At 67.3% G+C, this 54,119-nt stretch carries 56 protein-coding genes and 1 pseudogene (2 of these 57 cut by a window edge); 25 read left to right on the top strand and 32 right to left on the bottom strand.

The features are described 5' to 3' along the window. The 3 genes from MRBLWO14_RS08095 to MRBLWO14_RS08085 all read right to left on the bottom strand — a co-directional run. Positions 1-129, bottom strand: the 5' portion of a protein-coding gene (locus MRBLWO14_RS08095) for a hypothetical protein (protein ID WP_341935941.1). 18 nt of this gene lie to the left of the window's left edge; 129 of the gene's 147 nt are visible here — the first part of the coding sequence; the start codon lies at positions 127-129; the stop codon falls past the left edge of the window. Continuing rightward, complete coding sequence (gene purL, locus MRBLWO14_RS08090) at positions 126-2,456, bottom strand: phosphoribosylformylglycinamidine synthase subunit PurL (protein ID WP_341935940.1); 2,331 nt, start codon at positions 2,454-2,456, stop codon at positions 126-128. The genes MRBLWO14_RS08095 and purL overlap by 4 nt, the downstream gene beginning before the upstream one ends. A gap of 87 nt (positions 2,457-2,543) precedes the next feature. Then, positions 2,544-3,491 (bottom strand): WYL domain-containing protein, encoded by a 948-nt coding sequence (locus tag MRBLWO14_RS08085; protein ID WP_341935939.1) that lies wholly within the window; start codon positions 3,489-3,491, stop codon positions 2,544-2,546. Positions 3,492-3,587: 96 nt separating this feature from the next. Between MRBLWO14_RS08085 and MRBLWO14_RS08080 the strand changes: the two genes are divergently transcribed. Further along, on the top strand, positions 3,588-4,040 hold the full coding sequence (locus MRBLWO14_RS08080) for a VOC family protein (protein ID WP_341935938.1): 453 nt from the start codon (positions 3,588-3,590) through the stop codon (positions 4,038-4,040). A 4-nt stretch (positions 4,041-4,044) separates the two neighbouring features. Here the strand turns inward: MRBLWO14_RS08080 and MRBLWO14_RS08075 are convergent, their stop codons facing one another. Beyond that, a complete protein-coding gene (locus MRBLWO14_RS08075; RefSeq protein WP_341935937.1) occupies positions 4,045-5,526 on the bottom strand; it encodes a serine/threonine-protein kinase in 1,482 nt (493 codons plus the stop codon). A 204-nt stretch (positions 5,527-5,730) separates the two neighbouring features. Here MRBLWO14_RS08075 and MRBLWO14_RS08070 point away from each other — a divergent pair, with 204 nt between their 5' ends. From MRBLWO14_RS08070 to MRBLWO14_RS08060, 3 genes are all read left to right on the top strand, one after another. Beyond that, entirely contained in the window at positions 5,731-5,958 is a 228-nt protein-coding gene (locus MRBLWO14_RS08070) for a DUF2188 domain-containing protein (RefSeq protein ID WP_096713984.1), read from the top strand. Beyond that, positions 5,958-6,722: a 3-keto-5-aminohexanoate cleavage protein gene (locus MRBLWO14_RS08065; protein WP_341935936.1), complete on the top strand. Its 765-nt coding sequence runs from the start codon at positions 5,958-5,960 to the stop codon at positions 6,720-6,722. The genes MRBLWO14_RS08070 and MRBLWO14_RS08065 overlap by 1 nt, the downstream gene beginning before the upstream one ends. A gap of 153 nt (positions 6,723-6,875) precedes the next feature. Further along, positions 6,876-8,060 carry an aminotransferase class I/II-fold pyridoxal phosphate-dependent enzyme gene (locus tag MRBLWO14_RS08060; RefSeq protein ID WP_341935935.1) on the top strand — a complete coding sequence of 395 codons (1,185 nt, stop codon included), beginning with the start codon at positions 6,876-6,878 and terminating at the stop codon, positions 8,058-8,060. A 253-nt stretch (positions 8,061-8,313) separates the two neighbouring features. Here the strand turns inward: MRBLWO14_RS08060 and MRBLWO14_RS08055 are convergent, their stop codons facing one another. Both MRBLWO14_RS08055 and MRBLWO14_RS08050 read right to left on the bottom strand, forming a co-directional pair. Continuing rightward, positions 8,314-9,309, bottom strand: coding sequence for an NAD(P)-dependent oxidoreductase (locus tag MRBLWO14_RS08055; protein ID WP_341935934.1), 996 nt, complete (start codon positions 9,307-9,309; stop codon positions 8,314-8,316). A 4-nt stretch (positions 9,310-9,313) separates the two neighbouring features. Continuing rightward, positions 9,314-10,645, bottom strand: a complete 1,332-nt coding sequence (locus MRBLWO14_RS08050) for an MFS transporter (protein WP_341935933.1) — start codon at positions 10,643-10,645, stop codon at positions 9,314-9,316. A gap of 131 nt (positions 10,646-10,776) precedes the next feature. Here MRBLWO14_RS08050 and MRBLWO14_RS08045 point away from each other — a divergent pair, with 131 nt between their 5' ends. From MRBLWO14_RS08045 to MRBLWO14_RS08030, 4 genes are all read left to right on the top strand, one after another. Further along, complete coding sequence (locus MRBLWO14_RS08045; RefSeq protein ID WP_341935932.1) at positions 10,777-13,080, top strand: FAD-dependent oxidoreductase; 2,304 nt, start codon at positions 10,777-10,779, stop codon at positions 13,078-13,080. Between the two features lie 27 nt (positions 13,081-13,107). Beyond that, positions 13,108-13,887: an IclR family transcriptional regulator gene (locus MRBLWO14_RS08040; protein WP_341935931.1), complete on the top strand. Its 780-nt coding sequence runs from the start codon at positions 13,108-13,110 to the stop codon at positions 13,885-13,887. A 240-nt stretch (positions 13,888-14,127) separates the two neighbouring features. Then, entirely contained in the window at positions 14,128-15,183 is a 1,056-nt protein-coding gene (gene gnd, locus MRBLWO14_RS08035) for a phosphogluconate dehydrogenase (NAD(+)-dependent, decarboxylating) (RefSeq protein WP_341935930.1), read from the top strand. A gap of 137 nt (positions 15,184-15,320) precedes the next feature. Then, positions 15,321-15,791, top strand: coding sequence for a GNAT family N-acetyltransferase (locus MRBLWO14_RS08030; protein WP_341935929.1), 471 nt, complete (start codon positions 15,321-15,323; stop codon positions 15,789-15,791). Positions 15,792-15,795: 4 nt separating this feature from the next. On the opposite strand, the gene MRBLWO14_RS08025 is transcribed toward MRBLWO14_RS08030, so the two are convergent. From MRBLWO14_RS08025 to MRBLWO14_RS08010, 4 genes are all read right to left on the bottom strand, one after another. After that, positions 15,796-16,179: a VOC family protein gene (locus tag MRBLWO14_RS08025; protein WP_341935928.1), complete on the bottom strand. Its 384-nt coding sequence runs from the start codon at positions 16,177-16,179 to the stop codon at positions 15,796-15,798. A 57-nt stretch (positions 16,180-16,236) separates the two neighbouring features. Continuing rightward, positions 16,237-17,001 carry a MerR family transcriptional regulator gene (locus MRBLWO14_RS08020; protein ID WP_341935927.1) on the bottom strand — a complete coding sequence of 255 codons (765 nt, stop codon included), beginning with the start codon at positions 16,999-17,001 and terminating at the stop codon, positions 16,237-16,239. Between the two features lie 11 nt (positions 17,002-17,012). After that, complete coding sequence (locus MRBLWO14_RS08015) at positions 17,013-17,921, bottom strand: DUF2268 domain-containing putative Zn-dependent protease (protein ID WP_341935926.1); 909 nt, start codon at positions 17,919-17,921, stop codon at positions 17,013-17,015. Between the two features lie 151 nt (positions 17,922-18,072). Beyond that, entirely contained in the window at positions 18,073-19,053 is a 981-nt protein-coding gene (locus tag MRBLWO14_RS08010) for a hypothetical protein (RefSeq protein ID WP_341935925.1), read from the bottom strand. A gap of 255 nt (positions 19,054-19,308) precedes the next feature. On the opposite strand from MRBLWO14_RS08010, the gene MRBLWO14_RS08005 reads away from it, so the two are divergent. Both MRBLWO14_RS08005 and MRBLWO14_RS08000 read left to right on the top strand, forming a co-directional pair. Next, positions 19,309-19,878 (top strand): dihydrofolate reductase family protein, encoded by a 570-nt coding sequence (locus tag MRBLWO14_RS08005; protein ID WP_341935924.1) that lies wholly within the window; start codon positions 19,309-19,311, stop codon positions 19,876-19,878. Positions 19,879-19,916: 38 nt separating this feature from the next. Continuing rightward, on the top strand, positions 19,917-20,165 hold the full coding sequence (locus MRBLWO14_RS08000; protein WP_341935923.1) for a hypothetical protein: 249 nt from the start codon (positions 19,917-19,919) through the stop codon (positions 20,163-20,165). A 13-nt stretch (positions 20,166-20,178) separates the two neighbouring features. On the opposite strand, the gene MRBLWO14_RS07995 is transcribed toward MRBLWO14_RS08000, so the two are convergent. Further along, the gene (locus MRBLWO14_RS07995; protein WP_341935922.1) at positions 20,179-20,466 is read right to left on the bottom strand and encodes a hypothetical protein; all 288 of its coding nucleotides are present in this window, start codon (positions 20,464-20,466) and stop codon (positions 20,179-20,181) included. Positions 20,467-20,550: 84 nt separating this feature from the next. Here MRBLWO14_RS07995 and MRBLWO14_RS07990 point away from each other — a divergent pair, with 84 nt between their 5' ends. Next, positions 20,551-21,120: a TetR/AcrR family transcriptional regulator gene (locus tag MRBLWO14_RS07990; protein WP_341935921.1), complete on the top strand. Its 570-nt coding sequence runs from the start codon at positions 20,551-20,553 to the stop codon at positions 21,118-21,120. A 68-nt stretch (positions 21,121-21,188) separates the two neighbouring features. On the opposite strand, the gene MRBLWO14_RS07985 is transcribed toward MRBLWO14_RS07990, so the two are convergent. Beyond that, positions 21,189-21,572, bottom strand: a complete 384-nt coding sequence (locus tag MRBLWO14_RS07985) for a hypothetical protein (RefSeq protein ID WP_341935920.1) — start codon at positions 21,570-21,572, stop codon at positions 21,189-21,191. A gap of 105 nt (positions 21,573-21,677) precedes the next feature. Here MRBLWO14_RS07985 and MRBLWO14_RS07980 point away from each other — a divergent pair, with 105 nt between their 5' ends. Then, positions 21,678-21,965 carry a hypothetical protein gene (locus MRBLWO14_RS07980; RefSeq protein ID WP_341935919.1) on the top strand — a complete coding sequence of 96 codons (288 nt, stop codon included), beginning with the start codon at positions 21,678-21,680 and terminating at the stop codon, positions 21,963-21,965. Between the two features lie 8 nt (positions 21,966-21,973). Here the strand turns inward: MRBLWO14_RS07980 and MRBLWO14_RS07975 are convergent, their stop codons facing one another. From MRBLWO14_RS07975 to dcm, 7 genes are all read right to left on the bottom strand, one after another. Beyond that, positions 21,974-22,294, bottom strand: coding sequence for a hypothetical protein (locus MRBLWO14_RS07975; RefSeq protein ID WP_341935918.1), 321 nt, complete (start codon positions 22,292-22,294; stop codon positions 21,974-21,976). 137 nt (positions 22,295-22,431) lie between these two features. Next, on the bottom strand, positions 22,432-23,427 hold the full coding sequence (locus MRBLWO14_RS07970) for an SDR family NAD(P)-dependent oxidoreductase (RefSeq protein WP_341935917.1): 996 nt from the start codon (positions 23,425-23,427) through the stop codon (positions 22,432-22,434). 205 nt (positions 23,428-23,632) lie between these two features. Continuing rightward, positions 23,633-25,702 carry an AIPR family protein gene (locus MRBLWO14_RS07965; RefSeq protein ID WP_341935916.1) on the bottom strand — a complete coding sequence of 690 codons (2,070 nt, stop codon included), beginning with the start codon at positions 25,700-25,702 and terminating at the stop codon, positions 23,633-23,635. Then, positions 25,699-26,640: a PD-(D/E)XK motif protein gene (locus tag MRBLWO14_RS07960; protein ID WP_341935915.1), complete on the bottom strand. Its 942-nt coding sequence runs from the start codon at positions 26,638-26,640 to the stop codon at positions 25,699-25,701. The genes MRBLWO14_RS07965 and MRBLWO14_RS07960 overlap by 4 nt, the downstream gene beginning before the upstream one ends. A 17-nt stretch (positions 26,641-26,657) precedes the next feature. Continuing rightward, complete coding sequence (locus MRBLWO14_RS07955) at positions 26,658-29,399, bottom strand: Z1 domain-containing protein (RefSeq protein ID WP_341935914.1); 2,742 nt, start codon at positions 29,397-29,399, stop codon at positions 26,658-26,660. Next, a complete protein-coding gene (locus MRBLWO14_RS07950; RefSeq protein ID WP_341935913.1) occupies positions 29,329-30,849 on the bottom strand; it encodes an ATP-binding protein in 1,521 nt (506 codons plus the stop codon). Before MRBLWO14_RS07950 ends, MRBLWO14_RS07955 begins: the two co-directional genes overlap by 71 nt. Positions 30,850-30,896: 47 nt before the next feature. Then, positions 30,897-31,976: a DNA (cytosine-5-)-methyltransferase gene (gene dcm, locus MRBLWO14_RS07945; RefSeq protein WP_341935912.1), complete on the bottom strand. Its 1,080-nt coding sequence runs from the start codon at positions 31,974-31,976 to the stop codon at positions 30,897-30,899. Positions 31,977-32,162: 186 nt separating this feature from the next. On the opposite strand from dcm, the gene MRBLWO14_RS07940 reads away from it, so the two are divergent. Both MRBLWO14_RS07940 and MRBLWO14_RS07935 read left to right on the top strand, forming a co-directional pair. Then, positions 32,163-32,582 carry a very short patch repair endonuclease gene (locus tag MRBLWO14_RS07940; RefSeq protein ID WP_341936180.1) on the top strand — a complete coding sequence of 140 codons (420 nt, stop codon included), beginning with the start codon at positions 32,163-32,165 and terminating at the stop codon, positions 32,580-32,582. Positions 32,583-32,735: 153 nt separating this feature from the next. After that, positions 32,736-33,032: an AAA family ATPase gene (locus MRBLWO14_RS07935; RefSeq protein WP_341935911.1), complete on the top strand. Its 297-nt coding sequence runs from the start codon at positions 32,736-32,738 to the stop codon at positions 33,030-33,032. A 274-nt stretch (positions 33,033-33,306) separates the two neighbouring features. Here the strand turns inward: MRBLWO14_RS07935 and MRBLWO14_RS07930 are convergent, their stop codons facing one another. Beyond that, complete coding sequence (locus tag MRBLWO14_RS07930; RefSeq protein ID WP_341935910.1) at positions 33,307-33,804, bottom strand: MarR family winged helix-turn-helix transcriptional regulator; 498 nt, start codon at positions 33,802-33,804, stop codon at positions 33,307-33,309. An 88-nt stretch (positions 33,805-33,892) separates the two neighbouring features. On the opposite strand from MRBLWO14_RS07930, the gene MRBLWO14_RS07925 reads away from it, so the two are divergent. Further along, positions 33,893-34,822, top strand: coding sequence for an NADP-dependent oxidoreductase (locus tag MRBLWO14_RS07925; RefSeq protein WP_341935909.1), 930 nt, complete (start codon positions 33,893-33,895; stop codon positions 34,820-34,822). A gap of 27 nt (positions 34,823-34,849) precedes the next feature. Here the strand turns inward: MRBLWO14_RS07925 and MRBLWO14_RS07920 are convergent, their stop codons facing one another. The 3 genes from MRBLWO14_RS07920 to MRBLWO14_RS07910 all read right to left on the bottom strand — a co-directional run bounded on the left by MRBLWO14_RS07920 (position 34,850) and on the right by MRBLWO14_RS07910 (position 38,400). Next, complete coding sequence (locus tag MRBLWO14_RS07920; RefSeq protein WP_341935908.1) at positions 34,850-36,634, bottom strand: DUF262 domain-containing protein; 1,785 nt, start codon at positions 36,632-36,634, stop codon at positions 34,850-34,852. 47 nt (positions 36,635-36,681) lie between these two features. Beyond that, complete coding sequence (locus MRBLWO14_RS07915) at positions 36,682-37,605, bottom strand: DUF2510 domain-containing protein (protein ID WP_341935907.1); 924 nt, start codon at positions 37,603-37,605, stop codon at positions 36,682-36,684. Positions 37,606-37,671: 66 nt separating this feature from the next. Further along, on the bottom strand, positions 37,672-38,400 hold the full coding sequence (locus MRBLWO14_RS07910) for an SHOCT domain-containing protein (RefSeq protein WP_341935906.1): 729 nt from the start codon (positions 38,398-38,400) through the stop codon (positions 37,672-37,674). 178 nt (positions 38,401-38,578) lie between these two features. Here MRBLWO14_RS07910 and MRBLWO14_RS07905 point away from each other — a divergent pair. From MRBLWO14_RS07905 to MRBLWO14_RS07875, 7 genes and pseudogenes are all read left to right on the top strand, one after another. After that, positions 38,579-38,677, top strand: a pseudogene (locus MRBLWO14_RS07905) (DUF2510 domain-containing protein); the annotation flags it as partial. 219 nt (positions 38,678-38,896) lie between these two features. Continuing rightward, positions 38,897-39,424: a hypothetical protein gene (locus tag MRBLWO14_RS07900; RefSeq protein WP_341936252.1), complete on the top strand. Its 528-nt coding sequence runs from the start codon at positions 38,897-38,899 to the stop codon at positions 39,422-39,424. Between the two features lie 138 nt (positions 39,425-39,562). Next, positions 39,563-40,504 (top strand): Ltp family lipoprotein, encoded by a 942-nt coding sequence (locus MRBLWO14_RS07895; RefSeq protein WP_341935905.1) that lies wholly within the window; start codon positions 39,563-39,565, stop codon positions 40,502-40,504. A gap of 197 nt (positions 40,505-40,701) precedes the next feature. After that, positions 40,702-41,217 carry a hypothetical protein gene (locus MRBLWO14_RS07890; protein WP_341935904.1) on the top strand — a complete coding sequence of 172 codons (516 nt, stop codon included), beginning with the start codon at positions 40,702-40,704 and terminating at the stop codon, positions 41,215-41,217. A gap of 42 nt (positions 41,218-41,259) precedes the next feature. Further along, positions 41,260-41,811, top strand: coding sequence for a hypothetical protein (locus MRBLWO14_RS07885; RefSeq protein ID WP_341935903.1), 552 nt, complete (start codon positions 41,260-41,262; stop codon positions 41,809-41,811). After that, positions 41,801-42,181 (top strand): hypothetical protein, encoded by a 381-nt coding sequence (locus tag MRBLWO14_RS07880; protein ID WP_341935902.1) that lies wholly within the window; start codon positions 41,801-41,803, stop codon positions 42,179-42,181. The genes MRBLWO14_RS07885 and MRBLWO14_RS07880 overlap by 11 nt, the downstream gene beginning before the upstream one ends. 23 nt (positions 42,182-42,204) lie before the next feature. Continuing rightward, positions 42,205-42,801: an HAD family phosphatase gene (locus MRBLWO14_RS07875; RefSeq protein ID WP_341935901.1), complete on the top strand. Its 597-nt coding sequence runs from the start codon at positions 42,205-42,207 to the stop codon at positions 42,799-42,801. Between the two features lie 123 nt (positions 42,802-42,924). On the opposite strand, the gene MRBLWO14_RS07870 is transcribed toward MRBLWO14_RS07875, so the two are convergent. The 5 genes from MRBLWO14_RS07870 to MRBLWO14_RS07850 form a co-directional block, all read right to left on the bottom strand. After that, entirely contained in the window at positions 42,925-43,818 is an 894-nt protein-coding gene (locus MRBLWO14_RS07870) for a phosphodiesterase (RefSeq protein ID WP_341935900.1), read from the bottom strand. A 76-nt stretch (positions 43,819-43,894) separates the two neighbouring features. Further along, the gene (locus MRBLWO14_RS07865; RefSeq protein ID WP_341935899.1) at positions 43,895-44,908 is read right to left on the bottom strand and encodes a LacI family DNA-binding transcriptional regulator; all 1,014 of its coding nucleotides are present in this window, start codon (positions 44,906-44,908) and stop codon (positions 43,895-43,897) included. Beyond that, positions 44,905-46,716, bottom strand: a complete 1,812-nt coding sequence (locus MRBLWO14_RS07860) for an iron ABC transporter permease (RefSeq protein ID WP_341935898.1) — start codon at positions 46,714-46,716, stop codon at positions 44,905-44,907. The genes MRBLWO14_RS07865 and MRBLWO14_RS07860 overlap by 4 nt, the downstream gene beginning before the upstream one ends. A gap of 79 nt (positions 46,717-46,795) precedes the next feature. Beyond that, entirely contained in the window at positions 46,796-47,812 is a 1,017-nt protein-coding gene (locus MRBLWO14_RS07855; RefSeq protein ID WP_341935897.1) for an ABC transporter ATP-binding protein, read from the bottom strand. Positions 47,813-47,849: 37 nt separating this feature from the next. After that, the gene (locus tag MRBLWO14_RS07850) at positions 47,850-48,926 is read right to left on the bottom strand and encodes an extracellular solute-binding protein (RefSeq protein ID WP_341935896.1); all 1,077 of its coding nucleotides are present in this window, start codon (positions 48,924-48,926) and stop codon (positions 47,850-47,852) included. 204 nt (positions 48,927-49,130) lie between these two features. Between MRBLWO14_RS07850 and MRBLWO14_RS07845 the strand changes: the two genes are divergently transcribed. After that, positions 49,131-49,454, top strand: coding sequence for a hypothetical protein (locus MRBLWO14_RS07845; RefSeq protein ID WP_341935895.1), 324 nt, complete (start codon positions 49,131-49,133; stop codon positions 49,452-49,454). A gap of 320 nt (positions 49,455-49,774) precedes the next feature. On the opposite strand, the gene MRBLWO14_RS07840 is transcribed toward MRBLWO14_RS07845, so the two are convergent. The 3 genes from MRBLWO14_RS07840 to MRBLWO14_RS07830 all read right to left on the bottom strand — a co-directional run bounded on the left by MRBLWO14_RS07840 (position 49,775) and on the right by MRBLWO14_RS07830 (position 51,282). Continuing rightward, positions 49,775-49,945 (bottom strand): hypothetical protein, encoded by a 171-nt coding sequence (locus MRBLWO14_RS07840; RefSeq protein ID WP_341935894.1) that lies wholly within the window; start codon positions 49,943-49,945, stop codon positions 49,775-49,777. A gap of 29 nt (positions 49,946-49,974) precedes the next feature. Further along, on the bottom strand, positions 49,975-50,535 hold the full coding sequence (locus tag MRBLWO14_RS07835) for a hypothetical protein (RefSeq protein ID WP_341935893.1): 561 nt from the start codon (positions 50,533-50,535) through the stop codon (positions 49,975-49,977). Positions 50,536-50,811: 276 nt separating this feature from the next. Next, on the bottom strand, positions 50,812-51,282 hold the full coding sequence (locus MRBLWO14_RS07830; RefSeq protein WP_341935892.1) for a hemerythrin domain-containing protein: 471 nt from the start codon (positions 51,280-51,282) through the stop codon (positions 50,812-50,814). A 309-nt stretch (positions 51,283-51,591) separates the two neighbouring features. On the opposite strand from MRBLWO14_RS07830, the gene MRBLWO14_RS07825 reads away from it, so the two are divergent. Continuing rightward, entirely contained in the window at positions 51,592-52,143 is a 552-nt protein-coding gene (locus tag MRBLWO14_RS07825; protein WP_341935891.1) for a hypothetical protein, read from the top strand. Between the two features lie 163 nt (positions 52,144-52,306). Here the strand turns inward: MRBLWO14_RS07825 and MRBLWO14_RS07820 are convergent, their stop codons facing one another. Then, positions 52,307-53,785: a SulP family inorganic anion transporter gene (locus MRBLWO14_RS07820; RefSeq protein WP_341935890.1), complete on the bottom strand. Its 1,479-nt coding sequence runs from the start codon at positions 53,783-53,785 to the stop codon at positions 52,307-52,309. A gap of 227 nt (positions 53,786-54,012) precedes the next feature. Here MRBLWO14_RS07820 and MRBLWO14_RS07815 point away from each other — a divergent pair, with 227 nt between their 5' ends. Beyond that, positions 54,013-54,119: the 5' end (the start) of a DUF433 domain-containing protein gene (locus tag MRBLWO14_RS07815; protein WP_341935889.1), read on the top strand. The gene runs 574 nt beyond the window's last position; 107 of the gene's 681 nt are visible here — the first part of the coding sequence; the start codon lies at positions 54,013-54,015; its stop codon lies beyond the right edge, outside the window.

Below are 54,119 nucleotides of genomic sequence, written 5' to 3'. Positions count from 1 at the left end.
GATCACGGTCGCGCCGCCGCCGCCGAGCAGCAGCGCCACGATCACCACCCACGCGACCACGCGGATGCGGCGGTTGCGGCGTTCGCCGAGGTCGCCGTAGTCGTCGTCGGGGCGGCTGATCTCGCTCATGCGCCGACCGGCTCCGCGACCGTCGGGCCGAAGGCCGCGGGAAGGGTGGCCTGAGAGCGCTCGCGGATCTCGGCGACGGGGATCGTGAACACGTCCTGCACCTCGAGCTGCGGTTCGCTGTCGGTCACGCCGATGCGGGCGACCGGGTAGCCACGGCCCTCGCACAGCCCGCGGAACTTCACGTCGTCCTCGCGGGGCACGGTCACGATCACACGGCCGGTCGACTCCGAGAACAGCGCGGATGCGGCATCCACTCCGTCGCGCTCGATGATCTCGTTGAGCCAGACGCGCGCGCCGACGCCGAAGCGCGAGACGCCCTCGGCGAGCGCCTGCGCGAGGCCGCCCTCCGACACGTCGTGCGCCGACGAGATCAGCCACTCGTCGCGCGCCGCCGACAGCAGACCTGCCAGGCGCTTCTCGCCCGCGAGGTCGACCTTCGGGGGGAGCCCGCCGAGGTGCTGGTGCACGGTCTCGGCCCACGCGGAACCCGAGAGCTCCGTCGAGGTCGTGCCGAGCAGGTAGATGTTCTGACCCTCGTCCTGCCAGCCGGACGGGATGCGGCGGGACACGTCGTCGATGATGCCGAGCACGCCGACGAGCGGCGTCGGGTGGATCGGCACGTCGCCCGTCTGGTTGTAGAACGAGACGTTGCCGCCGGTCACCGGGGTGCCGAGCTCGTAGCATCCGTCGGCGAGGCCGTCGACGGTCTGGCCGAACTGCCACATGACCTCGGGGTTCTCGGGGGAGCCGAAGTTCAGGCAGTCGGTGATCGCGGTCGGCACGGCACCGGTGACGGCGACGTTGCGGTACGCCTCGGCGAGCGCGAGCTGCGCGCCCGCATACGGGTCGAGCTGGCAGTAGCGGCCGTTGGCGTCGGTCGAGATCGCGAAGCCGAGACCCGACTCCTCGTCGACGCGGATCATGCCGGCGTCGTCGGGGAACGCCAGGGCGGTGTTGCCGAGCACGTAGTAGTCGTACTGGTTGGTGATCCAGCGCGTGTCGGCGAGGTTCGGGCTCGCGACGAGCGCGAGGAACTGCTCGCGCAGCTCGGCCGGGTCGTTCGAGCGGGGGAGGTTCTCCGCGGCATCCGCCTGGAGTGCGTCGATCCACGTCGGATAGGCGACCGGGCGGTCGTAGACGGGGCCGTCGACCGCGACGGTCGAGGGGTCGACGTCGACAATGCGCTCACCCTGCCAGTCGATGACGAGGCGTCCGTCGCCCGTGACCTCGCCGAGCACGGAGGTCTCGACCTCCCACTTGCCGACGACCTCGAGGAACGCGTCGAGCTTCTCGGGGGCGACGATCGCCATCATGCGCTCCTGCGACTCCGACATGAGGATCTCTTCGGCCGTGAGCGACGGGTCGCGCAGCAGCACGTTGTCGAGCGAGACCTTCATGCCGCTGTTGCCGTTGGCCGCGAGTTCGGAGGTCGCGCAGGAGATGCCGGCGGCGCCGAGGTCCTGGATGGCCTCGACGAGCTCGCCGCGGTACAGCTCGAGGCAGCACTCGATGAGCACCTTCTCGGCGAACGGGTCGCCGACCTGCACTGCGGGGCGCTTGGTGGGTCCGCCGTCGGCGAAGGTGTCGGATGCCAGGATGCTGGCGCCGCCGATGCCGTCGCCGCCCGTGCGGGCGCCGAAGAGCACGACCTTGTTGCCGACGCCGGTGGCATTGGCGAGCTTGAGGTCCTCGTGGCGGAGGACGCCCACGGCCAGCGCGTTGACCAGCGGGTTGGCCTGGTAGACGGAGTCGAAGACCGTCTCGCCGCCGATGTTCGGCAGGCCGAGGCAGTTGCCGTAGAAGCTGATGCCGCTCGTCACGCCGTGCACGACGCGGGCGGTGTCGGGGTGGTCGATCGCGCCGAAGCGCAGGGCGTCCATGACCGCGACGGGGCGGGCGCCCATCGAGATGATGTCGCGGACGATGCCGCCGACGCCGGTCGCCGCGCCCTGGAACGGCTCGATGAACGAGGGGTGGTTGTGCGACTCGGCCTTGAACGTGACGGCCCAGCCCTCGCCCACGTCGATGACGCCGGCGTTCTGCCCCATGCCGACCATGAGGCGTTCCTTCATCTCGTCGGACACCTTCTGGCCGAAGCGGCGCAGGTAGTTCTTCGACGACTTGTACGAGCAGTGCTCCGACCACATGACCGAGTACATCGCCAGCTCGCCGGAGGTCGGGCGGCGGCCCAGGATCTCCTTGATGCGGGCGTACTCGTCGTCCTTGAGGCCCAGCGCCGCGTAGGGCTGCTCCTTCTCGGGAGTCGCGATCGCGTTCTCGACGGAGTCGGGGACGTGCTTGTGGGCAGGTGCAGGGGCGGTGGTCACGCGCACTCCTAAGGAAGGGGCCGGCGGGGCGATCCCAGTCTACCGGGGGCGGATCGTGCTCTCGCCCGTGCGTCGGGGCGAGCGGGATCAGCGAGGGGATGCCGCGGCGAAGCGCGCCGAGAGGGTGCGCGCCGCCTCGGCCAGCGGCTCGGGACCCGCGACCGTGAACGGAGCGTCGAAGCGGGTCACGGCGGCGAGCACCCCGACCCAGGACCACGACCCGACCTTGACGCGGCACGACCGGTCGTCGACCGGGACCACCGAGCCGTCGGATCCGATCCACGGAGCGACCTCGTGCGCCGGGAGCTCGATCACGACCTCGCCGAAGCAGGGCCAGCGGTCCTCGGCATCCGACCCCTTGGCTCGGGCCGCGAGGTAGGTCTGCGCGTCCGCGGCGGGCAGGGGGCGCGGGGTGAACGAGGGGCCGGTCGGCACGCGCGGGGTCATCCGGTCGAGTCGGAAGGTGCGCCAGTCGTCGGCGTCGAGGTCCCAGGCGAGCAGGTACCACCGGCCCTCCCTCGCCACGACCGCGTGCGGCTCGGTGCGGCGGGGCGGACGATCGGCCGGACCGTAGTCGAACCGCAGCACGAGTCGATCGCGCGTGGCGGCGCTCGCGGCCTCGAGCACGCGCGGATCCACGCGCGTCTCGTTCTCGACCCCGGAGAAGCGGATGCCGTCGATGCGGTGCCGCAGTCGCGACGGCATCACCTGGCGCACGGTCGCGAGGGCGCGCGCCGCTGCGTCGTCGACGTCGATGCCGCTCGCGGGCATACCCTGCAGGGCGACCGCGATCGCGACGGCCTGCGCGTCGTCGAAGAGCAGCGGGGGCAGCTCCGATCCGGCATCCAGTCGGTAGCCGCCGTCCGGTCCCTTGGTCGCGGTGATGCGGTAGCCGAGCTCGCGCAGCCGGTCGACGTCACGGCGGACGGTGCGCGGGCTGACATCGAGGCGCTCGGCCAGCACGGGGCCCGGCCAGTCGCGCCGCGCCTGCAGGAGCGACAGCAACGACAGCATCCGTGACGAGGGACGGGACATGTCTCCATTCTCGTCCGAGAAGCGGACCGAAACTGACCTCTACTGCTGTGATCGTGGTTCTCACGGCATCCGCCGCCTCATCGACAGGAGAACCTCATGACCGTCACCACCACCACCCACCTCAACTTCCGCGGCACCGCCCGCCAGGCGCTCGAGTTCTACGGAACGGTGTTCGCCGCCGACGTCTCGATCGCGACGTACGCCGACTTCGGGATGCCGGCCGAGGCGCCCGGCTCCGATCGCGTCGTGTTCGGGCAGGTCGTGAACGCCGACGGCTTCCGCCTCCTCGCCTACGACGTGCCGGGCGCCGACGAAGCCGATTCCGTCGCCGGGAGCACTCGCCGCGAGAACGGCGTCACGCTCACGGACCGGACGTTCTTCCAGTCGCTGCAGGCCGGATCGCTCGACGAGCTGCGGGGCTACTGGGACGCACTCGCCGACGGCGCGGACATCATCGAGCCGCTCGCCGCCTCGGCCTGGTCGGCCGGATTCGGGATGTTGACCGACCGGTTCGGCGTGACCTGGGTGCTCGACGTGCGCGCGGCCTGACCGCTCAGCGGTCGTCGCCCTTGTCGCCCTTGTCGCCCTTGTTGCCCTTGTTGCCGTTGTTGTTGCCGGGGCCCTTGTTCTCGTTGCCGTTGTTGTTGCCCGGACCCTTGTTCTCGTTCTGCGCCGGCTGATCGACCGCCGGCTGGTTGAGGATCGGGTCCTGGTCGGTCGGCTCGCTCACGACCACCTCGACGGGGGCCTGTCCGGAGTCCTCCGGCGCGATGACGGTGCGCTCGGCGAAGGATGCCGCGAGCCGACCGCTCGCGGCGACGGGAGGGTTTCCGGCGACGAAACCGGTGGCGAGCGCGCCCGCGACGACGACCGCGGCGGCCGCGGCGATGCCGGCGACCGCACGCGGGTTGCGACGGCGGCGCGCGGCGGGTGTCGCGTCGAGCACCGCGGTGCGGTCGGTCGGCGGTTTCGTGGCGGCCGCAGGAGCGGCGGCGTCCGCGCCAGCGGCGGCTGCACCAGCGCCGACTGCGCCAGCGGCGGCTGCACCAGCGCCGACTGCGCCGGCAGCACCACGAGCCGCGGCACCGACGGGCACGCCGTCCGGGGAGGCGGCTGCGGCCGCGGCATCCGGCCCTGCGGCATCCGTGCCGGGGACGATGCCGGCTGCACCCGCGGGCGCGATGGCGGTCGGAGCCTCGCCGCGCATGAGCGCGCGCGCCGCGCGGGCGACCTCGCGCGCGGTGGGGCGTTCGGCCGGTTCGAGGCGTGTCATCTGCTCGAGCAGTCCGCGCCACTCCTCGGGCACGCTGTCGGGGATCGTGGGCGAGTTCATGAGCCGGGCGACTGCCGCTCCGCGTCCGGTGCTCATGGTGGGGTAGGCGGGCTCGCCGGTGAGGGCTTCGATGAGCATGAGGCCCAGCGAGAAGACGTCGACCGCCGTGCCTGGTTCGGCGTCGCGCAGCTGCTCCGGCGCCATGTAGGTGAGGGTGCCGAGCACGATGCCGGGCGAGGTCAGGCGGGGGCTGCCGACCGTGCAGGCGATGCCGAAGTCGGCGAGCTTCGCGGTCCAGGGACCGCCGCCGGGGTCGCGGGCGAGCAGGACGTTCGACGGCTTGACGTCGCGGTGCACGATTCCCGCTCCGTGCACGATCGACAGTGCTTCGGCGACGTCGCGTGCGACGCGGGCGACCTGGCGCGGACGCATCGGTCCGGTGCTCATGCGGCGGGCGAGGGTGGGTCCCTCGACGAACTCCATCACGAGGTAGCGCGGCCGACCGGGGATCAGCTGCGCGTCGTAGAGCGTGACCAGCGCGCGGTGGTCGACGGCCGCGAGCAGCGCTTTCTCGTTGTGGGCCCGCTCGGCGGACGAGGCCGCGCCGTCGTCCTCGTGGATCATCTTGATCGCGACGATGCGCTCGAGGTGCGTGTCCTCGGCCCGGTAGACGGTCGCCATGCCGCCGCGACCGACCCGCTCCTTGAGCACGTAGCGGCCGTCGAGCAGCGCCTCGGTGGGCGACATCACCTCGAGGCTCATCGGGCGCTCCGCGCAGCGGTCTTCGGGTCGGGCATGACATGACCGTACGGTGCGCAAATCACCCCGTCACCGCCCTTGACGTGGCGCGGGATGTCTGTATGCGACCGCATCCGTCCCATCGCCGAGGAGCGCCGATTCTGTCAAGCCCCTCCTGCCGTGTCCGAGCCCTCGCGTAGAAAAGAGGGAACGGAGAGGACATCCCCCATGGCTGCAGGAGACATCGAGACGTTCCAGCGCGACGGCATCTGGTTCAACCGGATCGAGGGGGAGTCACGTACCCTGGGGAACAGCTTCGAGACCCAGGAGGAGGCCGTGCGGGTCGGCCGAGGAGCAGCGACGGCACGGCAGGTCGCGCACAACATCCGCACCGAGGAGGGGCCGTCCGACACCGGCGGGCTGCACCAGTTCCACCCGCGGGAGCTCATGAACTGATGGCCGGGCCGGGCGACACGGGGTCCGTCGACGCACGACGGATGCTCGTGCAGGCGTGCCTCAACGGCGCACGCGAGCTCGCCCAGCACCCGCGTCTGACGGCCGACGCAACCCTCGCCGCCGCGGATGCGGCGCGGGCCGTCGCGGCCGGCGCGGGCGACATCCACGTGCACCCGAAGGATGCCGCCGGCCACGACTCCGTGGCTCCCGACCATGTCGCGGAATGGGTGAGGGCGCTGCGTGCGGCGTGCCCCGGCATCCCGATCGGTGTGACAACCGGTGCGTGGACCGAGCCCGACGTCGAACGCCGCCTCGCGGCGATCGAGGCATGGACCGAGCTGCCCGACCACGCCTCGGTGAACTGGCACGAGGCGGGAGCCGACGAGGTCGCCGTGGCTCTGCGGCGTCGAGGCGTCGGCGTCGAGGCCGGGATCTGGGACGGCACCGGATTCGAGGCCTGGCGTGACTCTCCCGTTCGCGGGGAGTGTCTGCGCGTGCTGATCGAGCTGCCTGACGAGGCCGCCGACGTCGTGCGCACTCACGCCGAAGGGCTCATCGCGCACGTGCGCGCGGAGGACGCCGAGGTCCCGATCCTGCTGCACGGCGAGGAGAGGTCGGCCTGGCCGGCGCTCGCGCTCGCCGTCGAGCTCGGACTCGACACCCGCATCGGATTCGAGGACACGCTCGTCCTGCCCGATGGCCGCTCCGCCTTCGACAACGCCGCCCTCGTGCGTGCGGCGATGGGCGTCGTGTCGGCGAGCTGAGGCGAGGATGCCGTCACGTGTCGACACATGATGTGCATGCCGATCGAGTGCGTCCGTAGGCTGGAGGCTCCCGTCGAAGGAGTCCCCGTGTCCGTCATCCGCATCGCGAGCGCCGCCCGGCGATGTCGGCCGGTGGGCTGAGAGCCGAACGACATGACCGACTCCGCGCGCCGCGCCACGCATCCCTTCGACACCAGGACCCGGTTCGACCTCGACCGCCCTGAGAGCCGCAAGTGGAGTCTGCATCCGGGCAGCATCGGCGCCTGGGTCGCGGAGATGGACTTCGGCATCGCCCCCGAGATCGCCGCGGCGCTGCACCAGGCGATCGACGAGGAGACCCTCGGATACCTCTCGCCGCCGCTCGCCGCCGACCTCGGGTCGGCCACCGCCGACTGGATGCGCACCGAGTACGGCTGGACCGTCGATCCCGAGCGCGTGCATCCGGTATCCGACGTGATGGCCGCGCTCCGCGTCGCCGTGGAGGAGTACGCGCCCGCCGGGTCGCCGGTGATCGTGCCGACTCCCGCGTATATGCCGTTCCTCACCTACCTGCCGTCGATCGGGCACTCCGTGATCGAGGTGCCGGGCGTCGAGGTCGACGGGCGCTGGCACCACGACCTCGACCGCATCGACGAGGCCTTCGCCGCCGGCGCGCGCACGCTCGTGCTGTGCAACCCGCACAACCCGACCGGCACCGTCGTCGACCGTGCCGAGCTCGAGGCGATCGCCGAGATCGTCGAGCGGCACGGCGGCCGGGTGTTCGCCGACGAGATCCACGCGCCGCTCCGCTTCGACGCGCGCCCGTTCACCCCGTACGCGTCGCTCTCTGAGGCGACGGCCGCGCACACCGTGACCGGCACGAGCGCGTCGAAGGCGTGGAACATCCCCGGACTCAAGGCCGCCCAGCTCGTGCTCTCGAACGACATCGACCAGGAGCAGTACCGCCGGTTCGGGTTCTCCGTGCAGCACGGCGCGTCGACGCTCGGAGTCGTCGCGTCGACCGCGGCGTACCGGGCGGGGCGGCCGTGGCTCGACGGGGTGCTCGCCTACCTCTCCGACTCGCGGCGCACGCTCGGCGAGCTCGTCACCGAGCATCTGCCCGGCGCGGTCTACCGCGAGCCCGAGGCCACCTACATCGGCTGGATCGACACGGGCGCGCTCGGCATCCCGGGCTCGCCGGCCCGGTTCTTCCGCGAACAGGCCGGCGTCGTGCTCACCGACGGCGCCCTGCTCGGGCACGGGTACGAGCGCTTCGTGCGCGTGGTGTTCGCGACGCCGCGGCCGATCCTCGCCGAGGCGCTCGCCGCGATGGGGGATGCCGTCCGCGCACCGCGCTGACCCGCCGCCGCCGGTTCACGAAGCGAGCGGAGCCCCTGCGGGTCGTTGAGCGAGCGGAGCCCCTGCGGGTCGTTGAGCGAGCGGAGCCCCTACGGGTCGTTGAGCGAGCGGAGCGAGACGAAACGCGGTGGGTGTCGGAGAACGGCGTGCGGCGTTTCGTCTCGGTGCTTCGCTCCTGGCTCGACGAGCGGGGGTCTGCGCGGGTCGTTGAGCGAGCGGAGCGAGACGAAACGCGGTTCCCTCCGCAGAGGGCCTACCGCCGCACCGCGTCCGCCCGCTCGCGTCGCGCCTGGACGGCGGCGTCGATCATGCGCGCCTCGTCGTACTCAGGCCGGAACCCGAGCAGCTCCCTGGCCCTGCCGTTGCTGGTCGTGTACGACGGCGCCGTGTCGGGCAGGGTCAGCGGCGTGGTCGGCAGCCCGGCGGCCTCTGCCAGACGGGTGGCGAACGAGCCGAGGTCGGTCGACGAGTCGGGGCCGAGCCCGATGACCTCGTGGCCGGAGGTGTCGCCTTCGAGCGCCAGCACCACCCCGCGCGCGAGGTCGGGCGCGGCCATGATCCCCATGGTGGTCGGGCTGCCGTCCGCCCGCTGAGCGACGATCACGGTGTCGGCGTCGTCGTCGGCGAACCCACGGAGCTGGTCGGCGACGAATGCGTTGCCCGCGGCATCCTCTTTCGCGAACCGCGCCTTCGCGAAGAAGCGCGGACCGGAGAAGAACGACGTCGGGTCGAGCAGCTCGGCGGGATGCTGCGTGTGCGAGAACCGCAGCACCACCGTGTCCCAGCCCAGGGTGCGGCCGGCGAACGCGACCGTCTCCTCCGCCAGCACCTTGCTGAGTCCGTACCAGGTGCGGGGGAGACGCGGATGCTGCTCGTCGACGGGCTGGTACTGCGGCGCGTTCTCGGGGTACACCTCGCCGGTGCTCGCGAGCACGAAGCGCCGCACCGACGACCCGGTCAGCGCACGCACGAGCGCGACGGTTCCGGTGACGTTGGCCTCGTAGACGGCCTCGGCGTCGGCGTCGTTCCACGACATGAAGGCTCCGAGGTGCGCCACGGCCTCGGCATCCGCCAGTCGCTGATCGCGGGGTGCGAGCGCCGTGAGGTCGGTCACGATGTGCTCCACGCCGGGGATCGGCTCGACCGGGGCGACCCGGTCGAGGCCGATCACCTCGTGGCCGCGCGAGACGAGCTGCGCGGCCACGGTCGATCCGACGCGCCCGGAGGCTCCGGTGACGACGATGCGCATGCGCTCAGCCCTTCTCGATCAGCGGGCTCTTCGCGGTCTCGCGGGCCCCGATCACGACGACGAGCGTGATGACGGCGGCGCCCATCACGTAGAACGCGGGGGCGTAGGTGTTGCCCGTCCACGAGATGAGGCTCTGCGAGAACCACGGCGTGATGCCGCCGAACGCGGCGACGGAGATGTTGTACGCGATCGCCATCGAGCCGTAGCGGATGTTCGTGGGGAACAGCTCGGCCATCGCGGCGCTCATCGCCCCGTCGTACGCGGCCATGAAGACGCCGAGGATGATCATCGCGACCACGGCGGCGAGGAACGCCCCCGAACCCATGAGCATGAGCGTGGGGTAGGTGAGGACGATGAAGCCGGACGCGCCGATGATCATGACGGGCTTGCGGCCGATGCGGTCGCTGAGCAGGCCGAACAGCGGCACGAGGATCATGATGGCCGCGAGGCCGATGGTCGTCACGGCGTAGGCCGTCTGCTGGTCGAACTTGAGGTCGGTCTGCAGGTACGAGGGCATGAAGGTCTGCAGGATCCAGTGGCCGACGGCCTTGAGCACGACGAAGCCGACGCAGAAGAGCAGGGCCTTCCACCAGCGCGAGATCGAGGTGCGCAGCGGCTTGGCGGTGACCTCGCCCTTCTCCTTGATCTTCTGGAACTCCGGGGTGTCCTCGAGCTTGAGGCGCAGGTAGAGCCCGGCCGCGCCGAGCGGCAGCGCGAGGGCGAACATGGCCCGCCAGCCCCAGTCGTTCAGGGCGTCGGAGCCGAGAGTGGCGGTGAAGAGGAGCACGAGACCGGATCCCGCGACGAAGGCCGCGAAGCCGAAGACGTCGACGAAGCTCGACACGAAGCCGCGGCGGTTGCTCGGTGCGTACTCGGCGAGCAGGGTGGTCGCGCCGCTGCTCTCGCCGCCGGCGGCGAAACCCTGCACGAGACGCACGATCACGAGAAGGAGGGGCGCCACGAGACCGATCGCGTCGTAGGTGGGCAGGATGCCCATGACGAACGTCGCCCCGGAGGTGACCATGATCACGAGGCCGAGCGTGGTGCGGCGGCCGATGCGGTCGCCCATGGAGCCGAAGAACAGGCCGCCGATGGGCCGCATGATGAATCCGGCGGCGAAGACCCCGAACGACGACAGCAGCGCCGCCTGCGGGTCACCCGTCTGGAAGAAGTGCAGCGCGATGACCGTGGCGAGGGTGCCGTAGAGGCCGAAGTCGAACCATTCGACGAAGTGGCCGACTCCGGCGGCCGTGATGACCTTGCGCATGCGCCGACGGCGCTCGTCGTCGGTGAGAACCGCGGTGCCGACGCCGTCGGCGGTGTCAGTGATACCCATTACGCGTCCTTGAGTAGAGGTGGTGGGGACACCACAATCGTAGCGTCTGATGAGAAGCTACTACCGCTGAGTGGTAATCTGCAACCTCTGAACGGTAATCCAGGTAGTCTGGACAGCGACGAGGAGGTCCGATGATCAAGGCGGAGAGCCAGGTGGACGTGGTGGTCGTCGGCGGGGGGCTCGCCGGCACGTGCGCGGCCATCGCCGCAGCGCGGATGGGTTCGCGCGTCGCGCTCATCCAGAACCGGCCGGTGCTCGGAGGCAACTCGTCGAGCGAGGTGCGGGTGTGGGTCGTCGGCGCCACGGCCCACGGCACGCAGCGGTTCGCCCGCGAGACGGGGATCGTCGGCGAGCTCGTGCTCGAGAACCAGTACCGCAACCCCGAGGGCAACCCCTACTACTGGGACCAGGTGCTGCTCGACGCCGTGCGGTCGGAGCCGAACATCTCGCTGCACCTCAACACCGACGTCCGCGAGGTGCGGATGCACGAGACGTCGTCCGACGAGGCGCCGCGCATCGCCGCCGTGGTCGGCTGGACCATGGGCAGCGAGATCGAGACGGTGTTCGAGGCCCCCGTCTTCCTCGACTGCTCGGGCGACGGGCTGATCGGCCACCTCGCCGGTGCCGGCTACCGCGTGGGCCGCGAGTCGAAGGCCGAGTTCGACGAGCCCTGGGCACCCGACCACGCAGACAGCGAGCTGCTCGGCAGCTCCCTCTTCTTCTACACGAAGGATGCCAGCAGACCCGAGCGCTTCGTGCCCCCGCTGATCGCCAAGGACATCCGCGAGACGCCCATCGTGCGCAACCGCATCATCCGCACCGGCGACAACGGCTGCGACTACTGGTGGATCGAGTGGGGAGGGCACCTCGACACCGTCTCATCGAACGAGCAGATCCGCGACGAGCTGTGGTCGATCGTCTACGGCATCTGGGACTACATCAAGAACTCCGGCGAGTTCGACGCCGACCGGCTCACCCTGGAGTGGGTCGGAGCGATCCCCGGCAAGCGCGAGTACCGGCGGTTCATCGGCGACTACACGATGACGCAGCACGACGTGCTGGAGCAGACGGCGTTCGACGACGCCGTGGCCTTCGGCGGCTGGTCGATCGACCTCCACCCCGTCGAGGGCGTGTACGCCGAGAAGGCGGGGGCGCTGCAGCGGTACAGCGACGGCATCTACCAGATCCCGTTCCGCAGCCTCTACTCGCGCGACGTCTCCAACCTCCTCTTCGCCGGCCGCAACATCTCGGCGTCGCACATCGCGTTCGGCTCCACCCGCGTCATGGCCACCTGCGCCACGCAGGGGCAGGCCGTCGGCACGGCCGCCGCACTGCTCGCCCGCGACGGGCTCATACCCCGCGACCTCGCCGGGTCGCACCGGGGTGCGCTGCAGGCGGCGCTCCTCCGCGAGGATGCGCCGGTGTTCGGTATCTCCGCGACCGACGCCGACGACCTCGCGCCGGCGGCGACGGTCACGGCGTCGAGCGCGCTCACCGAGGTGTCGACCCGCGCGCACCGCACGGCCGACACGCTGCCGCTCGATCGCGACATCGCCGTGATGATCCCGGTCGACCCGCGGATCGAGGGCGTCGAGCTCGACGTCGTCGTCGGGTCCGACACCACGCTCCGCATCGAACTCTGGACCACGGGCAAGCCGCAGAACGCCGTGCCCGTCGAGCAGATCGCCGAGGTCGAGGTTCCGGTCGCCGCGGGTGCGGACTCCGTCACCGCCCCTCTCGCCTGGAACCCGCAGACGCCGGCCAACACGGTCGTCGTCGTGCGCGCCGACCCGCACGTCTCCCTCGTGCTCACGGACGAGCGACCCTACGGCGTGCTGGCGATGGGCGCGAAGCGCGCCGACGACGCCGCGTTCGACGACCACATCCCCGACGCCGACCACCAGCTCGTCACCGACTGGAACGCCCGCATGCTGCGCCGCCGCAGCGTCTCGCTCCGCGCGCTCGGCGAGACCCGCGCGTGGTCGGCGGACAAGGTCGTCGACGGCAGCAACCGGCCCTACGGTGGGCCGCGCATGTGGTCGTCGGAGCGGGTGGATGCCGAGGCGCTCGCCGCCGCGCCGGAGTGGATCGAGCTGCGCTGGCCGAAGCCGGTCGCCGCGGCATCCGTCCGTCTCGTGTGGAACGACGACGTCGACGAGGACCTCATCAACCTGCACCACCACCGCACCGAGTTCACCGTGATTCCCGAGCTCGTCGCCGACTACGAGGTGCAGGTGCAGGTCGACGGCGCGTGGCTGTCGGTCGCCGCGGTGACCGACAACAGGCACCGGCACCGCATCCACGACTTCGCGCGGCACGAGATCGAGGCCGTGCGGGTGCGCGTGAGCCGTACGAACGGCTACGCGTACGTGACGCTGAGCAGCGTGCGCGTGTACGCCGAGCCGAGCGGGCGCGATGTCGCACTGCCCTGGTGAGGCGCGGTCGTAGGGGAGACTGGGGGCATGGCGGCAGAGGTGCAGCAGGGAGTCGGTCGGGCGGCGGCGGTGCTCGAGGCGATCGCGAGTGCGACCGGCGGGCCTCCCCGCGCCTCCGACATCTCGCGTGCGACCGGTCTCGGCGCGTCGACGATCGCCCGCATGCTGACGACCCTCGAAGAGCTCGGCTACGTGTCGAAAGTCGAGAACGGCTACGCGATCGGTGCCGAGGTCATGTCGCTCGCGAGCCGCGGACTCAACCAGTACCCGATCCACCGCGAGAGCCGCACCCCCGTGCAGGAGCTCGCCCAGCGCACGGGGTTCAGCGCGAACGTCGCCGTGCGCGTCGGCGACAGGGCCGTGTACCTCTCGCACGCCGAGGGCGAGCTCGCGCGCAAGTCGCACACCATGGTCGGACTCGGGCAGCCCCTGCACGCCTCCGCGCTGGGCAAGTGCCTGCTGCTCGGCCTCACCGCGCAGGAGCGTCGCGACCTGCTCGGCGACGATCTGCCGAAGTACACGGTGAACACGATCGGCGATCATGACGCGCTCGACGCCGAGCTCGACCGGGTCAGCCGCGACGGGTACGCGACCGAGGACCAGGAGCTGGCCCTGGGGCGGCTGTGCGTCGCCGCGCCCATCCGCGATGCGACCGGACAGGCGGTCGGCGCGATCTCGCTGTCCGGCCGCCTCACGATGATGCGCGACTACGGACTCGATCGGCTGCAGGAGGACGTCGTGGAATCCGCCGACCGGATCAGCGTGGCCCTCGGCCTCATCTCGGCGGTGCCGCCGACCGCGCGCTGAGCGGCGCGAATCGATCCCGCATGACCCTCGGCTCGTCGAGCGAGCGAAGTTCCCGGGCGGTTGAGCGAGCGACTCCCTCTTCGCGGGTCGTTGAGCGAGCGAAGCGAGACGAAACGCGGCTCCCTCCGCAGAACCCGCCGATCCCTCCCACCTCTCCGCGAAACGCGCCACCCCCTTTGGTCGCAGCCCGCGGGCGTGTGAGGATGACGACATCCCTGCTCGGCGATGGAAGGAACCCTCATGCAGCTCGCGATGATCGGACTCGGACGGATGGGCGCGAACATCGTGCGCCGCCTGATGCGCGACGGACATGAGTGCATCGTCTACGACGTCAATGCGGATGCCGTGCAGGCACTGGTCGCGGAGGGTGCCGTCGGGGCGGACAGCATGGCCGACCTCGCGTCGAAGCTCGAGGCTCCGCGCGCGGTCTGGATGATGGTGCCCGCGTCGCTGACCGGCTCGGTGGCCGATGAGGTCTCGGCCGTTCTCGACGAGGGCGACATCCTCATCGACGGCGGCAACTCGAACTACCGCGACGACGTCCGTCGGGCGAAGGCGCTGAAGGAGCGCGGCATCCACTACGTCGATGTGGGCACGAGTGGCGGCGTCTTCGGACTCGACCGCGGCTACTGCCTCATGGTCGGCGGGCCGGACGAGGCCGTGCAGCGGATCGAGCCGATCCTGAAGACTATCGCGCCGGGCGAGGGCGAGATCGAGCGCACCCCCGGGCGCACCGGCGAGCTCGGACCGGAAGAGCTCGGCTACCTGCACTGCGGCCCGTCGGGCGCGGGGCACTTCGTGAAGATGGTGCACAACGGCATCGAGTACGGCATCATGGCGTCGATCGCCGAGGGCCTGAACCTGCTGCACAACGCGGATGCCGGGGTGCGCGAGGCCGAGCACTCCGCCGAGATTGCGCCGCTGGAGGAGCCGGAGTACTACCAGTTCCCCATCGACACCGCGAAGGTCTCGGAGCTGTGGCGCCGCGGATCGGTGATCTCGTCGTGGCTGCTCGACCTGACGGCGGCGGCGCTCGCCGAGAACCCGACGCTCGACGGGCTCGCGGGTCGCGTCTCCGACTCGGGCGAGGGCCGCTGGACGGTCAAGGCCGCGGTCGACGTGGGTGTTCCGGTGCCGGTGCTCGCGGCATCCCTCTTCGAGCGCTTCGCGTCGCGCGACGAAGACCGGTTCGCGAACCAGGTGCTGTCGGCGATGCGTCTGCAGTTCGGCGGCCACAAGGAGCTCCCGGCCGGCGACGTGCTCGAGGCCGGCTCCCGCAAGGCCGAATCCAACTGAGGAGCGGCCCCGGGTCGTTGAGCGAGCGAACCCTCCCCCCCCGGGTCGTTGAGCGAGCGAAGCGAGACGAAACGCGCTACATTCCTCGGATCGCCACACTCCGGCATCCCGATACTTCTCTACCCGAAAGAGACCCGATGAACGAGCCCCGCGCGTACCGCATCCGCACGGCCACGCCCGACGATGCGCCGCGCATCGCCGAGCTGCTGCACGCCTTCAACACCGAGTTCGACACGGCCACGCCGGGGGTCGAGGTGCTCACTCGACGGCTGCGGACCCTGCTCGCGGGGCCCTCGACGTTCGCGGTCCTCGGCGGGGAGCCGGCGATCGGCGTCGCGCTGGTGACGGTGCGTCCGAACGTGTGGTCGGATGGCCCGGTCGCTCTGCTCGACGAGATGTACGTGTCGCCGGAGGAGCGCGGCGGAGGCATCGGCGGCGAGATCCTGCGGGTGATGGTCGAGGCGTGCCAGCGGTTGGGCGTCGCCGAGATCGAGATCAACGTCGACGAGTCGGATGCCGACACGATGCGCTTCTACGAGGCCCACGGCTTCACCGGCGCTGACCCGGCGACCGGCGAGCGGGCCTTCTACTACTCCCGCACGCTCTGATCCGTCACCGCCCGCCAGCACTCCAGCCCGCCCAGTCCGGCCGGTCGACGATGCAGAAGCGGTTGCCTTCCGGATCCTGCATGGTCACGTAGTCCGCGTCGTCGGGACGCCCTTCCCACGGCACGACGGTCGCGCCGAGTGAGGAGAGGCGCTCGACCTCGGCATCCTGATCCTCGGCATAGATGTCGAGGTGGATGCGGGGCGGCAGCACCCGCTCGGAGCGATGTGCGTCGAGCGCGATGCAGGGAGCGTCGGCGTCGCGCGGCTTCAGCACGACCCAGTCGTCGGTCGCGGGGTCGCGTTCGACGTAGTCGAGGGCGGCCTTCCAGAACTCGGTCTGTGCGGGCAGGTCGTCCACGCGGATCACGATCGACACGATCTTCAACATGCCGGTCACGCTAGAGCGCTCGACGGATGCCGCGACAGGCCGTTGCGACGCGAGCGATCACCGCTTCCGCACGTGGAGGCGCAGAGCCGCGGCGGCGAGGGCCGCGGCATCCGGCGTCCCGAACGTGTCGTGGAAGTCGGGGTTCGTCTCGTACTGGTCGGCCATGCCGAGCACCATCGCCGTCGCGTTCTCGGCGTCGCCGGCGTGCGTGGGCGTGCCGGGGATCTCGGCGAACCAGTCCAGGTGCGAGGCGGCATGCCTTTGCGCCTCGGGCGACTCCGGGCCGAGACCTTGCTCGTGCAGCTCGCGCCACCGCCCGACGAGTGCATCGGTGCGGGCCTTCCACTCGCGCTGCTGTCGCACCGATTGGCCGTGCCACCAGCGGTTCGAGGCGTCGAAGGCTTCGCGTCCCCAGCGCTGCACGACCTCGTCTTCGTAGTCGTCGTTGAAGCCCTGCAGCATGATGTCCATGCGCGGTTCGCGTCCCTGGGTGCGCATCTCGATGGTGTGCTCGACCGACGCGATGCGGCGGGCGACGGCATCCTGCTCGGTCTGCAGCTGCGCGAGGTGTGCGCGCAGAGCGGCGACCTCGGCCTCGGGCGTCTCGGCGGCATCGAGGACTGACGAGATCTCGGCGAGCGGCATGCCCGCGTCGCGCAGGAGCAGGATGCGTTGCAGCCGCGCCACCGCTACGGGGCCGTAATACCGGTAGCTGTTCGAGCCGATCCGGTCGGGCGACAGCAGTCCGATGCGGTCGTAGTGGCGCAGGGTGCGCCCGCTGATGCCCGCGCGCTCGGCGAGCTCGGAGACGGTCCACTCCATGCGTGCTCCCTTCAGTCGTCGGTGATCGCAGCCAGTCCGAGGTGCGGAAGGGCGACCGACAGGATGCCGGATGACGGCGCATGCACGGATTCCGCCGCCGTGCGTCCGCTCACCTCACGGTACGCCTCGACGAGGCGGGCGCCCGCGGCGTAGCCGGCGCCGGTGGGGAGTCCGACGGGTTCGCCGCCGAACAGACGCGCTGTCGCGTCGCCGAGCACCCACGCCGCGAAGTCCTGCATGCCGGTGACGCCGAGACCGGAAGTGACCTTTTCCAGCACGCGATCGTCGGCGCGGGTCTCAAGTGAGACGAAGTGCGTGTAGCCGGAGGGGCCGTACAGTTCGGTGGCGAAGATGTCGGCGAGTCCCTCGGAGATCACGTGCTCTCCGACGGTGACCGTGGTCGGATCCCAGACGACGCCGCCGGGGGAGTAGCGCACGGTGTGGTGCAGCTCGTGCACGCTGATGGCCTCGAGTCGGTCGAGCACGCGTGGGGTCGGCCACAGCGTGAGGGTGATGTACCCGCTGATGCCGCCGAACCCGGACAGCCCCTGCACCTCATCGACGAAGTGCGCGTTGGTCGGATCTCCGAGTAGCAGCAGCACGGTCAGGTCGGGGACCAGGATGCCGGGATTCGCGCGCTCCAACGCCTCGATGCCGGTGTGCAGCGCGGTCTCGATGCGTTGCCATGCGTCGGCGTCGACGAGCGCGTCGAGTCCCGCGCGAAGCGCATCCGACGGATGCTCGGCGTCGAACCCGAAACTCTGCCGATGCACGTCGGCGAGATCGAGCCCGCCGGGGACGAAGTGGTACATGCCCGCCATCGGCGCCCACATCTCGCGGATGAGGTCGGCGCGAACGGCCGGATCGGCGTCGAGGATGCGGGCGGTCGCGGAGGCACTGTCGATCAGGGTGACGGTCATGTCATCCGACGGTAAACGTTGCCCTCGCGTCAAGGTCAACCGCCCGGTCCCCCGGGTCGTTGAGCGAGCGAAGCCCCCGGGTCGTTGAGCGAGCGAAGCCCCCCCCGGTCCGTTAAGCGAGCGAAGCGAGACGAAACGAGGTTCCGTCCGTCTATCGCGTGAACGTCATCGTGCCGTCGGCATCCTTCGTCAGTGTTCCGGTGTACACCGCGGGCTCGGGGTAGGTGACGCCGTCGGCGCGCACGGTGAAGCCCTTCGAGTACTCGACCCGCCCGTCACTGACCACCGGTCCCGTGGCCGGCGTGCGGAACCACTCGACGGTCGACGGGTCGACCAGCGGCTTGCCGTACGCGAGCACCTGGGGCGGGCAGGACGGTCCGGCCATCCCCTCGGCCACGCAGGCGTCGGTGAGGGCGTCGATCTGCGCGTCCGCCGCCTCGATCACGTCGGGCTCCACCCATGCGCTGACCGACAGGTTCCAGTGCGTGACCGTCGCGTTCGAGGGGAAGTCCGATGCCGGGTCCGCGTCGTCCATCGGCCACGGCAGCGTGAACTCGTTGGTGCCGTCATCGTCGAGCTGCGTCGTACCGGTCGGGTCGTCGTACCCGATGTCGTACAGGGCGGGCAGCAGGTACAGGTCGTGCGCGTCATCGGGCTGCATCGCGTAGTCGAGCTCACCGTTCACGACGATGCGCCCGGGGGAGGCGACGTTGATGATCGAGAACTTCTCATCGCGCCACGAGATCGTGCGCTCGCCGTCGTCGTTCTTCACCTGGAAGGTCGCGCTCGCCGGATTCTCGGGGTCGTCGAGCACGAACTCCACGGTTGCCGTGACGGTGTATTTGTCGGACCCCTTCGTCTTCACGACCTTCGCGTCGGAGGGGAGGGCAGCGGATGCCGCGTAGAAGTCCTCGTCGAGGAACTCGGCCGGGAAGTCGATCGACGTCATCGCCGCGGCATCCGTCGTCTCGCCGGCTTCGAGGTGGCCGAAGAACTCCTCGAGCAGGGCGACGCTCTCGGTGGTGTCGCCGTCGCCGGTCACGTTTCCCGACGGACTGCACCCGGCCAGGGCGACGACCGCGAGGGTGGAGAGGGCGAGGGTGCGGGTCGCGCGCAGGCGCAGAGACGTCATGTGGACTCCGGTCGTCGGTCGCGCGACTCCCCCGCGCGGGCTCGTGGCTCCACGCTATCGGGAGCGGTCGTCGAGCAAGCGAAGCGAGACGAAACGCGGTGATCTCTTCGGGTCGTTGAGCGAGCGGAGCGAGACAACCGCGGTGATCTCTTCGGGTCGTTGAGCGAGCGGAGCGAGACGAAACGCGGTTCCCTCCCCGAGGCGTACTCTGTACCGCGTCCGATCCCATACTTCGCGCATCAAGGGAGCAGCGCCATGAGACCACTGCGGTATGCGATCAACGTGACCCTCGATGGCTGCGTCCATCATGAGGCCGGGGTCGCGCCCGATGACGAGCTGATGCGTTTCTGGACCGACCAGATGGACGAGTCGGATGCCGAGCTCTACGGCCGCGTCACGTTCGAGATGATGCGGGAGGCGTGGAAGCGTCCGGATGACGGCGTCTGGCCCGACTGGATGGACGCGGGTGAGCAGGAGTTCGCCGACACCCTCGACCGGGCGAAGAAGTACGTCGTCTCGAGCACCCTCGACGAGGTCGATTGGAATGCCGAGCTCGTGCAGGGCGACCTCGCCGAGGCCGTGCGGCGTCTGAAGGAGCAGCCGGGCAAGGGCCTGTCGGTCGGCGGCGTCGCACTGTCGCGGTCGCTCGCCGACCTCGGTCTGATCGACGAGTACATCTTCGTCGTGCATCCGATCGTCGCCGGGCACGGCCCGTATCTGTTCGAGGGCTTGCGCGAGCGTATCGGCTTGGAGCTCGTGGAACGGCGCGAGTTCCGGTCGGGTGCGGTTGCCCAGGTTTACCGGCGGGTGGACGCGACCTCTTAGGGTTTCGGTCAGCGTAGCCATATGACTACGCTGACCGCATGAGCAGCGAGATCCGTGCGAACGGCGACCGTCGGGTCTTTCGTGTCGTGTGCAACGTCGTCATCCTCGCGGGTCTCGTCGCGGCCCCGCTTCTGGTCCTCGGCATCCTGCCCGATTGGGTCGGCTCCGCGCTCTTCCTGTTCGCCCTGATGTGGGTGGCTGTTGGCGCAACGCTTCCGGGGCCGCGACGCGAGTCGAGCGAAGGACGTCCGTCAAGCGACGGCAGCGGCGCCGGCCTTCAGCACTGACCGCCCGGGACCGTCAGTGATCCGACGAGCGGCGCTGCAGCATCAGACCGAGCTGCCAGGCGAGCGCGCACAGCCCCCACACCGCTGAGACGGTCCCGATCACGGCCGCGCCGAGAGCCAGCGCGGGGAATCCGCCTCCGGTCCCGGCCGCGTCCGCCGCGACGCCCGCGGCGAGCAGCTCGGACGCACCCCACCACAGCAGGATGCCGCCGCCGACGAGCGCGAGGATGCTGGCGACGACCCGTCGTTGTGTCGTGGCAGACCCGGGTGATCGGCGTCTCAAGGGGCCGTGCGCGGTCATGCGTCCCAGCTAACACCCCGGATGACGTCATGGCAGCATTCCACGCAACGTCGCGCCCCGGCATCCGTCAGTAGCCTTGTCCTCATGCCTCGTCCTCGTAGTGAAGCCGCGCGCCGGTCCGTGCTCGACGCGATGCGCACGGCCGTCGTCGCCGGCGCGTACGAGGCTGTGACGATCGAGGGACTCGCGGAGTCGGCGGGAGTCGCGAAGCAGACGATCTACCGCTGGTGGCCGTCGAAGGCGGCGATCCTCGGTGAGGCGCTGCTCGAGGGCGACCTGCCCGGAGCCGACGTCGAGGTGCCGATCACCGACGACATCCGCGCCGACCTGCACGCGTGGTTTTCGGCGATGTCGGCGGGACTCGGCAGCCCCGAGGGAACGGCACTCGCCCGGGCGCTCATCGCGGTGACGGCCACCGACCACGAGCTCGGGCTCGCGCTGAACGAACGGTTGGCGGGTCCGATCCGGTCGTGGGTCGCGGAGCGCATCGACCGCGGACAGTCGGCGGGCGACATCCGCCCGGACGTGGATGCCGACGCCATCGCCGATCAGCTCATCGCGATGGCGTCGTATGCGGCGCTCATCGGGCAGCCGCTCAGCGACGCCCGCATCGACGAGACGGTCACGCGGCTGCTCCGCGGCATCGCGAGCTGATCGGCGCCGCCGCGCCTCGGGTCGTTGAGCGAAGACGACGAAGTCGCCTGAGACGAAACGCCTCGACCCTACGGCGTGCAGTACCCGACGATGGCCTCGGTCGCGGTGCGCAGCTGGGTGGTGACGGCATCCATGTTCCCGGGATTCCCTGCCAGCGCGTTCTCGCCCTCTGCGATGAGCGCGTCGATGCTGGTGGTCCACGTCTCGCGCAGGGTGACGAACTCATCCGGACCGTCGATGCCGCGGATCTTCTCGACCACACCGCGCACCTCGTCGAGTGCCGCCCGCGCCGCCTCCGGTGTCGGCGAGCTGAGCGCGTCGATCGCACCGCTCACCTGCACCGCTTGCGACGCGACCTCACCGCAGGCGGTGAGCTTCGACACATGCTCGGAGCATCCGGACAGCAGCAGGATGCCGACGGCCAGCGTGGCGAGAGCAGGGAGCTTCTTCATGCGAGCCAGGGTAACCGGCGGAGATGTGAGGCCGGGCGTCAGGCGGTGGCGAAGTGACTTGTGGAGAACGCGGAGCGTCCTCATCCGTGTGGTTCGATGGGCCGCATGTCGTTCGCCCTCATCGGTATCGCGCTGTTCGCTGTGGGTGTTCTCGTCGAACGTGCGGGACGGAAGCTCGGCACGGTGTTGGCGCTGCTGCCGGTGGTGCTCTGGTTCGCGTACCTCGCGCATATCCAGCTCGACGGGGAGTTGGGCGAGAGGGAGTCAGTTGCTCTGATGGTCGCACTGCTGGTCGGCCTTCTGCCCTTCTCGGCCGGGCAGGTTGTCGCGGGTGTCGTGTCGGGATGGCTCTGCGAGCGGCGAGATTTGCCCGCGGGAGAGCCTCCAGAGTAGTCAGGAAGTCAGGCGCGGGCCGCCGATCCGAAGCGACGCAGCATGAAGTGCGACAGGAGGATGGCGAGGAGGGTCGTCAGCCCGCCCGCCATCGCCCAGGATCCGGTCACAGTGACCGCGTTCGTTCCGCCTGCGTCGCGGAAGCCCTCGAAGGTGGCGACGAGCGGGATGGTGAACGTGCTGGCAGTTGCGAACGCGGCGGCTGCGAGCAGCATCCCCGCGATCGCGACGATCCCGGCAGCGATGCCCAGCGAGCATGCGACGACGAACAGGCGTCCGGCGATCTCGCCGGAGGGTTCCGAGGTACGGGCGTCGAGCGCGCGGGTCATGCGGTTCCTCATTCCGACGGCGGTCTGGCGACAGTCGCGACAGCGACTCCTGCGGCCATGAAAGCGCACGTATGAGGACGCAAGCAATATATATGGATGCTGCGGCCCAGCGTCCTGCCGGACGCCGGCTGCAACGACTACTGCACCGACCATCCCCCATCAGACGCCAGCACGGCACCGTTGATGTTGACGGCGTCGTCCGACAGCAGGAACGTGATCGAGGCGGCGAGGTGCTCGGCGGTCGCGACGGTGGGGATGGCCTGCTGGAACGGGGCGAGGCGTCCGGATCCGTACTCCGACATGTTCGGCGGCATCGGGATGCCGGTGGCCACCCCGCCGGGAGCGACGCTGTTCACGCGGATACCTTTCGGCCCGTACATGAACGCCGCGGACTTCGTGACGCCGATGATGCCGTGCTTGCTCGCCGTGTAGGCGTTGCCCGAGGCGTTGCCGCGCAGGCCGGCCTCGCTCGAGACGTTGAGAATCGCGCCGCGGCCGGCCTTCTCCATGATCGGCAGCACCGCCCGCATGAGCTTGAACGGGGCGGTGAGGTTGATGGCGATGACGCGGTCCCACACGGCATCCGTCGTCTCGCCCGCGGGGGAGAAGTCGTCGTTGATGCCGGCGACGTTCGCGAGGCCGTCGATGGTGTCGCCCGCGGCGGCGATGACGGCGTCGATCGCGTCCTGCTGGGTGAGGTCGCCGGCGACCGTGACGATGTCGGGCAGCTCGGACTTCAATGCATCGAGTTTCTCGGCGGAGATGTCGGCGGCGATGACGCGGCCGCCTTCACGGGCGATGCGGGATGCCGTGGCCTTGCCGATTCCGGACGCGGCGCCCGTGACGATCACGGTCTTGCCGGCGAAGCGTCCGGTGGTGGGGGTCTCGGTCCAGCCCTCGGTGTTGGTGTTTTCGGGGATCTCGCCATTGTTCGCCGCGCGGACGAGATCGTCGACGACCGACTGTGGGAGCTGTCCCTGGCTCATCGCGACGAGCTGCTGCAGCGGGAGGCCGAGGACGGGCGTGAGCAGCTCGGGGTCCGCGCCGGTCTGTTCGAACAGGCCGCGGATGAGCGGTCCGCCGGTCGGGTCGTTGAGCCAGTCGCCGATCGTGGAGTGGGCGGTGAGGGCCATGAGGGAGCTCCTTCGAGTTTCGCAACGGTGCGTCTATAAACAGACTACTCTGTTCGACGAGCTTCCCCTATCGGCGGTGGTGGGTATTCTGCGCGATGGGTGGCTATGTCCGACTGTGCCGCCACTCTGAGAGTGTCGCCTTGCCATGCCGTTTGCCAGTTCGGACAACCGGGCGTGGCGATGATCGACGTGGCGGCTCGAAAACTCAATACGTGTCCTTCGAGATCACTGCTCCCTCGGCCATGCGATCAAGGGCCTTCAGGAGGGCCGCTGCCTGACGCTCGGTAGGTACGCGCCCCTTGCGCAACCCGAAGCCCGCAACGAGGTCCGATTCCATCGGGGAGAGGCGGACATCACCTGATGAGGAGTGCACCGCCTCCCAAACGGCCGGTGCGACCTTCAAAACTCGCTGGATGGCCTCGAAGCCACTGTCCATACGGCGCTGCTTCTTGTCGTCACTGGCCTGGCTGGTGGCTGCATCGGCATCGATGAGGTCCACGGCGAGATCGCGCGGCAACGGGACGGACGCGTCCCTGAAGGTCGTCCAACAGAACTCTTGCTTCGCCCACTGGGTCACGTTTGCCTGTTTCCTACGAGGATCCGTCAGGTGCTCCTGGGCGCGCTCAGCCATCACCAACGCGGCACCGAGCAACGTCTGACTCGTGCTCTGCCGGGCCCAGATGGCATCAAAGTTGAGCCTTGAGCCGGGGAACTGGCGCGGGATCTCGTGTGCTAGCTTCGCCACGCCGTACGCGACGATATTCGCCAGGTACCCTTTGCCGTACCAGGCGGATTCGCGCACAGCCTTGTGAAGGTCGTTGAAGAGAATCGCTTTCGCCACGTTGTTCTTAAAGTAGGCGTCGCCGAACTGATTCGGATCCTTCTCCCATGTGGCGACTACCTGGTGCGCGTACTCGATGAAGTTGGTCTGCGCCCCCTTGCTGACAGTGTGAGGTCGTTGCCCCCAGCTGGAGGCGTACTTTGCCCAGTCGGTCTTCACAAGGCGCTGGCTCTTCGGGTATTCCAGCTCGAACTTTTTCTGCTCGGCGGCAGATCCACGAGCCACCTTGTCGTTTTCCCATTGCCCGCGCGAGCGCTCGTAGTACCAGCCGGTCTGATACTGTTCCCCCTCGCGCGCCGGCGCGCGGAGGCGGCGACTGGTCTGCTCCATCAACACGTGGAACTCGTGATTGGAGAAGAGATCGGCCGCGCTGACACGGTTCTGGCTGTTGGCGTACTTCGAGACGTCGGCGACGACCTCAGCTGCGTTCTCGCTGCTCACGGTGACCAGCTTCATCTGAACAAAGACGTCGTCCACAGATCGTTTGCTGTCGCCTCGCAAGAAGTGAACAAGTGAAGCCGTGGTCTGTCCGCCGTTCACGATCTGCCAGTTCTCGATTGAGCGGATGAAAGTGCCTTTGCGTAGCGTCACTAGTTCGACATCTGTCGCCGTGGTAGTTAGGCCGTTGTTGAAGGCAAGGAACATCTCGGGCTTGTGAGCGAGTGTCTGCTGGATTCCCCGATTGACGGCTCCTCGGGCGCTGAGGTAGGTCCGCACGTTCGACTCAAGCAACTGACTGCCGTACTCCTCGAATACGTCTGCAAGCAGGCGGCCGGGCAGGACGGCAAGGTAGCTCTGAGTCGACGAGCCACTGTCCGCGGCTACAAGGCACTGGAGCCCGTCGGGCAGCCACTTCGTCATGTCGATGTGCATCGCCTCGTCGCCGGTCTGTGGCGTTGCGGCTGCCAAGATGCGGTTGCGATCCCAGATCGCGTACGACGCGGGTCGATCCGCGACAATGCTGTTCGGGATCGTTCTGATGCGCTCGCTCATTACCCCGTCGGTGATGAGCAATAAGCGAAGGCGCGCGACGGATGGTAGCCGATGCCGGAAGTAGTCGGCGTACTCGGCCTCACGGGAGCTCGGTTCCAGGTTCTCGGCGAGCCAGCCGTCCGCGGCCAACTGCAGGAAGTCTGCGCCGCGGCCGAAGATGTCGTTCGCGTCGCCGAGCGTCACTGTGCCTTCACCGTCGAAGTACTTTCCGACGAGGATCGTGAGGGAGGCGTCAGTCGCATCCTCCGAGTAGCCCAGTAGTGACAACACCCGTCCACGGGGACCGCGGCATTGCAGAGGCTCCGAGACGATGTCGTACGCCACGTCGGCGTCCTCAAGTCGCGATGCGAACTCCTCGACGAAGGCTCTCAGCTCGAAGCTGTCGGAGCCGGCGGACCGGATCTTTATGTCGTTGCGGAGTTGGTCCAGTGGGTCAGTCATCGCGCTGTCAATCCGATTCCGTCTATGGTCGCCGCGAAGGGGGCCAGCGCCGCGACCCGCAGCGAGAACGCCACCTTCACCACAGCTTCCGGAATCGCCTCAGCGGCAATCGCTGGGAACCCTTCGGCCACCTTGAAGCGGAGCCACTTGCCGGGCAGGAAGCGCCACTGCTGGTAGTACTCGTCGCCGACATCGAGATCGAGGGCGGTCAGCGCGAGATACCACTTCTCGAGCGCGGTTGCTCCGCCCCGCTCTGCGATCTGGCGGACCTCCTCCACGAGGTCGAGGAAGCTCGTGCCGGCCGGGTCGGACGCTGTCACGCGGTCCATCGGTAGAACGAGAAGGTCGAGACCGGCATCGACAGGAGCCAACTGCGCCGGCGAGGTGATTCGAACCTCCTTCGGCGGCTGGTGGCAGGACTTCACCTCGATCGAGTATCCGTCAGCGAATTCGAAGTCGTGCAATCCGCCGAAAGGACCGCCCCATGCCTCAATGACGTTGAAGGCGTTGAGCCCGGCATCGCGCACTAGGACCACCGCGAGCGCGAGCTCTGCGAAGAGCCCGCGAACTTGTTCCTCAGAGAGTCGACCTGCGGCGCGGGCACCGAAACGGCGAAACTGGTCGACAGCATTCACGAACGCGACGAGCGCCGCGTCAGGTGAATCTGCGCCCGCGCTACGCATCAGAACATACTCGAGGAACTTCAGAAAGATCGAGGGAAGCCCCGGATCCTTCGAGGTGATCCGCACGAAGTCGTCGGCGCCGGAGCGAACTGTCTTCACCGCGAACCCCCGACCATCTCCGACGATGACGTCAGCCGGGAGTGATGCCTGCACGATGAGGGCAGCGTGACCATCGTTGTTCTCGGCGAGCGCGGTTAACCAGGGATGAGTCACCTGGACGACGCGATGATTTGGCCCCTGCAACGCGGCCGCCATGGCGCTCTCAACAGACATTATTCGTCGCCCGTTTCGATGTCGTCTCCATCGTCGAGGTATCCGTAAAGGCTTCGTTGCTCGACGGAGTTGACCCAGAACTGCTGGCCGCCTCCCCGTCTTAGAATGTCAGCCTTCTCGTCTTCAGGAATGTCGGGGAAGACGAGAACAACCCCGACTAGCGGATCCAGAGCGGAGATGGCGACTTCGGGCGTCTTGGCCTGCTCGTCGCCCTTCGTCGTGATAGCGAAGACGAGCAGCATCGGGTGCTGAATGCTCGCGATCACAGCGGCTTCGCTGGCCGCACCGTTCAGCGCAGCACGCTCGGCGTGGGTGAGCGCTCCCGCGAGATTGGTCGCCGTCGCCACGCGTCGATTCCCCAGCGCCAGAGCACCGCCAGCCGTTCGCTTGATGGCGTTGCGGACGCTACTTCGCACGGTGAGTCCGTTCCCGAACTCGACGGGTTCGCCCGTTCCTGCGACGAGCACAACTCGCCACTCGTCGGAGCCCCGCGCCTCGCCGAGGTGAGCGGCGATCTGCGGTGCGACTGCGGTACCCGCCCCGCCGAACCAGGGGTCGCTCTTGAATCCCTTGAAGTCGGTGAAGAAATCCGAGATCATCTCGGGTGCCACGTGCGACCAGGTCGGGTAGTCCAGATTGGATTGGGATCGGGCGATGCGCCCTTCATCGACTCCGCGCTTAAGACCGTCGAAGAGCGCCTGGAGAGCTCGCCTGTTGCGGTCTCGGTCAGCCGTCGACTCGGACAGGAAGTGCGACTCGAATTTCTGCCCGTGGATGAGGACGGTGCCCGTGACGAGCTCGGCCGCTTTTCGCTTGTTCGCTGCGACGACCTGAAAGCCCTCTGGGTGGGCCCGGACCCGCAGACCGAAGTCGCGCGGTGTAAGTTCTTTCGCGCGCATCTCGAGCAACAGCTCGCGGAGCTCGCCCGTGACGTCTGACGACCACTGGAAATCGTCACGTGTGGGTTCCGGCATCCACACCCGTACCAGGTCCGAGTAACCAGGGCGATAGCCGAACCATCTGCCCATCTGCATGAGCGTGTCCATCGACCGAGGCTCCCGGACGAAGTAACTGACCTGCAGTCCATCGAGGGTGAGCCCGCGGGAAAGAACATCGCCGCCAATGAAGATCGTCGGGCGGAGGTCCTCCTCCCGCCTTTGCTCACGCGTCATGAGCCGCCGAGCCTTCGACCGGGCGGCGGCGGTTTTGCTGTTGACGAGCTGGACCAGCACCTCCTGCGACATGTCGAGCAACGCGCCTCGCACATCTTCCCATTCCACGTCAACGCTGGCGAACTGCTCGCTCCAGACGCGCTCGATGCGCCGCCGCAATCCGCTGTTGCGCGTGGAGTCCGACCGCCCCAGCTCGCCACGGATCGCGCCGCTAAGCGCGAGACAGAAGGGCTCCACCAGGTCGAAGACCTGTCTCTGGACATCGTTGAAACGCGACACGTTGATGAGCATGGATGCCTCTGAGGCATTGACCTGGTTGCGAACAAGTCGGATCGCAGTGCCGAGATAGAAGGCGACAATAGCGTCCTTCAAGCTGTCCGGTAGGTCGTCCACAACGTGGTCGCTCTTGTGATTGATCGGAATCGCTTCGACGCAGTCGTCCACGTCCAGTTGAATCGCGGGATGCTCCTCGGAGAAGTATCCGCCGATGCCGTGGTAGTTCGAGGGGGTGCTCATGACACGGATGTAGTCCGCAGGAAACAGGTCGTTCCCGAGGCTCTCCTGGGTGGCCTCGTGATCGATGAAGATGTTCGCGAACGGCGTGGCTGTTATTCCGAGGTAGGAGCTGCGTCGGGAGCTGTCCAACAGGCGACGGATCTGCTTGTTGACGGCGGCCGGGTCGGTATCAGTCTTCGTGTTCGGGGTGCCCCAGTCGGCTTCGTCATCGATCACGACGAGAGGCGTGTCCAGCCGCCCGCCCTGCGCCTGCCGGCGAATGTAGTCCGCGACGTTGCGGATGAGGCCCGCGTTCTTCTTTATGACGAACACCGTTGGGTTCCCTGACGCGACCCAGACGATTCCCGACCGCTTCGCGCTCGCGCTGAAGTCACTCCTGACTGTGGTGAGCACGTTCGGCTGGAAGTCGGGGTCGAAGCGCGCGATCCCCAGTTGCTGAACGGCGGCCGATCGGATGTTGTCGTCGAGATAGTCGGAGTCGATGCCTGTGAGATCCGAGTCGATTCGCTTCTGCGTCTGGGCGCGAAGATCGTTGGTGTGACCGCCGATAACGATGACCAGGCGGTAGCCGTAGTCGATCGCCTTGTTCAGTATTCCGATGTATGTAGCGGTCTTCCCTGACTGCACCTCACCCATAAGCAATCCTCGACGGGACCAGGTGCCCGCCTTGTCGGGATCGCCCAGGAGCTCGACCACCTCGTCGGTCTGCGTCGCCAGATCTTCGATAACCGATCTGGCCCAGTCGCGGGCGACGAGCAGTTGCTCGTACGCCTGATATCGGTTGTGAGTGACGTTCGGGGCCTTGTCAGCGAGCCAGCGCTCGAACGTGTCGGGGTCGATCACCGTGCCGCCGTCATCCAGCACGATCGTCTCCTCGCGCGTGAGCTCGGCGACGACAGCCGCCACCTCGTCAGCGGTAAGCTCGGAGAACAGGAGTCCTGCAATGCCGGTCGCCTTCTCAGCGAGCTGGTCGAACGTCATCTCACGGTTGCCGGCGACGAGTTGCTGTTTGAGGAGCAGCTTTAGTCCGGTCTGTCGGTCGCTGAGCTTCAACGCGGGGTTCCTTCCAGATCTGTTCGACCACCTCTAGGAGATCGGGGATTGTATCAAACGGCTCAGTGTGAGCAAGCGCTGCGCCGACGCTTGCAACGTCGTCACCCAGAAGCCCAGACTCCCTTATCTGACGCAGTGACTCCGTCACCGCTTCGTCAGCGGACCGCGTGGTGGCCGGACTCGTATTCTTCGCCATCTCCGCGTACAAGTCGTAGGAAGGGAATCCGTCGGCGAGCACGTTGAGGAGCCGATTCACCTTCTCCGCCTGGTAGGTGTCGAGTGTGCTCAGGGCGGCGATGACGAATGGGTTCTTGAAGTTGACGTCGTACCGGATCCCATCGCGATCCAGCACCTTCTGCCATAGATGGGTGACCTCGGCCGGTCCTGACCTGCGCCCACGGAACGTGTGCACGCGTCGGCCGCGCTCGAGGACGCCGTCCATGAGTCGACGAAGTTCGACCTTGAAGGACGCAGGCGGTTCTGCACGCGACTTCTTGATGTCCAGCTGCCACAGGTGATCAAGGGAGTTGGGAATATCGACTCTGATGCGGGTCTGCTTAGAGATCTCCGTCATTCGAGCGAGCCCGTACCAGTGGCCGTGAGATATCAGCCGCTCGTTTCGATAGACGTAGAACCCTTGACCGTCGCGCATGCCCTCGCCGAGGTCGTGCCGACGCCGCTCTGCCGGCGTCAGACCAGATGGGTGTGGAAGCGTGAAGGCGGTCACGGCCACCTGCTCACCATCGACCGGGATGTACTGGATGGGCGACTCCTGAGTACGGGAATTTGATGTGACAAAGGGATCGAGGGGCTTCACCTCGACACCATTGACCGAAATCGCGATGCGGTCCCTTCGGCGGGCGAGGAACCTGTGAAAGATAAGAGACAGGTCCGCGCTCAACTCAAGTCCGCGCTGGCGGATCAGGCCACCTGGGTCTTTCGCGTCGCCGAGCAGTAGGTCCAGCTTCCGAAGCACCACTAGCGTGCCGGACTCGCGGAGCTCAAGGCGGTCGTACCAGGGTGTCGCGCGTAGCTCCGCCCCTGTCAACCGCTGCAAACTCCACGTCTGCGTCGCGGCGATGTGATCGATATCCCATTGAAGGCCGGTGGTCTGGCCGTCGCGGCGGGTGATGACGGTTAGGCATCGTCCCTGTGAGAGCGAGGCCGTTTTCAGGCCGAGCCCGAAGCGGCCGAGGTCAGAGCGCGTTCGTTCCCCGACAGAGCCCGCGAGACGTAGCGCCTCGCGGGCGACCGCGGGAGTCATTCCATGACCATCATCGAGAATGGCGATGTGCTCGGCCAGGATCGGCTCGAGATCGATCTCGATGCTGTGCGCATTCGCCGTGATGCTGTTATCGATGAGATCGGCCAGGGCGGCGCTAAGCGAGTAGCCAACAGAGCGCATGGACTCCAGCAAGTCAACTCCAGGCGCGACGATCTCGTCTTCCATCCGGACTCCTTCCGTGCTCGACGCCGAGGGGCAGAAGAAACGTGGCCCTACGCGCGCGCGAAGCTGCGATCCGACAATACGAGATGAGCCAGGTTCGCGTCGATGCCTGGATACGGTTGTCCACTAAACGAACGGAAGAGTGCGGTGAAGACAGCCTCTGCGCCCTTCACGGGCACTGCCATTCCGACCTGGCGGCGGACGCTCTCCTTCGTGCCCTTGAACACAAAGCTATCGGGGAAGGACTGCAGGCGCGCGCGCTCCCGGTTGGTCAATGCCCGCGACTCATCCCAGTGATAGACATGCGTGCCACCACCGCCAGAGCCCGTCACGGTGTAGGCAGGCTCGTTCGGGTGGAGCCTCCGGTAGATCTGGCTGATCGTGGCCCCCTTCACGTTGAGTCGCAGATGGGCGGGCAGATCGGCGTTGAAGGCGTTCTCCCCCGGCCGAATGTGGTCGAGCCGTTCGACGACCTGAGCTGACTGTCGAGTCCGTTCATTGTTAGGAAGATTGCCGCCGACAGGAGGGACAGTGAGGGCGGTGCGCGCGGAGACATCTAGTCCTGCGTAAAGCGCGGGGCTGGGCACCCGGAAGTCGACGTCAAGATCGTTGCGCACACCGACGACGATGATCCGCCTCCGCTTCTGAGGGACGCCGTACTCTTCGAAGCTGTAGAGATGGGGATATAGGCGATAACCGAAGTCGCCTGCCGCGGACAGCTCATCCAGGATCAGCCGGAAGGCACGGCCCGCATTCGCGCTCTGGAGCCCGGACACGTTCTCAGCCACGAACCAGTCCGGGTTGTGGTGGTCGAGCACACGCACGCCGTAGGAGTAGAGCGGACCGTACTTGCCATCGAGTCCACGCCACTCGCCGACAAGGCTGTAGTCATTGCAGGGGAAGCCGAATGCGAATCCGCTCACCTTGCTCTGCTGCTCGATCGGATAGTCCCGGACGTTCAGGCATGTGACAGTCGCTTTACTAGCCCCGGGAATGTTGTCGATGTACGTCTCGCATGTGCTCTGGTCGTAGTCGTTCGCCCAAGCGTGCAACAGCTCAACACCGGTCGCGGCGGCGGCGTTGTGAGCACCAAGCGCCATACCGCCCGGCCCAGAAAAGAGTTCACCCATCGTGAATGAGAGTTGCGACACTGTGTTCCATCCAGTCGAAGAGCCACTGTCTATCTGCAGCTTACGGCACCCTTGTCGCAACGGCCGACGCGGCCGATACTGGGGCGCCTTCGGCCATCGTATGGTTTGGTACCGACACCCGCCCTTCCCGACGCGCGGAACGCCGGTTACCCTCCTGAGGTGACGATGTCATGGGCCTCCAGCGACGCAGCGCGCCGAACAATGATGGGCAACCGCCGGCGCGATACTAAGCCAGAGTTGGCTGTTCGCTCACTGATTCACCGAGCCGGTCTTCGCTATCGAGTGGATTTCGCCCCGCTTGGCGGCAGACGACGGGCCGACATCGTGTTCTCTCGGCTGCGGATCGCGGTGTTCATAGACGGATGCTTCTGGCACTCGTGTCCAACCCACGGCACCGTCCCCGCATCGAACAGCGACTACTGGATTCCGAAGCTCGCGCGAAACATGGCTCGTGACCGCGAGACGGACGCACTGCTTGCAACCGCCGGATGGACGGTCTTGCGGATCTGGGAGCACATCGCGCCCGTGGACGCCGCGGCCACGATCGTTCAAACGGTGCGCGCCGCGAGCTCGGCGGCGCGGTAGGGCCGCCGTCCGCAAAGCCTCGCGACGCCTTCCACCCAAGCTCGACACCTCTACTCGCGATGCGCAAGGAGACTCAAAGGAGGTGTCGCGGCAAGCTAGGCCGTCGTCGACGAGCACAGGACGACCGGCGGCTCGCCTGACAAGCGGGCGGCGATGCGACGCACACAGGTGGGTGACACCCGTCAGGCGTTGCCGGTCGGACATGCGGGTGCGATGGGTTCCGCGATCCGGCACGCGAACGCTGCGATCGAGCTCGACACGGTGCACCGGTTCTGCGATCCCGACTACGCGACGCTCACACTGCGCATCCGGGATGCGGGCGATCGCGAGCATGCTCTAGTGGTTGCGAGCGAGCTTGCCGAACACGGTCGGGTCGATCGGGTCGAGCATCACGACTCCGCGCGTGAGCGGATGGTCGACCTATACTCCGACTGGCACGCACGAGTTTAGCGGCTGACGCTGTTCTCCGGCTCGAATGCTGAGGCGGATACGATCAACGACGCCATGCAGCAGCGGCGAGTCGATCGGAGTCAGGTCGACGTGCAAGGCGACACCGTCGATCCCTCAACGGCCGGGACGGGGTACGGATCACCGCGGGACTCTGCGCACGCCTCACGCGCGGTTGGGTGGGTAACGTCGAGCTCCTCGTCGCGCGGACGGATGACGCGGCCCGAGAGTGCCTCGCCCACGACTCGCGGGTCGAGTTCGAATGTGCATCGTTGACCTACTCGCTCTTCCGCCTCCGCGCCCCGGCACTCCGAGGCGGTCCCGCCCGCAGATGACCACTGACCCGCCCCATCACCCGTTCCAGCACCTCGACATCCCCCGCGTCGAGCGAGTCGAACAGCATGCTCCGCACCACGCCGATGTGCCCGGGGAACACCTTCGCCAGCACGTCCCGCCCGGCATCCGTGATGGTGACGATGGTGCTGCGCTCGTCCTCCGGTGACGGAGCCCGCGTCACCAGCCCCCGCTCCTCCAACACTTGCGCCTGATACGTCACCCCGCTCCGGCTGTAGACGACGCCGTCCGCGAGGTCGGTCATCCGCTGCGACCCACCGGGAGCGTCGCCGAGCCGCGCGAGCAGCTGAAACTGCACGTAGCTGAGCTTGCCGACATCGCGCAGCTGCTTCTCGACCTCGTGCCGCAGCAGGCTGCTGACCTCGGTGAACGCGAAGTACGCCGAGAGCTCGAGCGGGGACAGCTGCAGGGGACGACTCATGAACCCAGTATAGGTTGCTTCGAATTCGAAGCAGTGCTACCGTTGCCATATGCTTCGAATTCGAAGTACTTACGAAAGGGAAGAAATCATGAAGGCAGTACGGTTCCACGAGGTCGGCGGTCCCGAGGTGCTCCGCATCGAGCAGATCGAGCAGCCCACTCCGGCGGCGGGTCAGGTGCGGCTGCGCGTCGCAGCATCCGCTTTCAACGCCGCCGACAACGGCATGCGCGCCGGATTCCTGCCGATCCCGGTGAAGCTCCCGCACGTCCCCGGATACGACGTGTCCGGAACGATCGACGCCATCGGCGACGGCGTCGAGGACTTCGCGGTCGGCGACCCGGTGATCGGGTTCCTGCCGATGACCGACGACGGAGGCGCCGCCGAGTACGTCGTCGCTCCCGCCGACTCGATCGTCGCGGCGCCCACAAGCGTTCCGCTGGCAGATGCCGCCGCACTCCCGTCGGTCGCCCTCACCGCGCGCCAGGCGCTGTTCGACGACGGCGGGCTCGAAGCAGGCCAGCGCGTGCTCATCATCGGCGCCGGCGGAGTCGTCGGCAAGTACGCGATCGCCCTCGCCAAGCGCGCAGGCGCCTCCGTCATCGCGACCGCGAGCCCGCGAAGCGCGGATGCCGTGCGCGCAGCCGGCGCGGACGAGATCATCGACCGCACACAGTCCACGGTGCAGGATGCTGTCACCGACCAGGTCGACCTGTTGCTCAACCTCGCCCCCATCGAACCCGACGAGTTCACCGCTCTGGTCGGCCTCGTGCGCGACGGGGGAGTCGTCGTCAGCACGACCGCGTGGATGCCCGCTCCCGACGACGCCGACCGCGGCGTGCGCTCGGTCGTCGTGTTCGTGCAGAGCGACGCCGACAAGCTGCGCGAACTCGTGGGACTGGTGGATGCCGGGGTGCTGACCGTCGAGGTCACGCGCCGCGTTCCGCTCGACGAGCTGCCGGCGGTGCACGCCGAAGCTGCGGAGGGACGGATCGCGGGCAAGGTGATTGTGATTCCGTGAGGGGGGCGGTCGCGCCGCCCGTGCTCCCTATAGCGACTGGTAGTAATCCCGGATGTATGCGGCCATGAGCGCGCGGCGGCGCACGAGGAAGTCCTCGTACGTCGCTGCGGTAGTGTCGCGGAGTTCCACGGGGACGGCGTTCTCCCGGAAACTACGCGCCAGCGCAGCTGCATCGCTGATCTCGCCAAGGCGTAGATCGCCCGACGCGACCTGCGCATCGACGAGAGCCATATAGTCGGCGGGCTCGCGGTCCTTGATCGCAATGTTGATCGGAGTCTCCGTCAACGCGTAGTTCGCGATCTGGTTGTACTCGCTGCGGTCGTTGATACCGCTCTTGATCAGGTAGTTCTTCGGAACGATGTGGTGAATGTCGCCGACCTCGTCGATCATGCTCGACACGGTGATGTTCTTCGACAGGAAGCCCTTCGCGCCCGTGTGCACCTGTGCCGCGAGGAAGGTCAGGAAGTACGGGCTACGCACGCTCGACGACTTCATGTCCATCGGCAAAGCAACCTCCCAGAAGTTCGAGGCGAGTTGTGACGCCTCGATTTCTTCCAGTGCCTTGCGGGCGCCCACGTCCTCGACGCGCTTGATGTCCGCCTCGAAAGCGGTCTCAAAGCTCCCCGTGTATCGACCCGTCAGGATCGACATGACGAACCATCGACGGACGACATATTTGATGTCCGCTTCGTTCATACCGCCGGAACGCAGCTTCAGATACAGCCCGTAGGCGAAATTGAGGGCATTCTTCGAGCTGATCAGTCGCGCTGCAGTGAATCCCGCCGACCGGATCGTCAGGGTGAACTGCTGGAAGTTCCGCTGGTTGACGATCTCCAGCAGCACTCGCTCAAGGCGCTCGAACGATTCGATCGCGAGCTGCTCGTCGAAGGACCGCGTCTCGAAGTCGCGACCGGACAGCACGCTGACCAGCGCCGACACCTTGCCTCGTCCGAACTCCTTGATTCCCGCAACTCGGATGACGTCGGTGTAGCTCGGGTCGTACAGGTCGGACGAGTCATCCTTGAGCCACTTGATCGCCTTCAGATAGGGCGAGGCGGCGAACTCCGCGTCGTTCGCGGCGATGTCTTCGTAGACATGAGGAGCTACGGAGAGATGGCAGAAGTAATCGATGAGCTTCCGCAGATTGGCCCCGAACTGGCCGTGGCTGGCGATCTTGCTCATCGCGAAGTCCGCGCTGCTCAGCGGGACACCCTTGGAGTTGATTCTGATGAAGATCTCGGTCACCGTCTCGATGTCCAGATCCTCTGCGAGGGTGATGATGCCGACCTGCGCTTGCTTGATGGAGGTGAGCTTCTCCAGCGAGCGCTGTGCCACGTCAGCATCAACGCCGGGGTTCGCGTCCAGGTACGCCTTGGTGGCCGCAAAGTTGGGAGCGTTGACGAACTCCGCCACATCGGAGATCCACGCAGGATCCCGGTCGATCACCGGAGTGAGAGTCGCAAACTTCTCGGTTGACGGGTTGAACGCGATCTTGATGCGCTTCTTTCGATACGACTTGTCGACGACCTGCTGCCCTACAAGCGCTGCGGTCATCGCAGTGATCCGCTGCTGCCCATCGATGAGGATCTGCCGGAACGCCGACTTCGAGCCATCCTTCAGCCCCACATCCGCGCTCTGCCAGGTGATCAGGTAACCGATCGGGAACCCGTTGTAGAGAGAGTCGAGCAGGTCACGAACCTTCGTGGAATCCCAGACGAAGGGACGTTGCATCTCGGGGATGGCTACTTGGCCGGACTTCACCCACGAAAGGAGCGTGTCGACGGGTTGCTGGTGGACAGAGTACTTTGCCATCGATGACTTCCTGACTAGGGGTGGGGAGCGCTGACCGTCGCACGGATCTAGAGACCCGCTATCAGCTTGGCCTTCGCGGCCGCGAATTCGTCTTCGGACAGGATGCCCTCCTGATGCAGCATCGAGAGTTCGCGAAGGCGGTCGGACAGAGTCGGTGTTGCGGGCAGAGCGGCTGCGACGGCGACGGCCTCGACAGTGACTTCGGGCTCGGGCTCTCCTGCGATGCCGAGCACTGCATTTCCTGCCTCAACCAGTGCGAGGGCCACGGCGTTGTGCTCCTTCTGGCTGACGTTGTACACGCCGTTGTGCTTCTGATTCGTCAGTGTGTGAATGGCGCGATCGGTCGCGATCACCAGACTCGACTTGCGCGCGGAGTTCGCAGCGATTTGCGCGACTCCTGACGCGGCGAGACCGATGGCGGTGCCCTTCGTCAGAAGCTTGCCGCCCTTCACGAGGCCTGACATTGCCTGCATTACGGCGCCCTCGATTGACGAGCTGGGGGACGCCGCTTCGGGCTTCTCGGTCTCCGGCGACGCGAAGGAGATCGATCGGAGTCGTTCGAAAGGCGTCGACCTCGTGATGTCTGTCGCGCGGCTGTTTCCCTCCCGTCCCTCGGCCACTCGGACGTACCCGCCCTCGTAGATCTCGATAGTCGAGATCCCGAAGACTCCGCTTGTCATCAGCGGTCCGGCGGCCCGAGCGCGTTCGCTGTGCTCACGCGCCTCCTCTTCTTTCGTCGCCTTGCGGTCGGCGGCAGCCTTCTTGACGACAGATCCGAGCTTCGAGAGCACGTTCGACGACTCGCTCGTTTCGGTCGTGGCGACGACGACCGCGACCGCGCCGGGGTCGGGAGGCGGTGAGTAGGCGACGGGCGGCGGGGTCCGCACATGTTCGGTCCATGCGGAGCCGTCCCAATACCGCTCGTTGCCCTGGCCGTCGGGGTACCACCCCGCTGGTGCTTGCTCGCTCACGCGTTCATATTGGCACGAATGGATCGCGAGCCATCGTTCAAGTCGAGGCCGGCGCCTAGAGGGTGCCTATAGGCCGAGCAGCTTTCGCTTCGCGGCCGTGAACTCCTCGTCATCGATGATTCCCTGCGCACGCAACCCGGCCAGCCGCTCGAGCTCGGAGTTGAGGTCGCTGCCGGGCGCTGATGCGGGAGCGGCTGCGGCGGGGACCATCGTCGGCGCCATCGCGTGGACCGCGCCGGTGTACTCGACCGACGAGCGTGAGGTGTTCTCGCGCAGGTGGTGAGCGTGGCGCGCCTCATCGGAGACGCGATTGATGGCGACCACGCCCTCTCGGAAGTTCGGGATGTCCTGCAACACGACCTTCTCGTCGCCCGAAGGCCTGCGGGCCCGAAGCGTGATCGTTCCCAGGCCGCGAGCCTTTTGCGCCATCGTCTGCGACGAATCGACGTCGAAGATCTCTCGGACCCGAATCTGCTGCCCCTTGGACGACAGCGTGCCCGTCTCGAAGATCAGGTACTCGGCGGTGAGCTTGTACCGCCCTGCCCCGATACCGGTAAGAGGCTTGCCGACCGCCGACCAGACCGCGTCTTCATCCGCACCGAGATCGTGTTTGGCGGTCAGCCGCTGAGCTTGCCCTTTCGCCCAACTGGCGACTGCGCCGCCTGTGTTGGCAACAGTGCCGGACGTCGTCTGTGCAGGCTGTTCATCGAGGTAATGGGTGGTCCAGGTGGACCCGTCCCACCACCGCTGACGTCCTGATCCGTCGTCGTACCAACCAGCCGCGATGTCCACCATCGGGTCCCCCCTCTTCGATTCCTGAGCACGAGTATCCCAGGCCGCAGGGAGAATCCGTCATTCCGAGCCCGCCGGTGAACCGTCATTCAATCGTGATCATGCGAATCGTCCCGTCGCGGCTCTTTGCCGCTACTCTTCATCGAGCCCAACTGGGTGTATTCAGCAGCATGGAGCAGATGTGAGCAACGCCCCCGCCGGGTGGTACCCCACCCCCGAAGATCCTTCGCAGACCCGGTACTGGGACGGAACGCAGTGGATCGACACCACTCCGCCGACGGCGCCATCCGCAGTGCCGCAGCCATTCTCGCCCGCCGCACCGCAGCCACTCTCGACTCTCCCCGCATGGCCCGCGCCCCCGGCGCCGGCAGCGGCGCCGACCGCGCCCCCTGCACCGACAGGATCGCCAGTCTTCGCGCCGCCGCCCGGTCAGCACAACGCCGGGGGAGCGCCGGTCTCCTCGGCACCTAGAGGGTCTTCAAGCGCGACGAAGAAGTGGTTGATCGGTGGGGGTATCGCAGCTGGAGCTGTCATTCTGCTGTCGGTCGGTGCTGCGATCGGGAGTGGCGGGCGCGATGATGCCCCGCAGGCTGACACTGCGCCTGCGGTGGTCCAGGAGACCGAAGCACCTGTGGTGGAGACACCGACACCGACCCCGACCGCGGCTGCGGCAGCTGCTACTGAGGAGGCCGTGAACGCGGTCGCGTTCCGCGCGCAGGCGAACTCGCACCTTGACGACATGCTCAAGGATCTCGACGACATCGTCGTGACAGTGCAGGAAGACGGATTCTGGCGTCTGCTGAGCAATAACGGAGAGCTGGCGTTCAACCTAGGACAGCTGGAGGGACTCGACGTTCCGGCGAACCTGACGACGTCCTGGCCTGAGTCGACGTCGGCGCTCGACACCACACTCGATACCCTCAGCGACGCGATCTCGACGCAGGACGGGCCGACGATTCTCGCGGCCGTCGAGGTCGTGCGGGTTCAGGTTGAGGCGAGCCGCGGTGTCGTGAACACCGCGCAATAAGCGTGCGCTGTCCCGATGCACGTCGGGGCATCGTCGGAGCAGTACCCCACGGGCGCCGTTGCCCGTGGGACATCACGACCACGTTTGGCTGCCACTGGGGGAGCTGACAGGCGGAGACGCCATCAGAGGGGAAGAAAGATGACCGATCAGAATCCGGCGCCGGGTTGGTACCCCGCGCCGCACGCAAACAACGAACAGCGTTACTGGGACGGCATCCAGTGGTTGGAGCCGCAACCGCCGGTGCCCGCCCCCGACTCGTCCACGGCCGTTCTGCCGAGTGCGGATGCTCCGACGGAGGTTGTACCGAGTAACACCTCGACCGGCATCCCCGGGATGGCGGCTTCGCCTCACATGCCGGCGCCTCCCGCACCGGGCGCGACGGCTTTTCCGGCCGCCGCCCCTAGCGCGCCGCCGAAGAAGTCCAAGAAGAAGGGGCTGATCATCGCCGGGTCGGTTCTTGCGGGGATTCTCATCGTGGGCGGCATCGCCAACGCGGTGAACGGCGGGGGAAACAGCAACACGACAACGGCCGACGAGCAGCCGGCCGCAGTGACCGATACGACCGCGACTGTCGAGGAAGAGGAGCCTGTCGTCATGGTGACGGTTCCCGATGTCACCGGAATGACGGCGGCGGAGGCGCTGGTCGCGCTGACCAGCGCCGGCCTGAATCCTCCGGTTGTGTCGACGCTGACCGACCCCCTCGCGAAGGTGCTCTCCACGAATCCCGCGGCGGGCGCGTCAGTCGAAGAGGGCGCGGACATCACACTCGCGCTGGAGGAGAAGCCCAAGCTGACGATCGGGCAGGAGAACGCCATCCGCTCTGCGAAGAACTACCTCGGCTTCACCGGGTTCTCGCGTACAGGTCTGATCGGTCAGCTCGAGTTCGAAGGGTTCTCGACGGAAGACGCGACTTTCGCTGTCGACAACGCCGGAGCTGACTGGAACGCCGAAGCCGCAGAGAAGGCAGCGTCTTACCTCGAGTTCTCCTCGTTCTCGCGTCAGGGTCTCTACGACCAGCTCGCATACGAGGGGTTCCTCCCGACCGAGATCGAGTTCGGGCTGGCAGCTGTGGGCTACTGATCCGAATCCTGCAGGAGCCCCGCTTCCGTCTATAGGAGCGGGGTTCCTGCATTTATGCGAGGTGGGGTCCGGTCCGGCATCCGCTCGCCACAGCGAGCAGCCTCGCGCGCGACCCTCGCTTGAGAACATCGGTATGCCGCGCGGGGCGACCCGCAGGTCGGCTCCAGCCGCCATCGCCACGCGCCTACGGTGAGCGGATGGAACTCGGATCCCTCGCAGACATCGTCACCGCCGCCACCGCCATCGGCGCGCTGTCGGCCGCCATCGTTGGTGCACGTCACGGCCGCCGACTGCTCGAGCGAGAGGCCAAACGCGACGAGTCCGCGGTGCTCCGCGAACGCTCCGCCCAGGCGAGCAAGGTCTTCGCGTGGGTGGCCTCCCGCATCCACCTCGCCGACGACCGCAGGACCTACGGGGTCGTCGTCGTGAATTCGTCCGAGCAGGCGATCTACGACGTCGTGGTGCGCGTGACCGACTCGTCCGCCCGTGAGCGGCGGCCCATCACCCTCACGATCCTCCCGCCCGGGGCGTACTTCCTGGAGGAGACACTCGAGGCCTACGCGTGGAAGTACGCGTCGCGGCTGCGCTCCTTCGACGACGAGATCCGCCCGGTCACCAAGTCCCGCAAGCGCCGCATCGTCGGGATGTCGTTCCGCGACAGCGCCAACAACGTGTGGACCCGCGATGAGGAGGGCGTCCTCGCGAGTCCGTGAACGGGTCTGGGAGCCGGGCGCGGGATCTGTCAGTATCGCCCTATGCGCTCAGCGTCGCGAACCTCATTGGTCCTGGCGGTGCTGGGTGTGGCGCTCGCGGTCGCGACCGGATGCTCCGCTGGCGCGGCGTCCGCGCCCGTACCGACGATGACGCCGACATCGTCGGCTCAATCCGACTCCGCGACGCCGACCCCGACTCCCTCGTGGACCGGCTCCGCCACCCAGGCCGAGTCCCAGAGCCGATACGACGACGCCATCGCGAACTTCCCCTACGTGCTCCCTTCCGGATACGCCTTTCCGGCGAAGGTCCCATCCGCCGGTCGCAGTGGGGAATGGGTCACGGGAGCGAGCCCCGCCTACCAGTACTGGGCCTGCGCGAATCTGGATGCCGCGTGGGACCGCGCGGATGCAGGCGACCTGGACGGCGCCGAAGCCCTGCTCCACGCAGTGGATCAAGCGCGGGTGGCGTATCCGGAGTACTTCACGCAGTGGGAGCCGCCGCGGGTGATCCAGTGGGACGACCCGAACGAGCGCACCGCCTCAGAGAGCGGCCTGTGCCTGCAGTGGTTCCGGGCTCTCTCCGATGGCTCCTGAGGTCCGGCGAGGGAGGGCCGCCAGAGCCGCTGCCCTCCTCATCGTCACCGCATTTGCCTCGCTCTCGCTGGTCGCCTGCACCGCGGTCGAGCTGAGCCCTGAAGAACGCGCCCGTGAGATCGCCGAGCATTGGGTGGACGCGAGTCGAACGGGCGACGAGGAATCGGCGCAAACCCTCTCATGCGGCCCGATTCTCGGCGGCGTGAACTCGGACCTGCCAGAGCTCAAGAGCTACTCTCTCGAGGTCGCGTCTCAAGAAGACGGCCAATTCATCGTCGAGGTGACGGAGTCGTTCTCGGACTACCCCGACCTGGTCACGAGGCTCGGAGTGCGCACGGACGGCGAAGCCTGCATCTCCTGGGTCCGGTGAACCGCATCGGTTAGCGTGGTCCGATGTCTGCCATCCGTCTCGTCCTGTTCGATCTCGACGGCGTGGTCCGCCACTTCGATCCCGAGAACGTCGCGACCATCGAACGCGAGCACGGACTCGCCATCGGGTCGATCGAAGCCCGGGCCTTCACCCCGAGCCACCTCGAACTGGTCACCACCGGCGCGATCTCGCGCGCCGAATGGATCCACCGGGTAGGCGAGGAACTCGGCAACCCTGTCGCGGCCGAGGCCTGGGGAAGTCAGCCGTTCCGGGCCGATCAGGAGGTGCTCGAGCTGGTGGACGAGCTGCGAGCCCGCGGCATCCGCACCGCCATCCTGACCAACGGCACCGACACGATCCCGGAGGAAGTGGAGTCTCTGGGGTTGGATTCGCACTTCGAGGCCGTGTTCAACTCGGCGGAGATCGGATGGACGAAACCCGACGAGCGGGCGTTCCGGCACGTGATCGAGGCCATGGGAGTTGAGCCGACGGAGGCGTTCTTCACGGACGACTCGGCGGCGAAGCTGGGCGGTGCAGATGCGTTGGGGATGGTGGTGCATCACTTCGTCGGCCTGGAGGAGCTGCGGGAAGCGCTCGGCGCGGCGGGAGTGTGGGGGTAGGGAGCGGGTTCGTGCTCTGCGGAGGGGACCGCGTTTCGTCTCGCTTCGCTCGCTCAACGACCTGGGGAAGGGCGTTTCGTCTCGCTCCGCTCGCTCAACGACCCGCGAAGGGAAGGCGATCGCTCAACGAACCGGAGAGGAATCCCGCCAGGCGATGCCGCGGTCGGCGATGCGGGTCCCGGCATCCTCCGCTCCGACCGGCTCGCCCACATCGGCGCCGCGTTCGAGAGACACCACGGAGTGCACGACCGAGTCGGCGTAGACGTGCACGAGGTTGTAGCCCTGCGCGGCATCCTGACCTCTCGTCGCGCCGACGGGCTGCGCGAGATCCTGCCCGTACGCGCTCGACGACGCGACCGCGACGGGGATCCCCGCGAACGTGCCGAACGACGGGTGGTGCACGTGACCCGAGAGGATGCCGCGCACATCCGACCCGCGCAGTACCTCTGCCAGCGCCGGCTGATCGCGCAGCTCGACGGTCACCGCGAGGTCGAGCACGGTCGGCAGCGGCGGGTGGTGCATGAGCAGCAGCGTCCCATCGGGCGCGGGCGATGCGAGCTCCGACGCGAGCCACGACAGTTGCTCGGCTGGGACCTCGCCCCAGTGCGCACCGGGCACGGTCGAGTCGACCACGATCACCCGCAGCCCGCCGAACCAGCGCACCTCGGTGATCGGATCAGAGCCAGACCCTGACAACGCCAGCGCAGACCGCATCGTCCCGCGGTCGTCATGGTTCCCCGCGACCCACACGACCTCGCACCCCAGGGCCTCCGCAGCCGGGTCGACCAGGGCCCGCAGCCGCTCGTACGCCGATGCATCCCCGCGGTCGGTGAGATCGCCGGTCATCAGCAGCGCGTCGGGCCGGAGTCCTGAGGCGATCAGCCGCGACAGCATGAGGTCGAGGTTCGAATCGGCATCCGCCCCGCTGCCGTAGAGGGGCGACCTCTCGCCGGGCAGGTGCGTGTCGGAGATGTGCACGAACGTGTGCGACGGACGGGGGTGTTCGGTGAGGATCATGTCTCTTCCAGATCGGCAAAAGGTGTCAGCGAACGGGCACTGCGAACAACGGCAAGGAAAAACAAAAGGCGAGGGGTCAGAGGGCTCCGGCGGTCGCCCCGAGCACCAGCTCCCCGGCGAACCCACGCCGCACAGGAGCATCGGACTCAGCGGTCAGCAGCTCCTGCATGGTCTCGACGGCCGCGGCGGCGACCTGCTCCACGGGAATGCGCACGGTCGTGAGCCCCAGCAGGTCGGCGCCGGGAAGGATGCCGTCGCACCCCGTCACGCTCACATCGCCGGGCACCGAGAGGCCAGCGTCACGCAGAGCCCGCATGACGGCGAGCTGCCGGTAGTCCGACGCGCACATCACGGCGGTCGCGCCGCCGCGGACAAGACCCAGCGCCTCGGGCACGCCGTCTTCCGGCCGCGCCCCGGTCGAGACGAGAGTCACGTCGACCCCGGCATCCGACAGCGTCTCGTGCATCGCGAGCGCCCGCAGATGCTCCGGGAACGACACCTCCTCGTCGCCGGCGAGCACGACCACCCGACGGTGCCCCAGCGACACCACGTGCGAGGCGAGCAGCCGCCCGTGCGCCGGATCGTCGTAGTGCGCCGAGTGGATGCGCCCCGAGGTCTCCGCGCGACCGGCGCGCAGGATCGGCACCTGGTCGGCGAACGGCTCGAGCTGCGCGGTGGTGATGCCGCCGGTCGCGACGATGAGCCCCGCGACGCGCATGCCGAGCAGTCGGTGCAGCGCGCCGACCTGCTTGGCACCCTGCTCGTCGGCACCGATCGTGACGGTGAGCAGGTCGAGTCCTCGCTGGTGCGCTTCGTCCTGCAACCGTGAGAACAGCAGACCGTACGCAGGGTTGCTGGCGTCGCGCAGCATGAGTCCGACCGTGCCGGTGCGTCCGGCGGCGAGCTCGGCGGCCATCGTGTTCGGCACGTACCCGAGGCGTTCGGCCTCCGCGAGGATCCGCTCCTGCGTCTCGGGAGCGAACCGCCCCTCGCCCTTCAGCGCCCTGGTCGCGGTCGCGCGAGACACCCCGGCCGCGGTCGCGACGTCGGAGATCGTCACCCGAAGGGCAGGCGTCGAGTCAGAGTTCATGCGCGCGTCTTCCGCTTGCGGGGCGCTCCGGCGCGCGATCCTCGTCCGTACACGAGATACATGGTGACACCCATGATGATCATGAGCAGCACCGTGTAGACGAACGTGATCGGCATCGCGTCGAGATTGTTCTCGCCGCGGGTGCTCTCCTGGATCGCGACGCCCAGCGGCTTGTACAGCGGGTGGTACAGGAAGATCGCCGCGTCGTAGTCGTCGAGCAGGCTGTTGAAGTTGAGCGCCGTGATCGCGGCGGCCGTCGGCAGCACGAGCGGGATCAGCACCCGGCGGAACGTGGTCAGCGACTTCGCGCCGAGGATGCGCGAAGCGTCTTCGAGCGAGTCGGGCACCGACGCGAACCCGGCCTTCAGCAGCCGCAGCGTGAACGGGATCTTCACCGAGATGTACGCGATGAGCAGCAGGATCGGCGTGCCGGTGAGCACGAACCCTCCCACGATCGCGAGCGGCTTGTCGAACGCGGTCACCAGCGCGAGGGCGATGAGCACGATCGGCAGGATCCACGGGATGTGCAGCACGTACTCGATCGCCGTCGTCAACAGGTTGCGGTGCTTCTGCAGCATCCGTGCGACGAACAGCAGACCGCCGACCACGATCAGCGACGCGAGGGCGCTGTAGACGACGCTGACGATGAACGGGCGGATCGCCGAGGCGCTCGAGAACACGGTGATGTAGTTGTCGAGCGTGAAGCTGTCGAGGGTGATCGACCCGGCGAGGATGCTGCGCGCGTCGACGAACGAGAAGATGACGATCAGCACGACGGGGATGAGGTAGATCACCCACAGCAGGTACGCGACGACGTGCACGGCGATGTTCGCGAACGGGTTGCGGATCCGCTGCTTCTGGATCGGCGTCGCCACCTTCGCGACCGAGAAGTACACGCCCGACTTCTCGAACCGGTTCATGATCGCGAGCAGGATGATGGTCGCAATGCCGAGCACGATCGCCAGCAGCGCCGCGATGTCACGCGTGATCGGACTCCGAGAGAGGTCGATGATGAGCGGCGCGACGGTCTGGAAGTCCGGTCCGCCGAGCACGAGCGGGGCCGTCAGAGCCCCGAGCCCGATGAGGAACGTGAGCACCGTGACCGCGAACAGCATCGGCTTCATGACCGGCAGCACGATGCGGCGCAGGATGGTCCACGTCGAGGCGCCCATGAGCTTCGCGGCCTCGATCGAGGCGTAGTCGACCTTGCCGAGCGACGACGACAGGAACAGCATGTGGTTCGTCGTCGTCGCGAACGTCATCACGGAGACGACCGCGAAGTAGCCCGAGAACCAGTCGCGGTCCATGTCGGGCCACCAGTTGACCATCATGTTCGTGAAGAACCCGAAGCGGCCGTAGATGAAGTTGTAGCCCGCGGCGAGCACGATGCCGCCGTAGATGAGCGTGGTCGCGTAGCCGAGCCACAGCAGACGCGCACCGCGCACCTGGAAGTACTTCGTGACCAGCACGATGAACACGCCCACCACGTTCACCGTGACAGACAGCGTGATCGCGAGCAGGAAGCTGTTGCCGAGGGTCTTCAGCGCGCGCTCGCTGCCGAACAGCTTCTCGACGGCGCGGATGCTGAACTGCCCGTCGGGGAAGAACGTGACGCCGAGCAGGGCGGCGTTCGGCAGCACGAGGAACGCGGCAGCGAACCACACCACCACGATGCCGGTCACCCAGGCGAGCGGCGAACGCAGCATCGCACGGATGCTGCCGGGGCGGCCCCTGCGGCGGGGCCGCGGTCCCGGCGTCTGCTCCTCGACGACCGCCTCGGTCGTCAGAGCGCCTGCACCTCCGGTCATGGCGGCAGACGGCGGGACCACGGGGTTCTGAGGGTTCCGAGTGTTCTTCGGGTCGCGGGGTTCCTGGGCGTTCGACATGTCAGGCCGCCGGGTACTGCAGGATCCAGCGCGGGTCGACGTCGACGCGCACGGCGTCGCCCGGGTTCCACTGGCGAGCGCTCGCCGCCGCGGGAACGCTGACGTGCAGCGCCGCATCCGCCGCCGTCACCGTGTAGACGGAGTGGCTGCCGTGGTACGTGCGATCGACGACGGTTCCGTCGAGGGACGCCGGTGCGGCGGACGCATCGTCAGCGCCGGACAGATGCAGCTTCTCGGGCCGCACGTAGCTCTCGGCCTCGGCATCCACCCCTCCGCCGATCCCGGCGAGCTGCGCCGGGGTGAGACGGTTGTTCTCGCCGATGAAGCGGCACACGAACGGGGTGGCGCTGCGGTCGTAGATCTCCTCGGGCGTTCCCACCTGCTGCAGGGTGCCCGCGTCGAGCACGGCGATGCGGTCGCTGAGGGTCAGCGCCTCCTCCTGGTCGTGCGTGACGTACACCGTGGTCACGCCGACCTCGTGCTGCAGGTCTTTGAGCTGCTCGCGCAACTGCACCCGCAGCTTCGCGTCGAGGTTCGACAGCGGCTCGTCGAGCAGCAGGATGCTGGGGGTCAGCGCGAGCGCGCGGGCGATGGCCACGCGCTGCTGCTGGCCGCCCGAGAGCTCCGACACGTTCTTCTCGAGCTGCGACAGCGCGAGACCGGTGCGGTCGGCGACCTCATCGACGCGGCGGCGCTGCTCGGCCTTCGACGTCTTCTGGATCGAGAGTCCGAACGCGATGTTCTCTCGGACGTTCATGCTCGGGAACAGCGCGTAGTTCTGGAACACCATGCCCACGCCGCGCTTCTCGCTCGGCACGCGCGTCACGTCGCGACCGGCGATGTGGATGCGTCCGCCGGTGGGCTCGACGAACCCGGCCAGCGTGCGGAGGGCCGTGGTCTTGCCGCAACCCGAGGGACCCAGGAGGGTGAAGAACTCACCCTCCCGGATCTCCAGGTCGAGGTGCGAGACCGCGCGGTGATCGCCGAAGGCGACGTCGACGTCTTCGAAACGGATCATGGTGTCTTCCTCGATCGTGTCGTGTCGTGTGCGGGGGTCAGCCGATGTACTCGAGCGTGACCTTCTCGACCCAGGCGCCGAGGTTCTCGCTCACGAAGCCGAAGTCGATGTCCTGACGGGGGAGCGAGTCCATGAGCTCGACGACCTCGGGGTTGGCCTTGTCGACCGCGCCCTCGTTGACCGGCATGGCGTTGAACTCGGCGGCGAACTCGCCCTGCACCTCCGCGCTGCCGAACCAGTCGATGAACTCCTGAGCCTTCGCCTCGTTGTCGGTGCCGGCGATCTGCGCGATCTGCTCGGTCACGTACGGCACGCCGTAGTCGGGGACGATCATGCCGGTCGAGGTGCCGTACTCGGCGTCACGCGCGGCGATGCCGCTCGACGGGAGCACACCGTAGTCGACCTCGTCGCGCGAGATGCGCGCGTACAGGTCGGTGCCCTCGACCGCGGGGGAGCCGTTCGCGTAGTACGACTTCACCAGGTCCCAGCCCTCGTCACTGACGCCCAGGTCGCCGTCCTCGTCGAGGTGGCGGGAGAGGATGCCGGCGAGCACGAGCTGCGGCGTCGCCTGGCCCAGTGCGGGGTTGACCTCGTAGCGGCCCGCGTACTCCTCGTCGGTCCACAGGTCCTCCTCGTCGGAGGGGGCGTCGGAGATGCGGTTCTCGTCGTAGACCGTCACGATCGCCTGCTGCACGAGCGGCCAGAACGCACCGTCGGCGGGGTCGCCCGCGTCGGCCGGAACCTCGCCGCTCCACTCGGGCTCGTACGCGGTGATGGCCTCCTCGGCCTTGAGCTGCTCGAAGAACATGTTGTTGAGCCCGAACACGACGTCGCCGACCGGGTTGTTCTTCTCGGCGATGATGCGGTTCGTCAGGTCGGCGCCGCCGAGCCCGACGATCTCGATGTCGATGCCGGCATCCGCTGCCTTCTCGGTGATCCACTCACCGCGGCCGTCGCTGTTGGAGTTCGTGTAGACGATGAGCGTGTCGTCGGAGCCACCGCCGTCGCCCGAACCGCCTTCGCCGCCGGCTTCGCCTGCGCACCCGCTCAGGGCGACGGCGGCGATCGCCGCGATCCCCAGAAGAGACCAGCGCTTGTTTCGGATGTCGACCATGGTCGCCCTTTCTCGTCATCGAGGTATGTCAGATCGACCATACCCAGAAATTGTGGCTAACGCACAATGAAGTGCGCAAATCTTGGCCGCGTTCGCGCGACCGCACTCAAGATAGGCCTCGCAGGTGAACGCGAGCCTGCACCCGGGTGAACGATCACGACTCCGATAACGTGAGAGCACACACCATGACCGGAGGGGATCACGATGTCCGCAGAAGCCACCACCACTTTCCACTCGAACGCCGACGCGGCGACCACCGCGGCTGCCGTGCAGCGCGTGCTCGCCGACAACAAGAGCAAGGTTCTCGGGCAGAGCCCCGACGGGACGCAGATCGACTTCCAGACCAAGAAGACGCTGCTGAACTGGGAGCTGCTGGGCCGCGCGAACGTCGTGCCCGCAGCATCCGGCTCCGACGTGCACCTGTCGCTGAACGTGCACCACAACCGTCCGCCGGCACTCATGGACGGCGTGAAGAACAAGAAGGCCATCGAGAAGCTCGCGGGGCAGATCCAGGCCGCGCTCGGCTGAAGTCACGCGGGGCTGCGCGGTCGTCGCGCGAGGAGCGCAGCGGCGACACGAAACGCGGTGACCGTGCTGCCGCAGTTGTGCGCTCGGGTCGCAAGGATTCCTCGGATTCCTGCGACCCGCGCGCGAAAGTGCGACCTCCGGAGGGCACCGCGACGGACCGGCCCTGATACGTGTTCAGTGCAGAGACGGAGTACTGGCGAGCGACTGTCGGCTCTCGTGAGGCGTCATGACGTCGATCCTTCGTCCCCTCGCGGGCAGTTCAAGTACACGAGAGGGCGTCGAGTTGCAGGGCCGCTCGACGCCCTCTCGGGCTGATTGCATCACTCAGGCGAGTGTTCCGATCGCGAATCCTTGTCCTTGAGGTACCACTTACGGGTGAGAAGGGTCACGACGACGACTGCCACAGCCCCTCCGATGTTCCACCAGGTGATGGGGTTGCCCGAGAAAAGAGGTAAGAAAAGGATGAAGAGCGCGATCAGCAGATTGATCACGAGTCGGCCTCTCAACGATTCCATGAGTATCAGCGCCTGCAGTTGACGGTGGTCGCGTTGACGGTCGTCCAGCCGACCGGCGGGCTGGAGATAGCTAGCCAAGGATAGTTGAACGCGACGCACTTCCCTGCGCTGTTCGCCCGGTTGACGGGGTCGATGATTTTGAAATAGGCCAACGCGATCGCCGCGCCGCAGCCGAAAGCTGCCGGGCCTGGGAGGGCACTGCAGACGACACCTGCAGCGACAGTGGCGCCCTGGTTGTTGGCGATGATCGTGGCGACACGTCTGGTTTCGGCGCGCGTCAGTTGCACGTAGTAGCCCCACCACTCGGTGCCCAAGTCGGGGGAGCGGAATCCGCTAACGGCGACTCCTGATGCATCTGAGATGATCACCGTGCCGTCGTCGAAGAGCGCGGCTTGTCCGCCTTCCGGAAGACTCAACGGGAATCGATACTCCGAGGGTGCATCAGCGTCCGAGATCTGGATGAGAGTCTGGACGCCATCCGCCGTGGGGAAACTGCTGAGCACGGCCGAATCCACCGTCGTGTTCAGCACCGCTGCACCCTGTCCGGAGTGGAGATCGTCCGACACCAGCGATGTATCCAACCAACGATCACGGTGGCCGCCAGCACCGCAGCCACACCCCCACTGATCCAGGGCCTTCGAGAGATCTGACGCATTTCATTAACCTCCGTTTGTCGTGAGCGAGAGAAAAGCTCCTCGCGGCGTCACGCTAAACAGGGTCCGCGAACGTCAGGACTCGGACACACCAAGGGCGCGTGCGGGTACACCGGTATGTCACACCCGGCGATTGGAGGACAGGACGGAAGACGACCGCTCAAGAAATGATCGTGTGCCCATGCGCGATCAGAGCGGACCGAAAACCTCTGCCGGATCCGCGTCCAGAACGAGACCGTCGAGCACGTCGAGCAGTTCGCGCTCCTCGTAGCGGAAGTGGCTTTCCATGATGGCGGCGATGCCCTCGAGATGCGAGGCCACCACGGTGTTCGCCGCGCCCGACGAGACGGCCGACTGCAGCCCGCCGATCAGATGCCCGATCATCGAGTGGTCCTGCATGAGCTTGCGGATCGTCTCGTGCAGCTCCGGATGCGCCGCACTGAGGGCGGGGAACAGCGTGCGGTCCTCGCCCTCGTGATGCCCGGTCAAGGCCACGCAGAATCCATGGCAGAACAGCAGCAGATCGCGGGATGCGACCTCTGCGGAAGCGCCGGATGCCACGGCATCCTGTGCTGTTTTCAGTGCCGCGCGCAGGCGGCGGTGCACCGCGCGCAGTTCATTCGCCCAGGCGATCAGCCTGGTCTTCTCGCCCTCAGACACGAGAGGGCGAAGAGATCGCCGTTGTCACGGTCGTCCTCCTCGGGTCCCACGCCTCCATGTCTGGCACGGACTGCCATCGACACGCGACGCTGGGGATCACGGTAGCAGGACGGGTCGACGGCGCTGCGGTCAAGCGATCCACTCTTCATCGCGCATGCGCTGGGCGCGTTCGTCCCCGTACTCTCCCGCGAGAGTTCGCTCACGCAGTTCCGGAGTATCAGATGCCGTCGACGGCCGCGGCGGGCTCTCCGCCCGCTTCGATCTCGTTAGCCTGCAAGGACGACCGCCGAGTACGAGGAGATAAAGACGATGCAATGGGGCTGGAACCCGGACACAGTAGCGGCGGTCACCACCGCACTCGCCGCGCTTGCAGCGATCGTCGCTGGCTACTTCGCGTGGGGCGCCTACGCGCTCGAGCGGCGTCGCGAGTTGATCGAGTCTGAGCGAGACAAGCGCGCGGTCGCGGAACAAGTGTCCGCTTGGGCGGAGGTTCGAGAAGAACCAGCAGGGACTCGTGTGGACATCCACGTGCAGAACCTAGCGGCGTCACCGGTGTACGAGGTCAGACTCGGAATCGAAGCCAGCGGAAAGTGCAACTACGCCGGGTGGGCGCGGGTGATTCCTCCCAGCCGCGACGTGCCGTCGGTCGTTGAGGTGACCCCGGAGCGCCTCGAGCGCTGGGATCGGTGGACGAGGTCGCGGATTCCCAAGCCTGTCCCGTACATCGAATTCACCTTCTGCGATGCGGCAGGGGCGTGGTGGCATCGCAGTGCTCGGGGAGTGCTGACCGAGATCACAGATTCCGAGAAGTATCGCTACGGTTCGGATTCGGAAACGACAGTAGGCGAGAAGGCGCGCTGAGCGCTGACAGCTGCTCGCTCGGCGATCTGCGGGAGTTGGCGCGTTTCGTCTCGCTCCGCTCGCTCAACGACCGGAGGGGCTCGGCTTCGCCGTGCTCGCTCGACGACCCGCGGCTCGCTCAACGAACCGTGGGTCGTGCTTACTCGAACCCGCCGGTCAGCCGTCACCGCATCCGCTGACTTGCGTCGTTCATCCCGACGATCTCCACGGTCTTCCCCATCGCTGCGTACTTCGTCTCGATCGCATCCAGCGCGGCGACCGTCGACGCATCCCACACATGCGACCGCGACAGATCCACGATCACCCGCGACGGGTCATCGGAGTATGAGAACAGCGTCGTCAGATCGTTGCTCGACGCGAAGAACAGCTCGCCGGTCACGGCATACGTCACCGAATCACCAGCCGACGAGACAACACGCGAAACAGACGCGAAGTGCGCCACCCGCCGCACGAACAGCACCGACGCGACCAACACTCCGCCGACGACCCCGATCGCGAGGTTGTGGGTCAGCAGCACGAGCGCGACGGTGGCGATCATGACGAACGTCTCGCTCTTCGGCATCCGCTTGAGAGTCGACGGCTTCACGGAGTGCCAGTCGAACGCGCCGATCGCGACCATGACCATGACCGCGACGAGCGCCGCCATCGGGATCGTCCCGACGAAGTCGCCGAACACGACGACCAGGACGAACAGGAACACCCCGGCGCAGAACGTCGAGATGCGGGTCCGCGCGCCGGAGGCCTTGACGCCGATCATGGTCTGGCCGATGACCGCGCAGCCGCCCATGCCGCCGAAGAATCCCGACAGCATGTTCGCGACCCCCTGTGCCCACGACTCGCGCGTCTTGTTCGAGTGAGTGTCGGTGATCTCGTCGACGAGTTTCGCGGTGAGCAGCGATTCCATGAGTCCGACGAGCGCGACCCCGAGCGCGAACGGCGCGATGATGCCGAACGTCTCCCACGTCCACGGTATGTCGGGCAGGAAGAGCGACGGCAGACTCCGCGGCAGCTCGCCCTGATCGCCGACCGTCGGCACCGTGATGCCCATCGTCAACACGACCGCGGTCACGATGATCACCGACACGAGCGGCGCCGGCACGATCTTCGTGATCCGCGGCATGACGATCATGACCAGGATGCCGAGGGCCACGAGCGGATACACGAGCCACGGCACATCGATCAGCTGCGGGAACTGCGAGCTGAACACGAAGATCGCGAGCGCGTTCACGAACCCGACCATGACGCTGCGGGGGATGAACCGCATGAGCTTCGCGACGCCGAGCACCCCGAGGATCACCTGGAAGACTCCGGCGAGAATGACGGTCGCGATGAAGTAGTCCATCCCGTACGTCGGAGCGACGGGCGCGATCACGAGTGCGACGGCTCCGGTTGCCGCGGTCACCATCGCCGGACGCCCTCCGAGGAACGCGATCGACACCGCCATGATGAACGACGAGAACAGGCCGACTTTGGGGTCGACGCCCGCGATCACCGAGAACGCGATCGCCTCGGGGATGAGCGCCAATCCGACGACGAGTCCCGCCAGAACCTCGCGCGTCAGCATCCGCGGACTCTTCAGCGCGTCGAGAACAGAAGGCTTCGCCCGATAGCGGGCACGATCATCGACCGTGAGTGCAGACATGGGGGATGCTCCAGAGAAGGGCCACGCGAATGGGGCCGACAGTCCAGAGTAGAGCGGATGCCACGGGCTCGCTGTGCTTGGCCGGGCTGTCGCAGTTGTGCGCTCGGGTCGCAGGAATTCCAGGAATCCCTGCGACCCGAGCGCGAAAGTGCGACGCCGCGACCCACGTTTCCACGGATTCAGGCCCAATCCCTGCGCGCCCGGTGCCTGCTGTCATGATTGACGACATGGCCCTGTCTCTGCTCGATCGAGCGATCTACTCCTATGGAGATGTCGATCGCCTGGTCGGGCTGCATCACGGCACTGCCCGTCGTTGGCTCGACGGTTACAGCCG

This window comes from Microbacterium sp. LWO14-1.2, assembly GCF_038397715.1.
Classification (GTDB): domain Bacteria; phylum Actinomycetota; class Actinomycetes; order Actinomycetales; family Microbacteriaceae; genus Microbacterium.
The sequence above is the reverse complement of the archived record's forward strand: the minus strand, read 5'-3'. Positions and strand labels throughout refer to the sequence as shown.

Excerpts from the sequence above, each read along its gene's own strand:
- MRBLWO14_RS07950 (WP_341935913.1), bottom strand. The coding sequence starts at position 30,849 with ATGGAAGACGAGATCGTCGCGCCTGGAGTTGACTTGCTGGAGTCCATG.
- MRBLWO14_RS07825 (WP_341935891.1), top strand. The coding sequence starts at position 51,592 with ATGCAATGGGGCTGGAACCCGGACACAGTAGCGGCGGTCACCACCGCA.
- MRBLWO14_RS07890 (WP_341935904.1), top strand. The coding sequence starts at position 40,702 with ATGGAACTCGGATCCCTCGCAGACATCGTCACCGCCGCCACCGCCATC.
- MRBLWO14_RS08050 (WP_341935933.1), bottom strand. The coding sequence starts at position 10,645 with ATGGGTATCACTGACACCGCCGACGGCGTCGGCACCGCGGTTCTCACC.
- MRBLWO14_RS07995 (WP_341935922.1), bottom strand. The coding sequence starts at position 20,466 with ATGACCGCGCACGGCCCCTTGAGACGCCGATCACCCGGGTCTGCCACG.
- MRBLWO14_RS07860 (WP_341935898.1), bottom strand. The coding sequence starts at position 46,716 with ATGACCGGAGGTGCAGGCGCTCTGACGACCGAGGCGGTCGTCGAGGAG.
- MRBLWO14_RS07895 (WP_341935905.1), top strand. The coding sequence starts at position 39,563 with ATGACCGATCAGAATCCGGCGCCGGGTTGGTACCCCGCGCCGCACGCA.
- MRBLWO14_RS07985 (WP_341935920.1), bottom strand. The coding sequence starts at position 21,572 with ATGAAGAAGCTCCCTGCTCTCGCCACGCTGGCCGTCGGCATCCTGCTG.
- MRBLWO14_RS07880 (WP_341935902.1), top strand. The coding sequence starts at position 41,801 with ATGGCTCCTGAGGTCCGGCGAGGGAGGGCCGCCAGAGCCGCTGCCCTC.
- gnd (WP_341935930.1), top strand. The coding sequence starts at position 14,128 with ATGCAGCTCGCGATGATCGGACTCGGACGGATGGGCGCGAACATCGTG.
- MRBLWO14_RS07845 (WP_341935895.1), top strand. The coding sequence starts at position 49,131 with ATGTCCGCAGAAGCCACCACCACTTTCCACTCGAACGCCGACGCGGCG.
- MRBLWO14_RS07990 (WP_341935921.1), top strand. The coding sequence starts at position 20,551 with ATGCCTCGTCCTCGTAGTGAAGCCGCGCGCCGGTCCGTGCTCGACGCG.
- MRBLWO14_RS07930 (WP_341935910.1), bottom strand. The coding sequence starts at position 33,804 with ATGAGTCGTCCCCTGCAGCTGTCCCCGCTCGAGCTCTCGGCGTACTTC.
- MRBLWO14_RS08055 (WP_341935934.1), bottom strand. The coding sequence starts at position 9,309 with ATGCGCATCGTCGTCACCGGAGCCTCCGGGCGCGTCGGATCGACCGTG.
- MRBLWO14_RS08000 (WP_341935923.1), top strand. The coding sequence starts at position 19,917 with ATGAGCAGCGAGATCCGTGCGAACGGCGACCGTCGGGTCTTTCGTGTC.
- MRBLWO14_RS08015 (WP_341935926.1), bottom strand. The coding sequence starts at position 17,921 with ATGACCGTCACCCTGATCGACAGTGCCTCCGCGACCGCCCGCATCCTC.
- MRBLWO14_RS07980 (WP_341935919.1), top strand. The coding sequence starts at position 21,678 with ATGTCGTTCGCCCTCATCGGTATCGCGCTGTTCGCTGTGGGTGTTCTC.
- MRBLWO14_RS08005 (WP_341935924.1), top strand. The coding sequence starts at position 19,309 with ATGAGACCACTGCGGTATGCGATCAACGTGACCCTCGATGGCTGCGTC.
- MRBLWO14_RS07820 (WP_341935890.1), bottom strand. The coding sequence starts at position 53,785 with ATGTCTGCACTCACGGTCGATGATCGTGCCCGCTATCGGGCGAAGCCT.
- MRBLWO14_RS07850 (WP_341935896.1), bottom strand. The coding sequence starts at position 48,926 with ATGGTCGACATCCGAAACAAGCGCTGGTCTCTTCTGGGGATCGCGGCG.
- MRBLWO14_RS07910 (WP_341935906.1), bottom strand. The coding sequence starts at position 38,400 with ATGGTGGACATCGCGGCTGGTTGGTACGACGACGGATCAGGACGTCAG.
- MRBLWO14_RS08045 (WP_341935932.1), top strand. The coding sequence starts at position 10,777 with ATGATCAAGGCGGAGAGCCAGGTGGACGTGGTGGTCGTCGGCGGGGGG.
- MRBLWO14_RS07855 (WP_341935897.1), bottom strand. The coding sequence starts at position 47,812 with ATGATCCGTTTCGAAGACGTCGACGTCGCCTTCGGCGATCACCGCGCG.
- MRBLWO14_RS07875 (WP_341935901.1), top strand. The coding sequence starts at position 42,205 with ATGTCTGCCATCCGTCTCGTCCTGTTCGATCTCGACGGCGTGGTCCGC.
- MRBLWO14_RS07965 (WP_341935916.1), bottom strand. The coding sequence starts at position 25,702 with ATGACTGACCCACTGGACCAACTCCGCAACGACATAAAGATCCGGTCC.
- MRBLWO14_RS08075 (WP_341935937.1), bottom strand. The coding sequence starts at position 5,526 with ATGAGCCTCGAGGTGATGTCGCCCACCGAGGCGCTGCTCGACGGCCGC.
- MRBLWO14_RS08020 (WP_341935927.1), bottom strand. The coding sequence starts at position 17,001 with ATGGAGTGGACCGTCTCCGAGCTCGCCGAGCGCGCGGGCATCAGCGGG.
- MRBLWO14_RS07975 (WP_341935918.1), bottom strand. The coding sequence starts at position 22,294 with ATGACCCGCGCGCTCGACGCCCGTACCTCGGAACCCTCCGGCGAGATC.
- MRBLWO14_RS07920 (WP_341935908.1), bottom strand. The coding sequence starts at position 36,634 with ATGGCAAAGTACTCTGTCCACCAGCAACCCGTCGACACGCTCCTTTCG.
- MRBLWO14_RS08065 (WP_341935936.1), top strand. The coding sequence starts at position 5,958 with ATGGCCGGGCCGGGCGACACGGGGTCCGTCGACGCACGACGGATGCTC.
- dcm (WP_341935912.1), bottom strand. The coding sequence starts at position 31,976 with ATGGGTGAACTCTTTTCTGGGCCGGGCGGTATGGCGCTTGGTGCTCAC.
- MRBLWO14_RS08030 (WP_341935929.1), top strand. The coding sequence starts at position 15,321 with ATGAACGAGCCCCGCGCGTACCGCATCCGCACGGCCACGCCCGACGAT.
- MRBLWO14_RS07940 (WP_341936180.1), top strand. The coding sequence starts at position 32,163 with ATGTCATGGGCCTCCAGCGACGCAGCGCGCCGAACAATGATGGGCAAC.
- MRBLWO14_RS07885 (WP_341935903.1), top strand. The coding sequence starts at position 41,260 with ATGCGCTCAGCGTCGCGAACCTCATTGGTCCTGGCGGTGCTGGGTGTG.
- MRBLWO14_RS08025 (WP_341935928.1), bottom strand. The coding sequence starts at position 16,179 with ATGTTGAAGATCGTGTCGATCGTGATCCGCGTGGACGACCTGCCCGCA.
- MRBLWO14_RS07925 (WP_341935909.1), top strand. The coding sequence starts at position 33,893 with ATGAAGGCAGTACGGTTCCACGAGGTCGGCGGTCCCGAGGTGCTCCGC.
- MRBLWO14_RS07870 (WP_341935900.1), bottom strand. The coding sequence starts at position 43,818 with ATGATCCTCACCGAACACCCCCGTCCGTCGCACACGTTCGTGCACATC.
- MRBLWO14_RS07960 (WP_341935915.1), bottom strand. The coding sequence starts at position 26,640 with ATGGCGGCCGCGTTGCAGGGGCCAAATCATCGCGTCGTCCAGGTGACT.
- MRBLWO14_RS08040 (WP_341935931.1), top strand. The coding sequence starts at position 13,108 with ATGGCGGCAGAGGTGCAGCAGGGAGTCGGTCGGGCGGCGGCGGTGCTC.
- MRBLWO14_RS07865 (WP_341935899.1), bottom strand. The coding sequence starts at position 44,908 with ATGAACTCTGACTCGACGCCTGCCCTTCGGGTGACGATCTCCGACGTC.
- MRBLWO14_RS08080 (WP_341935938.1), top strand. The coding sequence starts at position 3,588 with ATGACCGTCACCACCACCACCCACCTCAACTTCCGCGGCACCGCCCGC.
- MRBLWO14_RS07970 (WP_341935917.1), bottom strand. The coding sequence starts at position 23,427 with ATGGCCCTCACCGCCCACTCCACGATCGGCGACTGGCTCAACGACCCG.
- MRBLWO14_RS08060 (WP_341935935.1), top strand. The coding sequence starts at position 6,876 with ATGACCGACTCCGCGCGCCGCGCCACGCATCCCTTCGACACCAGGACC.
- MRBLWO14_RS08070 (WP_096713984.1), top strand. The coding sequence starts at position 5,731 with ATGGCTGCAGGAGACATCGAGACGTTCCAGCGCGACGGCATCTGGTTC.
- MRBLWO14_RS07935 (WP_341935911.1), top strand. The coding sequence starts at position 32,736 with ATGCGACGCACACAGGTGGGTGACACCCGTCAGGCGTTGCCGGTCGGA.
- MRBLWO14_RS08010 (WP_341935925.1), bottom strand. The coding sequence starts at position 19,053 with ATGACGTCTCTGCGCCTGCGCGCGACCCGCACCCTCGCCCTCTCCACC.
- MRBLWO14_RS08085 (WP_341935939.1), bottom strand. The coding sequence starts at position 3,491 with ATGTCCCGTCCCTCGTCACGGATGCTGTCGTTGCTGTCGCTCCTGCAG.